A 57,671-nucleotide genomic window follows, 5' to 3' on the forward strand; every position below is an offset into this window, starting at 1 on the left:
CCCCAACTACCCCGGGGGGGGCCCGCGGGCGCCGGCCGGGCCCGGGTGGGCGGTGGGGCTGGTTTCCCGCCCCCCGGGGGGGCCGCCCCCCCGGGGGCGGCCGCCCGGCGGGGTGTCCGGGCCCGGACGGCAGGGGTGTCCGGCCCGGACGGCGATCGGGCGGGGCCGATCGGGTCGGCGGGGGGTGTCCGGCGCTCACGCGCGGGGCACCCCCCGCCGGCGGTCACACCGCCGACGTCGCGCTGACGAGGCTGATGCAGGAGCCCTCGGCCTTGTCCATGTCCTTGCCCAGGCCCTGCGCGTCCAGGACGGAGCTGTGGGCCTCGACCTCGGGGGCGTCCTCGTTCTGCTCCTCGACGGGTTCGATGTTCTCGGCCATGGTGATCTCCTCACGGGTCGGGGTCATCCGCCGGCTGCTGGGTCGCCGACCGGCACGAACAGCACGTTAGGGAACGGGAGTTCGACAACACACGATCACCGGTATGGAAACGGTGTCGGGCCAGCTCGCAGGGGACGTCACCACCGCACACCCGGCACCGGACTCACGGCACCGGACACCCGTCACCCCGCACCTCGCACCCCGCACCTCCCACCTCGCACCTCGCACCCGGCACCGCAGATGCCACACCCGGCACCGCAGACCCGGCGCTCCCTGCCCCGCCTCCCGCGTCCCGACGGGGGCCGCGACCGGCGGACATACCGGTCCGCAACCGCCCGTCCACCGGATGCCAACCCGCCCCGGGGAACCTGCTGGTCGAGACACGGCCGCACCTGGGCGGCACACCGACTGACCGGGGGCGGCTCATGGAACTGGCCGAACTCATCGGACTGCGGCCGGTTCCGGCGGCGGGACTGCTGGTCACCCTCACGCGGCGCTGCCCGTTGCGCTGCGCGCACTGCTCCACCTCCTCCACCCCGACCGGGGAGGAGCCGGACGCGGAGCACCTGGAGCGGTTCGTCGGCTCGTTCACGGCCGAGGACCGGCCCGAGGTGATGATGCTGACCGGTGGGGAGCCCCTGCTGCTCCCGGACGCGGCGGCCCGGCTCGCCGCCCTCGCCGGGCGCGCCGGCACCCGTACCGCGCTCCTCAGCGGCATGTTCTTCGCCAAGGGGGGACGGATACCGCCCCGGATCATGCGGGCGATCTCGGCCGTCGACCACTTCTCGGCCAGCCTGGACGTCCACCACGAGCGGGAGGTCCCGCGCGCCGACGTCCTGCGCGCCGTACGGCAGGTCCTCGACGCGGGGATCGCGGCCAGCTTCCACCTCACCGGCAGCGGCCCGGACGATCCCTATCTGGCGGAGGTGACCGCGCACATCAGGCGGGAGTTCGCCGACCGGGTGCCGATGCTGGTCAACGAGGTCCGCCCGGTGGGCCGGGCCGCCTCCTGGGCGGGGCGGGCGCACCGGCCCCTGGATGCGCGCCGCGCGCTGCCCTGCGCGATGGCGGCCTGGCCGGTCGTGGCGTTCGACGGCGCGGTGCTGGCCTGCTGCAACCAGCGGGTGGTCGACCGGCGTCCCGTCCCCGGGCACCTGTCACTGGGCCACATCGCCGAGGACGGCTGGGGCGCGGTGCGCCACCGCGCGCTGTCCTCGCCGGTGCTGCGGATGATCAGGACGGTCGGTCCCGCGCACCTGTACGCCCGCCACCGCGCCGACGGCCGGGAGCCGGACTACTGCGGAACCTGCCGCGGCCTGTCCGACCACCCCGAAGTGCTGGCCGGTGCCGCACGGGAGGCGTCCGGCCCGGTGGGCGCCCTGCTCGACCGGGAGGCCTCCCGGATGCAGGTCGCGGCCGGGCCGGTGGAGGTCGTGCGGCGGCACGGCTGCCCGCCCTACGCGGAGCTGGTGGCGCTGCGCCCCGCGGCGGGCGGCGGTGCGGCGGGATGAACGCACCGAGCCGGTCGGCGGCGCTGCGCGTCAAACTCGCCCTCGCCGCCCCCACGCTGAACGCCGCGGCCGCCGCGCTGTGGGAGCCCTCCGGCGGGCCCTCCCGCCACGTCTCCCGCTACGTCGCGTACCTGTACGCCATGCACGCCCTGATCCGCGCGTCGGTGCCGCTGATGGAGCGGGCCGCCCAGCGCTGCGGGGAACTGCCGCCGGGCGACCCCTCGGCGGTGCCGCTCGCCCGCTACCTCGAACAGCACATCGAGGAGGAGCGCGGCCACGACGACTGGCTGCTCGACGATCTGGCCGCGGCCGGCGCCGACCCGGCGCCCGCACGCCACGGGATCGGCCCGCCCGTCGTGGCCGGCCTGGCGGGTGCGCAGTACTACTGGGTCGAGCACCACCATCCGGTCGCCCTCCTCGGCTACATCCGGGTCCTGGAGGGCAACGCGCCCGCGCCCTGGCTGGCCAGCCGGCTCGCGGCGCGGACCGGGCTGCCCGCCGCCGCCTTCCGCACCGTGCGCGAGCACGCGGAACTCGACACCGGGCATCTGGCGGCGGTGGACGACCTGATCGACTCCCTGCCCCTGACCCGGGACCAGGAGGAGGCGGTGACCGTCAGCGCGCTGCACACGGCCGACGGGGTCGCCCGGCTCTTCCTCCAGCTGGCAGCCACTCCAGGAGGTTCTCCATGACCGACCGTCACGACCCGCTGACCCGTCTGCGGGCCGCGGGCTTCGCCGTGGACGCGTTCACCGAGGAACAGCGGGAGGTGCTCCGCGCCCTCACCCCCCACGAGCTCGGTGTGCTGGTCGACATCAAGGGCCGGCTGGACGACAGCGGGCCCGAGGTGCAGGCGCACATGGACATCGCGGGCGGGGCGCTGTTCTGAGCCGCGCGCACCGCGACCGCGCCGGACCCGGCGTCCGGTTCCACGACGTCCCTTCCACGACGTCCCTTCCACGACGTCCCCCACGTCCCCCACGTCCCCCACGCGAGGAAGGACAGCGGACATGCCCGAGTGCTCCGCGTGCCGGCGGGTGCTGCCGCCCGACGCGCGTTTCTGCCCGTCGTGCGGCGCGGCGTGCGCGCCGCCCGCCGGCTCCCCGGCCGGCCGCAAGGTGGTCACGGTCCTCTTCTGCGACCTGGTCGGTTCCACCGCGCTCTCCGGCGCTCTCGACCCGGAGGTCCTGCGCACCGTCACCCTGCGCTACTTCGACCTGATGAGACGCCGGATCGAAGCCCACGGGGGGACGGTGGAGAAGTTCATCGGGGACGCCGTCATGGCCGTGTTCGGCGTGCCCACCGTGCACGAGGACGACGCCCGCCGCGCGCTCGCCGCGGCGCTGGACATGGTCGACGCGCTGGACGGGCTGAACGCGGAACTCGGCGCCCTGCCGGGAGTACGCCTGGACGTCCGGATCGGGGTCAACACCGGTCAGGTGGTGGCGGGCGCCGACGCCTCGGCGCGGCAGGCGCTCGTCTCCGGCGAGACCGTCAACGTGGCCGCCCGGCTGGAGCAGAACGCCGCCGCGGGCCAGATCCTCATCGGCCCCGACACGCTGCTCTCCGCGGGTCCGACCGTACGGGCCGAACCGGTCGGGCCGCTGACCCTCAAGGGCAAGGCCGAGCCGGTGACCGCCTACCGGCTGCTGGAGGTCGGTGAGGACGACCCCGAACTCCTGCGCCGCTTCGACGCCCGCTTCGTGGGCCGCCGGGGCCAGCTGGACGCGCTGGACACCGCGCTCGCCGCGGTCGCCGCGGACGGCGGCGCCCGGCGGGTCCTGGTGCACGGGGAGGCCGGGCAGGGCAAGACCCGGCTCGTACGGGAGTGGCTGCGGCGCACGACACGGCCCCACCGGCACGGAGCCGGCCGCTGCCGGCCCTACGGGGAGCAGGGCAGCCTGCGCCCGCTCGCGGACGCGGTGGTCGAGCTGCTGGCCGCGACCGGGCGCCGCCCGGGGACGGACCCCGCGCCTCCGCACGCCGGCGCCGGGCGGCCGGGCTTCGAGGAGGCGCTGCGGCTGCTGGACGGGGGCCTGCTGCGGGACGGCACCCCGAACCCCTCGCTGGACGAGACCTGTGCGGCCCTGGTCCGGGTCCTGGGCACGCTGGCCGCCGACTCCCCCGTCGTCCTGGTGATCGACGACGGCCAGTGGGCGGCGCCGCTGCTGCTGGACGTCCTCGACCGGCTGCTGGGCGAGCTGGACGGATCGGGCGTGCTGCTCGTCTGCCTGACCCGCCCCGAACTGCTGGAGTCCCGTCCCGATCCACTCGGTGCTCCGGCCCTGTCGCTGCCGCTGACCGGGCTGTCGGACGAGGAGTCCGCGCTGCTGGCCGGGGAACTGACGGACGTCGCCGCCCACCGGGACGGCGTGCCGGCCGGACTGCTGGAGCGGGCGGGGGGCAACCCCCTGCATCTGGAGCAGTTGCTCGCCGCCGCGGCCGAGAGCGGGTTGCGGGACGGGCTGCCGCCCACCGTGCAGGCCGTTCTGGGCGCACGCATCGACGCCCTGGAACCGCGCGACCGCGGCGTCCTGGACCTCGCCGCCGTACTGGGCCGCGAGTTCACCCCGGCCCAGCTGGCGGGGCTGACGGGGGCGGAGGGGCTGACCAGGTCCGAGGGGCCGGAGGGGCTGGAGGGGCTGAACGGGCCTGAGAGGCTCAAGGGGCCAGAGGGGTTCAAGGAGCTGGAGGGGCCCAACGGGCCGAACCGGCCGGAGGGGGCCGTCGGGGCGTGGGGCGGCGGTGGTCCGCTCGTCGCTCCGGTCACCGCGGACGCCGTACGGGCCGCCCTGCGCGGACTCGTCAGGCGCCGGCTGGTGGAGCCGGGGCCCGCGGGCCGGCCCGGGGAGGCGTCCTTCCGGTTCGCGAGCGGGCTGGTCCAGGAGGTCACGTACCAGTGCCTGTCCAAGCGGGCCAGGGCGGAGGGGCACGCGAGGGCGGCGGAACTGCCGTCCGTGCGCGCCGCCGGACCCGCGTCGGTGGGCGGCCACCTGGAGCGGGCCCACCGTCACCGCAGCGAGCTGGGCCTGTCCGACGAGGTCACCGACGCGCTGCGGATCCGCGCGGCCGGGACGCTCGGCGAGGCCGGCGCGCAGGCCCTCGCCCGCGCCGACCTGCCCTGGGCCGAGGACCTCCTGGAGCGCGCCGTGGCCCTGCACCGCGCGGACGAGGCGAGCGGCACCGCCGCCGTCCGCAGACTGGGCGAGACCCGGCTGGCCCTGGGGCGCACCGGCGAGGGGCGCGAGCTGCTCCGGCGTGTGCTGGCGGCGCCGGGGGACCCGGTCGAGGCCGCCCATGCCCGGCTGGCCCTGGCCACGGTGAGCCCCGGCGGCGAGTCACCGGCCGGGGCGGCGCGGGCCACGCTCGCCGTCTTCGAGGCCGCGGGGGACGACCTCGGGCAGGCCCGCGCCTGCCTGCGGCTCGGGCAGCGCTGCCAGGCCCAGGGCCGGCACGGGGAGGCGGCCGACTACCTCGCCCGCGCCCTGACGCACGCGGTCGACGCCGACGGCGAGCCCGAGCGGGCGGCCGCGCTGGGCGCGACGGGCATCTCGCTGTGGCGGGGGCCGGAGCCGGTGGCGTCGGCCCTCGGCCGCTGCCGGGACCTCCTCGCCGAGCACGGCACGGAGCGCCGCACGGTCAGACTGACCCTGAGCTGCCCGCTCGCCCTCCTCCTCGCGCTCGACGACCACTGGGACGCGGCCCGCGAGAGCCTGGCGGAGGCCGAACGGCTGGCCGTGGAGCTCGGGTACGCCGAGGCCCGGGTCTTCCTGCCGGTGTTCGGCGCGACGGTGGAGACCCTGGCCGGCCACCGGGACCGGGCCCTGGCCCTGCTGGAGGGCGCGACCGAGCAGGGCCGGCGGTACGGCGCCGGCACGCTGCTGGACGGCATCGCGCTGGAGTCCGCCCGGCTGCTGGTCGACTCCGGCCGGTTCACGGAGGCCGCCGACGTCGTCGGACGGCTCGCACGGAAAACGGACAGGCCGCACGTCGAGACCGTAGAACTGGACGGCCTGCGCGGCCGGCTCGCCGCGGCGCGCGGGCTCACCGGCGACGCCCTGCGGTTCGCCGGCCGTGCCGTCGACGCGGCGACCGCCACGGACTCCCCGGCCGTGCGGGGCCTGGCCGCCCTGGACCACGCGCACACCTGTCTGCTGCTCGGCCTCGGCGGCCGGGCGGCGGCCTCCGCGGCGGAGGCCGGGACCTGGTTCGACGCCAAGGGCCACCGGCCGGGAGCGCGCCGGGCCGCCGAGGTGCTCCGCCTCGCCTCCGACAGCCCCGACACCACCCCTGTACGCCCGGACCGGATCGAGCATCGATGAGCGCGCCCACCACCGCCACCACCGCCCCCACCGCACACAGCCGTGAGCTCACCTGGAGCCTGCGGGGCAGGAGCCCCGAGGACATCCCGGTCGCGGCGGACACCTTCACCGACGTCACCGCGGCGGCCGAGGAGGGCACGGGCCGGGGCGTCCGGGTCTGTGTCGTCGACTCGGGCGTCGAACGCGACCACCCCGCGGTGGGCACGGTGCACGGATCGTGGGTCGTCGTGAAGGACGAGGGCGGCATCCGGGTGGAGAGCACGGACACCGGTGACACCTGCGGACACGGCACGGCCTGCGCGGGCATCGTCCGCCGCGTCGCACCGGAGTGCGAACTCCACAGCGTCCGCGTCCTCGGCGAGCGCTTCTCCGGCACCGGGGACATCCTGCTGGCCGGGCTGCGCTGGGCCGTGCAGCAGGGCTTCGACGTGGTGAACCTGAGCCTGTCGACGACCAGGACCCGCTTCGCCGGGGAACTGCACGCGCTGGCCGACGAGGCGTACTTCGGCCGCACGGTGATCGTCGCCTCGGCGCACAACACCCCGGTGGAGAGCTTCCCCTGGCGGTTCGCCTCGGTGATCTCGGTCGGCAGCCACCACGAGGACGACGCCGGCCTGCACCTGTACAACCCACGGCCGCCGGTGGAGTTCTTCGCCCCGGGCCAGAACGTGGAGGTCGCCTGGCTGGGCGGCGAGTCCATCCGCACCACCGGCAACAGCTTCGCCACCCCCTTCATCACCGGACTGGCCGCCCGGATCCTGTCCGCGCACCCCCGCATGACCCCCTTCCAGCTGAAGACCGCGCTCTATCTCTCCGCCGCCAACGTCCGTCTCCCTCACGTCGGCAGCGGTCCGGGCACCGCCGCCGGCGGCATCGACCAGTAGAGGTGTCAGCGTGTCCCATCACATCCCGCCCGCCGCGGAATCCTCCGCGACGCCGGGCGACCCATCGGCCGGGGAACTGCTCCAGTCGATCGTCGACGTGGCCCGCGCCATCTTCGGGGCCCAGGCCGGCTCGGTCTTCCTCCTGGACGAGGACGCCGGGGAACTGGTCTTCCAGGCCGTCTCCGGCCGGGGCGAGGAGTTCCTGGTCGGCAGGCGCTTCCCGGCCGACCGCGGCATCGCGGGCTGGGTGGCGGCCTCCGGGGAGCCCATGATCGTGGACGACCTGACGGCCAGCGCCTCGTTCGACCGCTCCCTGGCGCAGTCCACCCACTACGTCCCCGACGCGATCATGGCGGCACCGCTGATCCACGGCGATCGCGTCCTGGGAGTGCTGGAGGTCCTGGACCCGGCCGTCCAGTCCCGTTCCAGCCTGTCCGAACTCGACCTGCTGTTCCTCTTCGCCCGCCAGGCCGCCATCGCCCTGCACATCGTCAGACGGCACGCGGACGCGTCCACCGCGGGCCCGGACCTCGCCCCCGACCGGCGCACCGCGGCGGCCCGGCTGGTCCGCCAGCTGGAGGAACTCCTGGTGGAGACACCGCGGCCGTGACCCCGCCCGGACCGCCCGCGGCGCGGGACGCGCGGCCCTGAGCGGGTTGCCGCCGCCACCGGCCTCCCGGGCGGCCTGGCCGGGCCGCCCGGCCGGGCCGCCGGGCCTCGACGCCGGGGCCGCCACGCCAGCCGGCACGCCAGGCCACGACGCCGAGGCCGGGCCGCCAGGCCGCGACACCGGAGCCGGGACGCCAAGCCGCGACACCGGGCCGCGACACCGAGGCCGAGCCGCCAAGCCGAGCCAAGCCGCCCAGCCAAGCCGCCGGAGCCGCGACGCCAAGCCGAGCCGCTGAGTCGGCACCGTCACGCCGAGCCGAGCCGCCGCGGTCCGGCGCCCGGCCCGCACCGGACGTCGGCCGGTCTCAGGCCCCCCTGCGGGCGTCCTCGGAGGTCATCACGGCGATGAGCGCGGCGCGCGACCGCACTCCGGTCTTGCGGAAGACGCGGGTGAGGTGCGCCTCGACCGTCTTGGGCGACACGACCAGCGCGCGGGCTATGTCGCCGTTGGACAGCCCCAGCGCGACCAGGCGGGCGATCTCGCGTTCGCGGACCGACATCGGCGGGCCGGTCTCGTGCGGCTCCCGCGCCGTACGCGGCTGCCGGGCGCCCAGCCGGCGCTGGACGTCCACGGCCTGCCGTCGCAGGTGGCGCGCCCCGCACGACTCGGCGAGCCTCTTGGCGTGCCGGGCCGCGGCCAGTGCCTCCTCGTCCCGGCCCCGGGCCGCCAGCGTCCGCGACAGCAGAAGCCCCGCCCGGCATTCCATCACCACGAGCCCGGCCGTGCGGAAGTCGCCGATCGCGGAGCGCAGCGGCCCGATCGGGTCGGCCGAGGTGTGGGCCTCGGCGAGGGCGGCGTGGCCGCGCTGGCCCGGCAGGCCCAGCGCCTCGGCGTCCAGCCGGGCGCGCCGGGCCCAGACACGTCCGTCGCCGTGGTCCCGGGCGGCCGCGGCCTCGGCCGCCAGGGCGTACCACATCGGTCTGACGCACCGTGCGGTGCCGGGAGGTCCGCTGTGCTCGGCGGCGGAGCGGGCCAGGTCCAGGGCTTCGTCCGGACGCCCCTGGGCGACCCGGATGCCGGCCAGCACTCCCGCGGTGACGCCCCACGGCCGGCCGTCGGCGCCGGCCTCCTGCACCGCGCGCTCGGCGAGCGGCGCCGCGGCGTCCGGCCCGTCCAGCAGGGAGGTGGCCCAGGCGTTCAGGGCCAGGGCGAAGCCCAGGACGGACGGCCGGTCCAGCAGGCGTGCGGTCTCCTCGGCCTCCTCGGCCGAGCGGAGCGCGTCGGCGGGCCGGCCGGCGGCCAGGCCGGCGTAGGAGTGCGCCAGTTGCAGATGAGGGAGGATGAACAGCTGTCCCGTCTCACGGGCCAGCCGTACCCCGCGGGTCGTGTGCCGCAGCGCGTCGAGGTGCCGCTCCGCGAGGGCCTCGGCCCAGCCGAGCTGGCACACGGTGTCCAGGTGCGCGGCGAGGACGGCGTCGCCCGTCGCGTCCGCCAGGGCGCACGCCTCGGCCGCGGACCGCCTCAGGGCGGTCACGTCCCCCTGGCAGGCGCCGGCGTGCGCCAGCCGGACCAGGGCCGCCATCCGCTGCGGCTCCTGACCGTGCGGGGTCCGGCGCAGGACGCCGGCCACCAGCTCGGCCACCTGTTCGGGCGAGCGGGGACCGGCGCGGGACAGCAGCCTCACGGTGGCCAGTTCCAGCCGCATCGGGTGGGCCAGCTCGTCCGCGCCCTCCGGCACCCGTGCCAGTTCGGCCTCCAGCAGGGCCTCGGCGCCGCGGTAGTCGCCGAGGTGGCGTTCGACCATGGCGTGGAAGGCGACGCGCTGCGCGCTCTCACGGGTGGGGCGGTGCGGTGCCGGGGGCGTCCGCCGCAGGAGCTCCCGGCATGCGCGCAGCCGGCCGCTGAGGCCCAGGGACCGGGCCAGGGAGGCCGTGAGGGGCGCGCGCAGCCCCTCGCGGTCCTCGACGAGCAGGCTCAACGCCGTGCGCAGCCACGACGCGGAGAGCGCGGGGTCCGTGTCCATGAGTCCGTCGGCGGCCTCCCCCAGCAGGCGGATCGCGTCCAGGTCCCCGATCCGCCCCGACCGGGCGACGTGCGGGGCCCGTTCGAGGGGGCCGGCGCCGGTGTCCCGCAGCAGCCGGTCGGCGCGGGCGTGCGCGTCCCGGCGCCAGGCCGGGGGGATGCTGCGGTGGACGGCGGCCCGCAGGACCGGGTGCCGGGCCCGGCACAGCCTGCCGCGCGGATGGTCGTCCCGCAGCAGGTCCAGGGCCACCAGCCGGTCGAGGGCCGCGGCGGCGGCCGGCGGATCGCATCCGGCCACCACGGCCAGGTGCGCGGGGTCGAACTCGTCGCCCAGGACCGCGGCGGCCCGCAGGACGTCGGTCTCCACGGTGCCGAGCGGCGCCAGTTCCCGCGCGACGGCCGTCATCGCGGACACGGCGGCTTCCTCGGACAGCACGAGGCCGTGGGGGTGGTCGACGCCCCTCGGGGCGTTCGGCGACAGGGACAGGATCCGCAGGTACAAGGGGTTCCCGCCGCTCGCCCGGTGGAGGATCCGCCGCCGCTCGGGGGGCGTCGCGGGCCCCAGGAGCGTGTCCACCGCGTCGCGGGACAGGGGCCGCAGCGCGACCTGGTCGACCCGGCAGGCGGTGTGCGTGTCCGTGAGGGCGGCCATCAGCGGCGCGGACGCCTGACGCGGGCGCAGGGCACCGACCAGGACCAGTCGCGTCCCGGCCCGCGGACGGCGCAGGAGGTCGCTGAGCAGGTCCACGGAGCGGTCGTCCGCCCAGTGCAGGTCGTCCAGGCTCAGCAGCACCGGCCGGTGGCGTGCCGCCGCCCACACGAGGTCGCCGATGACGTGGAGCAGCCGGTCCGGCCCACCGGCCGCCGTTTCCGGCCGCGACCGGCCGGCGGCCGGGTCCGGTTCCAGCAGACATCGGTGCAGGAGCGTCCGGTCGGCCGGGGCGACGGCCGCCGTCGGTACGGGGTCCGCCAGCAGCCGGGCGACCGGCTCGGCGAAGAGCGCGAACGGGCGGTCCCGGTCCCGCGGGGACGCCCGTCCCGCGAGCAGGGTGAACCCGGCCCGCTCGGCCCGCTCCCCCCACTCCGCGAGCAGACGGGTCTTGCCGGTCCCCGGATCCCCGGTCAGCCGCACCAGCCGGGGCCCCGCGGGCGAGCGGTCGGCGAGGATCCGCCGCAGGCGGTCCGTCTCCTCGTCCCGGCCGACCGGTGGCCGGCGGGCGGCCGTGCGTCCACCGGGTAACCGGACCGTGCGCGGCACCTCCGTGCGCGGCATCTCCGTGGCGGTCTGTGCGTGGTCCACTCTTCGCCTCGCTCTCGAACGGACGGGTCTGCACCGCCTGCGCGTTCGTCGGCTGCAGAAAGCCGTGGAGAGCTTCACAGACTTCGGTGGTCCGGGGCATCAGAGGAACTACGTAATGCGGTCGTACGTAGAAGCCGTGGACACCGGCCGCGCGGCTGCGGTGTCCACGGCGGAGCCGTGCTCTACGGGGTCACAGGGTCTCGGAGTAGTGACTCGCGAAGATGCTCAGGCAGGGGTACTTCCCCTCCGCCCGGAGGCCCTCCGCGAGGCCCTCCGCGAGGCCCTCCGCGAGGCCCTCCGCGAGGCCCTCCGCGAGGTCGCCGGCGAGTGTCTGCAAGGCGAGGATCTGCGCCATGGTGAGGTCTCCTTGTCCTCCGGCGGCCGGCTAGTTGGCGATGTCGACCCAGGAGCTGGCCCAGATGCTGAAGCAGGGCACGGCCGCCGCCTCCTCCTGGGTCTCGAGCTCCTGGGTCTCGAGCTGCTGGAGGGCGAGGATCTCGGTCATGGTCGACCACCTTCACTTTCTCGTGGGTTCGGGGATTTCCAGGGTGAACCAGTCGTCACCCGGGCCGTGGAGGACTCGGTGCAGGGCCAGCAGGACGCCGGCGGCGCCGTCGGCCAGGTCGGCGCTGAACCGGAGCGAGTCCCCTCCGGGCCAGCGGACGCCGTCACCGTGGGGGGCGGCGTACTTGAGGAGCCCGGTGGCGAGCCGTACCGCGTCCCCGCGGTCGGCGGCGGCACCGGTGTGGTCGGCGTGGTCCGCGATGAAGTGGACGAGTCCGGCGAACCCTCCGTGCAGGCCCGCCCGGATCGCGCAGACCTTGCGGGCGTCGGCGACGATGCGGGGCAGGGCCGCGGCGCAGCGTTCGTCCCGGGTGGACGCGACGTAGCGCAGGAGTGCGGTTCCGACGCCCGCGGAGCCCGCGCCCAGGTAGGGCATGACGCGCTGGTTCACGCCGTTGTCGGAGAACGACAGGGAGCCGTCGGGAAGCGCCACCGCGCGGTCCAGTTCCTCGTGCAGCAGGCGCCGTCCCGCCGCCAGGTAGCGCTCGTCGCCGGTGTCGTGGGCGAGGTGGTGCAGGAAGAGCGCGACTCCGGAGCGGCCGTGGAACAGTCCGCGGGCGTCGTGGGGACCGAGTGCCGGCCTCAGGTCGGCGGTGTGCGAGAGGGCGTCGCCCGCGGCGGCGGCCCGCTCCAGGTGGTGGGCGTCGCCCGTGCACCGGTGCAGGGCGAGCCAGGCGAGGCCGACCCCGGCCCGGCCGCCGGCGAGCGTGGCCGACGACGCGGTCAGCGGATGGCCGTCGGCGGTGCGCAGCAGGTCGAGCGCCTCGTCGAGGTGGCCCAGCCGGGCCAGGACCCGGGCGACGCCCGCCAGCCCCGCCTCCAGTCCGGGCGGCAGTCCGTCCGCCGGGTCCGCCGGGGCGGCCGAGGACAGGGCGTCCCGGCGCAGCCGCTTGTCGATGTCGTCCGGGATCGGCGTGCCCGCCCGGTGCAGGGCGTGCACCACTCCGGCGGTCCCGTACGCCACGCACACGGTGTTGACGCGGAACGCCGGGGGCGACGGCGGGAAGACCCGGTCGGGGCGGGCGGCGTCGGCCATGGCGAGCAGTCCCGCCGCGGTCCGTTCGGCGAGCCGCGCCAGGCAGGCCGACGGATCGGCCTCCACCTCCTCGGGGGTGGGCAGCGCCGCGGAGGTGTCGGCGGCGGGCCGGTGGAAGGCGGTGGCCCGCCGCCACAGGTCGCCCGGCACCGGTGCCGCCGCCGACAGGTCGCGGTGCAGCAGGGCGAGGTTCGCCGACGTCAGCCGAGAGGTGTTGGGGAAGGGGGCCAGCAGGGTGAGCGCGACGGCGGCCGTGCCGTAGCGGTCCGTGAGGAACGGGTCGAAGGGGTGGGCGGCGACCACGTCGGGGGGCGGGACGAAGCCCGGGGTGCCCATCCGGGAGGGGGCCGCGTCGGCCGGCGTCACGGACTCGAAGTCGACGAGCCGGGCGTCCTTGTCCTCGGTGACGATGACGTTGCCGGGGCTGACGTCGCCGAACCGGTGCCCCAGGGCGTGCAGCCGGCCGAGGGCGGCGTCCAGGGAGGCGAGGACGCGCCGGCAGTCGGCGTGGTACCGGTCGAAGTCCTCGGCGGACCGGCCGGCCTGGAGGACGGGCGAGCCGCGGCCGATCCAGTCGCGCAGCGCGACCCCCTCGACGTGCTCCATGACGAGGAAGTCGTGTTCCCACTCCGTGAACAGGTCCAGCGGCTCCGGGCACACCCCCGGCGCGGCTTCGTGGACGGCCGTCAGGACGTCGTACTCGTGGCGCAGCCGCTGCCGGGCGTCGGCGCCGTCCCAGGTGTAGCCGTTGTGGGCGCGCGCCTCCTTGAGGAGGACGAGGCGCCCCGTGCGGGTGTCCCGGGCCCGGTAGGCCCCACCGGCGTTGCTCGGCTGGAGCACCTGGAGGACCTCGTAGTCGCGGATCCGGATCGCGCCCCGGTGCGGCACCGGCTCCTCGGCGACGAAGGGGTCGGTGATGCCGTCGGGGAGGGTGAAGGCCGGCCGCCGCAGGTCGACGACATCGCGTCCGCGGCCGTCCCGTACCAGCGGCTCCCTGGTGCCGTCGGGCAGCAGCCGGCCGCGGCGGGTGAAGGCGCCGTAGCGGTAGTGGACGGTCCTGGAGTCCCGGTAGCGCCGGTCGGACAGGACGTAGGGGCCGTCCTCGGCGTGCAGGGCGTCGGCGAGACGGCCGAGGAGGCGCCGCGCGGTGTCGTCGTCGGGCGGGTAGACGGCGCAGAACTTGCCCGACTGCGCCCGCGGGGCGTGCTTGTGGTGGAGGAAGAGGAAGAAGAACCGTGCCGACACGTGCTTGAACGGCACCCCTTCGGCGAAGCAGACGTCCGCCACCTCGTCGAGGACCTGCTGGGCGCGCTCCAGCCGCGCCGAGACGTGGATCTTCCAGCCCTGTTCGGCACGCCGGACCCGCGGGCCGCTCCACGCCGTCCAGATGTCCCGGTCGGTCCCGCGCCAGCCGGCCGGGACCCGGGCGGGGGCGAAGCGGGGACCGGGGTCGGCCATCGTGGCGAGCGGCGCGTAGTACTGCTCGTCCGCGATGGCCTCGCCGAGCGACTCGAGCAAGGGGTTCTCCTCCGGTCGTCGTCCATGCGTCGTCGTCCATGCGTCGTCATCCGTGCGCCGTCGTCCGTGCGTACGTCGTCCACGCGCCGTCATCCGTACGTCGTCGTCCGTGCGTACGTCGTCCACGCGCCGTCATCCGTACGTCGTCGTCCACGCACCGTCGTCCGTGCGTACGTCGTCCGTGCGCCGCGGGTCAGCCCGTGGCGAGCAGCGGCAGCAGTCCGCCCTTTCCCTCGAACACCGTGTGCAGGGCCAGCAGGACGCCCGCCGCTCCGGTGGCCAGGTCCGCGGACAGGCGCAGCAGCCCGGTGCCGGGGAAGAACAGGCCCTCGTCGCGGTGGACGGCGTGCCAGCCGAGCCGGCGGACCGCCGCGTCGACCTCGCCGCGCCGCTCGGGGCCGCCCAGGCCGCCCAGCACGGCGATCAGTCCGGCCCGGCCCCGCATCAGGCCCGGCTCGCGCACGAAGTGCGACGCACAGCCGCGGCACACCGCGTCCAGGAAGGCGGTGAGGCGCGGGTCGTCGGCGTGTTCGAGGTACTCCCGGGCCACCAGGGCGATGCCGCCGCTGCCCTCGTCCAGGTACAGCAGGTGCCGGTGCCCCTGTTTCACCTGCACGATCCCGTCCCGCATCGTGACGCAGCGGTCGAGGTCCCGTTGCAGGGCCGCGCGCGCCATGGCCAGGCGCCGCTGCTCCCCGGTCATCCGGTAGAGCTTCAGCTGGAGCAGGGCCGCGCCGCTGAAGCCGTGCATCAGTCCGGCGTACGGTGGCACCACCACGCCGGGCGGCGCCTCGCCGCGCACGAGGGCGTCCAGCCGGTCGGCGGTGCGCGTCGCGGCGCTCAGCAGGGCGTCGTCGCCGGTGACGGCCGCGAAGTGGCCGAGGCTCAGAGCCGTTCCGGCCTGGCCGCCGAAGAGGCCGGCCTGCCGGGGGTCACCGGCCGCGCGGGCGCGGTCGAACACCTCCAGCGCCTCGTCGCGCCGGCCGAGTTCGTCGAGGGCGACGGCCGTGCCGTGCAGACCGTCGTACAGGCCGGGTGCCGCTCCGGGGCGGGCGCGCCGGGCCGCCGCCACCAGCCAGTCGGTGTACTCCTCGCCCACCTCGGCGCCGGTCCGGCGCAGGGCGAGCAGCACCCCCGCCGCGCCGTGGGCGACCGTGTGGCCGCCGGACGCGAAGACCCGCCGGTCCGCCGGGAAGAGCCGGTCCTGGCGGTCGGGCGTGGCGCACGAGCGAAGGCCGGCGAGCAGCCGTTCACGGACGGCGGGCCAGTCCACGGCGGGACCGCCGGACGTGACGGAACCGGTGGACGTGACGGAACCGGTGGACGTGACGGAACCGGTGGACGTGCCGGGACCGCCGGACGTGCCGGGACCGCCGGACGTGACAGGACCGGTGGACGTGACAGGACCGGTGGACGTGACAGGACCGGCTGACGTGACAGGACCGGCGAAGAGGTCGTCGTGGCCCGCGCCGCGGGGCGTGGTGCCGGCCGTCGGCGCGCCGCCGATCACGGGTCGGCGCGGCCCGTCGGCGGGTGACAGCCCGAAGCGTTCCCGTGCCACCGCCTCCAGGCGGTCGGCCTTCCCCGGGTCGCGCTCCAGCGTCTCCACCATCGGCATCAGCAGACTCAGCCAGGTGGCCCACAGACCGTACCGGTCGGCCTCCGCACCGGTGGCCCCGGCGGGTGCGGCGAACCCCGCGGCGCCCACCCGGGGCAGGTCGGGGCGTGTGAGGTCGGTGGCGTACTCGAAGTCCACCAGCACCACGGAGTCGTCGGGACGGACCATGACGTTGCCCGGGTGGACGTCCCGGAAGCACAGTCCCCGCCCGTGGACGGCGTCCAGCGCCGCGGCCAGGCCGTCGGTGACGGTGGCCACCCAGCGGGCGTAGTCCCGGAGCGCCCGCGGCGACTGGTCGCGGCCCGGCACCGGGTAGCGCTCGATCATCGCGTCGAGCAGCCGTTCGCCCTCGATGTACTCCTCGACGAGGAACAGGTGCTCCCAGACGGTGGCGACGCCGTGGACCCGCGGCACGCAGTCCAGTCCCCGCAGCCGGCGCAGGGCGCGGTGCTCGCGGTGCAGCCGCTTCACGGCGTCGTCGTGCGCGGCGTCCAGGCCGCCGTACGGTCGTGCCTCCCGGAGGACGACCCGCTCCCCGGTGACGCGGTGCTCGGCGAGGTAGATGCCGCCCGCGTTCGAATGGTGCAGGGCGCTGCGGACGGTGTACGGGAAGTCGCCCCATCCGGCGTTCCGCCGTGCGGCCAGGTGGGGCTCCAGCACGGGGGGCAGGCGCACCCACTCGGGGGTCCGGAAGACCGGGCCCCGCTCGTCGGGGGCGAGGTCGCCGGAGGGGGTGCGCAGGGCCAGCACCCGCGTCCCGTCCTCGTCCGTGCACCACTGCTCCACGAAGGCGCCGTAGCGGACGTGGACCGGGCCCGGCCCGATCCGCAGGTCGCTGAGGACGTAGGGTCCGGGCAGCCCGTCGAGCGCCTCGGCGAGTTCCCCGACCAGGGCCGTGAACTGCGCGTCGTCCGCGGGGTACACGGCGACGAACTTCCCGCTGCTGCCCCGGCTCATGTACTTCTCGGACACCAGCCGCAGGGCCGCCTCGCTGCGCAGGAACTTGAAGGGGACGCCCCGGGCCAGGAGGATCCCGGTGGCCTTCTCCAGGGTCGCTCGCGCGTGCTCCGGGACCGCCGACAGGTGGATCTTCCAGCCCTGTGCCACGGGCGGGGCGTTCAGCGGGGTCATCGTGGTCCACAGCCCGTAGGCGCCGCGCCGCCAGCCCGGCGGTACCTCCGCGCGGGTCTGCGGGTAGCGGGTCTCCTCGTCGGCGAGCCGGTCCGGCGTCTCGAACCAGTCGGGGTCCGCGGCACAGTGGACCAGGGCTTCCTGCGGGTCTGCCATCCTGCTCCCTCCCATGGGCGCGTCGGGCTCTTCGGGACGTGGTCAGGGCCGGCCGGCGGCCGGGGGTGTCCGCGGGGTACGTCCGCGGATCAGCCCGGCCCGGAGGCGTGGCGCTCCTCGGCCCCGCGCGCCGGGGACGGTCCGAACGGAGCCTGCCGGTCGCCGGTGGTACCCCGCGGGGCACCGGCGGGAGCCTCCTGCCGGGACACGCCGGGCGCGGCATCGCCGGAGGACACCGCATCGTCGGAGGAGACCTCTTCGCCGGAGACCACGTACCCGGAGGAGACTGCTTCGCCGGAGGAGACTGCTTCACCGGAAGACACCGCGTCCCCGGAGGACACCGATTCCCCGGAAGACACCGCGTCCCCGGAGGACACCGCGTCGTCGGAGCGCGCCCACGACACCAGGACGGCGCAGAGCAGGAAGACCGCGCCCAGCACGGCGTACGTGGTTCCGGGCCCCGAGACGGAGAGCAGTGCCCCGCCCGCCAGCGGGCCGAGCGGCTGGACGAGCGAGGAGAGGAACCCCCCGGCGCTCTGCACCCGCCCGACCATCCCCTCCGGTGCGGCCAGCAGCATCGAACTGGTGAACCCGATGCCCGCGATCGTCGCCAGCGCCAGGCACAGCGCGGACAGGGTCCCGAGGTACCAGACGTCCTGGCTGAGCGTCATCAGCAGGGCGGCGGCGGCGCAGGCCCAGCAGGTGCCCGCGATCAGCGGTCCCGGGCGCAGGCCCGCGGGGAGGCGCGCCGCCGCCAGCGCGCCGGCCAGCGCGCCGGCGGCGGTGAGGGAGACGACCGTGCCGCCCCCGATACCGGACCGGCCCTCGTCCGAGGCCGTGGCGAGCGAGACGAACATCAGCGCGCTGAACGCCGCGTTCATGCCCAGTCCGAAGACGAGCAGCACGGTGCGCAGGTACGGACGCCGCCATATGAAGGCCATGCCCGCGGTGAACTCCCGCCTGCTGAACGCGGGACCGGCCGCCGCAGCGGGCGCCGAGCGGGTCCGGACGCACACCAGGCAGATCAACGACACCAGCAGGCCGCCGACCTCGGCTCCCAGGGGGAGCGCCGGATGGACGGCGAACAGCGCCCCGCCGACCAGCGGTCCGACGAGCCGCGCGGCCGAGGACCTGGCCTGCAACTGGGCCGAGGCCGCGGTGAGCCGCTCCTCCGGGACCACGGCCCGCAGCAGCCCCAGGGAGGCGGGTCCGACGAGGCCGGCGATCACGGCGTTGGCCACGGCCACCAGCATGACCAGGGCCAGCGGTGACCGCCCCAGCGCCACGGCCGCGGCGAGCGAGCCGACCAGGACGGCGCTGCCCGCCTGGCACCACAGCATGAGCCGGCGCCGCTCGACCGCGTCGACCAGCGCGCCCGCGGGCAGCATGCTGATCAGCAGGGCTCCGACCGCCACGCTGCCGACCGCGCCCGCCTGGACGGCCGAACCGGTCTGGCGCATCACCAGCAGGGGAAGCGCGATGGACGTCAGCTGCGCGCCCAGGGACGTCAGCAGGCCGCCGACCCACAGCAGCCGGAAGTCCCTGATCCCGCTGAGCTTGACGCCGCCAGGCGATGAGGCGTTCACGATGCCGTCCCCGTCCGTCCGCAGAGGCCCGGAACGGTCACCGCCCCGGCGGACGTGACGTTAGGCACGGCGGGTTCGGCAACGGTCGAGGGGCGGTATGCGAGCGCCTTGTCCCCGCCGTGGGGCCCGGGTCGGGATCCGCCCGGCTTGGTACGGTCGCGTCCCAACGCCCCGGGGAAGGGAAGACGATCGGTGACGGCCCCCATCGAACTGGACACGGTCGACAAGACCCTCATCCGGCTGCTCCAGCGGGACGGCCGCGCGTCGTACACCGACCTCGGCAAGGAGGTGGGACTGTCCGCGCCGGCGGTACGGGCCCGGGTGCAGCGGCTGACGGAGCGCGGGCTGCTCCAGTTCGCCGCGGTGACGGATCCGCTGAGACTGGGGCTGCCGGTCATGGCGCTGCTCGCCATCAAGGTCGACGGCCTGAAGGAGACCATCGACGCGCTGGAGCGCATCGACAGCGTCATCTACCTGGTGTCCACGGCCGGTTCCCACGACCTGTTCGCGGAGGTCGTGTGCCGGACCATGGACGACCTGTCGCTGATCATCAACGACAGGGTCCGCACGCTCCCGGGCGTGCGCTCGGTGGAGTCCTTCCCGTACTTCGGCATCCACGTGCACCGGTTCACCTGGGACATCCCGGACTGAAACAGCCACGGAACCCCGAGAACGTTTAATACGGTATTCAGGCGCATAGGTAGCTTAAGAAAAGTAAGTCGAGCGGCCTCGCCACTTCCGTACGGTTGTTCCGGCCGATCCTCGTGGCCGGAGCCGGACCAGGTGGGTGCCGGACCGCACACGGAGGGGGAACGGCACCCATGGTCGCAGTGCCCGTACCGGCCGCCGGGGAACTCCCGGTGGCACGGGAGGCCGAACTCGCCGCGCTCACGCGGATCGTGGAGGCCCTGGGGAACGGCCACGGCTCGGTCGTGGAGATCGCCGGAGAACCCGGCATCGGAAAGACCCGCCTCGCCACGGCCCTGGCGGAACTGGCCGCGCGGCGCGGACTCCCGGTCGCCCGGGCCCGTGCCGCCCGCGCGGACACCACCCCGTTACAGGTGTTCCGCGACGCCTGGACCGCACGGCGGTCCTTCCCGCAGGCGGCCGGGGCCGGGCCGGAGCCGTTCGACGAGGCCGGCCGGCCGTCACCCGCCCGGTGGGCCGCGGGCGGCGTCCTGGTGCTCGACGACGTCCACGGGTGCGACCCCGGCTCGACGGCCGCGCTCGCACGGCTGGCCCGCTCCCCGGAGCCCGGCCCGTTCGTGCTCGCCCTGACCCACCGGCCCCGGCAGACCCCGCCCGGACTGCTGGAGGCGCTGGAGGACGGGGTGCGGACCGGCACGGTGACCCGGATCGAGCCGGGCCCCCTCGACCCCCCGGCGGTGGCCGCCCTGCTCACCGCGTGGCGCACGCCCGCGGGCACCGGGCCGCACGACCCGGCCGGGCCCGACGGCTTCGCGGATCAGGTGTGCGCCGCGGCCGGCGGCAATCCGCAGTACCTGCGCCTGCTCGTCGCGGCGGACTGGCACCCCGGCCACTGGCCCGAGCGCTCGGGAACCGACGCCGACGGGCTGCTCCGCGAGGCGAAACCGCTGATCGCCGAGTTCGACGCGCTGACGCCGCGGGCCGCGGTCGCGCTGTCGGCGGCGGCCGTGCTCAGTTCCCCGTTCCGGCCGCAGGACGTCGCCCAGGTCGCGGAGCTGGGGCTGGACGACACCCTCGACGCCCTCGCCGAGTTGGAGCGCGCCGACCTGGTACGGCCGGCCGACTGGAGCGGCAGGCTGCGCTTCCGCCATCCCGTCGTCGGCCACGTCGCCTACGAGAGGGCCGGTCTGTCCTTCCGGCTGCGGGCCCACCACCGCGCCCTCGACCTGCTCACCGCCCGCGGCGGCCGGGCCCACGAACGGGCGCGCCACGCCGAGCACCTGCTCGGCACGGACGCCGCCCTCGCCGCCCGCGCCCTGTCCGAAGGAGCCGCGGACATCGCCGCGCGGGCACCGGCGACCGCGGCACGCTGGCTGCGCCTGGCCCTGGAGTCACCGCCCGGCCGGGACGGGACCCCCGGCTCTAGGACCGAGCTGGAACTCGCCTGCTGCCGCGCGCTGATCGCCTCCGGGCAGCCGGAGGAGGCCCGCGCCCGCGCCCATGAACTGCTGGCCGACCCCCGCGCGGACCTGAGCGAACGACAGTCGCTGCGGGCCCACGCCGTCTGCGCCGACGCCGAGCGGCAGCTCGGCCGGTACGAGGAGGCGACGGCCATGGTCTGCGCCGCCCTCGACGCGCTGCCCCGGCCCCTGCCCGATCCGTTACCGGCCGAAGCCGTCGGGCTGGTCATCGAGTACGGCCTGGTCCACGTGGTGCGCGGCCGGCACGACCAGGCGCGTGACCTGCTCCGGGAGGCCGCGCGGACGCCGGGCGAGGCGGACCGGGCGGACCGCACCGTGCTGCGCGTCCTCTCCGCGCTCTGCGCAACCCACTCGGGTGACCTCGCCGAAGCCGGACCCGAGGTCACCCGCTGCGCCGGGCTCCTGGACGCCCTGCCCGACCCCATGGCCGGCCGCATCCCGGAGACGCTCGCCCTGCTCGGCTGCGCCGAGCTCTACCTGGAGCGGTTCGCGGACGCCGCCCGCCACCTCGGCCGGGGGCTGGACGCCACCGGATCGGACGCCCACCGGCCCATCCTGATGCACCGGCTCCTCGCGCTCGCCATGGTCGAGCAGTGGACCGGCCGCCTGGCCGCCTCCGAACGGCGGGCCCGCGAGGTCGAGGCCCTGGCCCGCACCCTCGGCGCCCCGGACGCGGTGGCCCTGGCCCAGGCGATGCGCGCGACGGCGCTGGTGTGGTCCCACGGCCGGCACTACGCCGCCGAGACGATCGCGCTCGTCGAGGAGGCGACGACGGCCTCCCCGCCCGGCCACAGCTGGTGGAGCACCTCCGCGACCGGTCTGCTGGCCCAGGCACGGCTGCTCGCCGGCGACGCCGCCGGGTGCCGGCGGACCCTGCTGGACAACGGGGGCGGCGAGGGGCTGCCGCTGGTCCGCCCGTTCTCCCGGCCCTTCGCGCTCGCCCTGCTGGCCACGGCCGCACTGGAGTGCGGTGACCACGAGAGCGCGCACCGCCTGGTCCGGACGGCCGAGGCGGAAGCCGGACGCCTGGGGCTCGTGGTCCAGCAGGCGTACGTGCACGACGCCCGCGCCCGGCTGCACCTGGCCGAGGGCGAGCACGCGGCGGCCGCCGCGCTCTTCGAACCGGCCGCGGCGGCCTTCCGCTCCGCCGGCATGCCGGTGCAGTACGCCTGGACGCTGGCGAGCGGCGCGCCCGCGCTCGCCGCGACCCAGGGCCGGGCCACGGCCCTGGGCCGGCTGGACTCGGCGGACGTGGTCGCCCGCACCTCGGGGGCCCGTCTCGTACAGGAGCGGGTGGTCCGCACGCGCACCGAGCTGTCCGACAGCCACCGGACCGCGCACTCCCTCGCCCTGCTCAGCGAGCGCGAACGCGAGATAGCCGAACTCGCGGCGACGGGGCTGCGCTCCCGCCAGATCGCCGAGCGGCTCTTCCTCAGCACCCGCACGGTGGAGACGCATCTGTCGCGCGTCTACCGCAAGCTCGACGTCTCGTCCCGGCTCGCCCTGTCCGTCCTCCTGCGCCGCGCCGGGTGACCGCGGCCCCGCTCCCCCGCGGGCGAACCGGACTCAGCGGGCGGTGTGCGTGTGGACGTACTCCACGAGCCGGGTCAGCGCGTCCGGGTCGGTGGAGGGCATGACGCCGTGCCCGAGGTTGAAGACGTGGCCCTCCAGTCCGGCGGCCGCGTCCAGCACCTCGCGGGTCTTCGCCTCGACGGCCTCCGTGGTGGCGAACAGGACCGTCGGGTCGAGGTTGCCCTGGAGCGCCTTGCCGGGGCCGACCCGGCGGGCGGCCTCGTCGAGCGGGACGCGCCAGTCGACGCCGACGACGTCCGCGCCGGCCTCGCCCATGAGCTTCAGCAGCTCTCCGGTGCCGACGCCGAAGTGGATGCGCGGGACGCCGTACCCGGCGACGGCGTCGAACACCTTCGCCGAGGCGGGCAGCACGGAACGGCGGTAGTCGGCCGGGGCGAGGGCGCCCGCCCAGGAGTCGAACAGCTGGACCGCGCTCGCGCCCGCCTCGATCTGCACCTTCAGGAACGCCGCGGTGATCTCGGAGAGCCGGTCCAGCAGGTCGGCCCAGAGCTCGGGGTCGCCGTACATCATGGCCTTGGCGTTCTCGTACGTGCGGGAGGGGCCGCCCTCGACGAGGTAGCTCGCGAGGGTGAACGGCGCTCCGGCGAAGCCGATGAGCGGGGTCGGGCCGAGCTCGCGGGTGAGCAGTCCGATCGCCTCGGTGACGTAGGAGACGTCCTCGGGGGTGAGGTCGCGCAGCCGGGCGAGGTCGGCGCGGGTGCGGACCGGCTGTTCGACGACCGGGCCGACGCCGGGCTTGATGTCGAGGTCGAGGCCGATCGCCTTGAGCGGGACGACGATGTCGCTGAAGAAGATCGCCGCGTCCACGTTGTGCCGGCGCACCGGCTGGAGGGTGATCTCGGTGACCAGCTCGGGCCGCATGCAGGACTCGAGCATCGGGATGCCCTCGCGGACCTTGCGGTACTCCGGCAGGGAGCGCCCGGCCTGCCGCATGAACCACACGGGCGTGTGCGGCACGGGTTCACGCCTGCACGCCTTGAGGAAGGGGCTGTCGTACGTCGCTGTCGGCTGCCGGCCGGCGGGGCTCTCGTTCACGCTCACGACGGCAAGTCTCGCACGCCGCCGCGGCCGCTGGAGCCGCCCCCTGCCGGGTCCGCGGACCGTGCGCCTGTTCGCCCAGCGCGCACCCGCCGGGGTCCCGCGCGCGGGTGTCTTGCCCTGCGCGAAGCCGCCGTTCCCCTTAATCTTCCCCGCATGGCTGCGGCTCAGGGACGACTGTCGGACGGCACGGGCGGGATGGACGACGCGAACGGGGAGGACCGGGACGGGGGCGGGTCGGCGCCGCCGGCCTTCCGGGCCGCCGTCGACGCGCTGAGGGCCGCGCGGCTGCGGCCGCAGATCGAGGCGGAGCCGACACCGGCCCCCCAGCGGCTCGCCCCCTATGCGTACGCCCTGGAGGCGACGGTGGTGGACGGCGACCAGGACCTGGCCGACGGCCGGCTGGTGCTGCTGCACGACCCGGCCGGGCACGACGCCTGGCACGGCACCTTCCGCCTGGTGACCCTGGTGCGGGCCGAACTGGAGGCCGAGATGGCCGTCGACCCGCTGCTGCCGGAGGTGTGCTGGTCGTGGCTGACGGGCGCGCTCCAGGCGCGCGGGCTGACGTACGGCGAGCCGAGCGGGACGGTCACGCGGGCGAGTTCGCACTACTTCGGCGGGCTGGCGGAGCGCCCGGCGACCTCGCAGATCGAGATCCGGGCCTCCTGGACGCCCCGTGAGGGCCTGGGCGGGGTTCCGGACACGGGCGGGCACCTGGCGTCCTGGTGCGATCTGCTGGCCCAGGTCGCGGGGCTGCCGCCGGCCGGGCCGGGGGACGCGTCGGTGGTGACGCTGCCGCAGCGGCGCGGCCCGCAGTCGCGCTGACCGCGCCGATCACACCTGCGGGTACCTCGTTCGGCCGCCTCCATGACCGTCTCTTTGTCGATACGGCCACTTTCGATCTCATACGGCACCCACCCAAACCGACTCGATCTTCGGATGATCGATCGTGTGTCCGAATTGACAGATTGTTACTCACTAGATCGTGATCATTCTCTAAAGGACCCCGGGTTCGCTGCCGAAGACGACTGTGACCTTGAAAGCACGGTTCCCCCCGGCTTCATCCCCCGAGCCGGCCCCGTCCCGCACCCCAGGAGGCCTGGTGTCCGTTCTCCTCGAGCAGCCCGCAAGCCTGGTCGCCTACCGCCCGAACAAGCCCACCGCCATGGTGGTCGTGGCCGATCCCCGCGTCCGCTCCACCGTCACCCGCCACCTGTGGGCGCTCGGTGTGCGCGATGTCATCGAGGCCTCGTCCATCGCGGAGGCTCGTCCCCGCATCGGCAACCCCCGGGATATCTGCGTCGCCGACGTCCACCTGCCCGACGGCTCGGGTCTCACCCTGCTGTCGGAGACCCGCGCCGCGGGCTGGCCCAACGGGCTCGCCCTCTCCGCCGCCGACGACATCGGCGCCGTGCGCAACGCCCTCGCGGGCGGTGTGAAGGGCTACGTCGTCACCGGTACCCGCACCAACGTCGGGCTCCCCACCCGGCCCGGTGCCGCCCCCATCGGCGCGGCCGCCGCCCGCCTCCACCGCCGCCCCCCGGGTGCCCCGAGCCACCCGGGCGGCTACCGCGAGCTGTCCGGCCGCGAGGTGGAGGTGCTGCGGCTGGTCGCCGAGGGCCAGTCGAACAAGGCCATCGGCGTCTCGATGGGCCTGTCCGCGCTGACCGTCAAGAGCCACCTCGCCCGGATCGCCCGCAAGCTCGGCACGGGCGACCGCGCCGGCATGGTGGCGGTCGCCCTGCGGACCGGGATCATCCACTGACCCCGGTCCCCGTCACGCCTCCCGCCCCGCACCCCCGTCACGCCTCCCGCCCGGCTTCCGCCCCGACTCCCGTCACGCCTCCCGCCCCGCTTCCCGTCACGTTCCGTCCCGACCGCCACGATCCACGCCGCCGCCCCGACCCATGCCGTTCCCCCCGCCGGCCACCCCCGGCCGGGACCGCGCGCCCGCACCACCCCCGTGAGCCCACGCCGGGACCGCGCGTCCCGGCCGCCGGGCCTGACCGGTTTACGACCCTGCGGCGCCCGCCGACGGAACGTTCCGTCGGCGGGCGCCGTCCACACACGGATACCCTTGACAGGTGACCGACGCCCAAGAAACCGCAGCAGCCAGCTCACTGCGAACCACCGGAGGCGCCCCTCCGGACGACGGCGGAACTACTGCTTCACCTGTTTCCGGGGCGCCGACACCACTGCTCGAACCACGCGAGGGCGTCCCCGACGTCATCGCCGACGAGGCCTCCCTCGCCGCCGTGATCGCGGCCTTCGCCGCCGGATCCGGCCCCGTCGCCGTCGACGCCGAGCGCGCCTCCGGCTACCGCTACGGCCAGCGCGCCTACCTGGTGCAGCTGCGCCGCCAGGGCGCCGGCACCGCGCTGATCGACCCCGTCGCCTGCCCCGACCTGACCGCCCTGGGCGACGCCCTGTCCGGCGCCGAGTGGGTGCTGCACGCCGCCACCCAGGACCTGCCCTGCCTGCGCGAGATAGGCATGGTGCCGACGCGGTTGTTCGACACCGAGCTGGCCGGACGGCTCGCCGGGTTCCCGCGGGTCGGCCTCGGCGCCATGGTCGAGGGCGTCCTCGGCTTCGTCCTGGAGAAGGGGCACTCCGCCGTCGACTGGTCGACCCGGCCGCTGCCCGAGCCGTGGCTGCGCTACGCCGCCCTGGACGTCGAGCTCCTGGTCGATCTGCGCGACGCGCTGGAGAAGGAGCTGGACCGGCAGGGCAAGCTGGAGTGGGCCCGGCAGGAGTTCGACGCGATCGCCTCGGCCCCGCCGCCCGAGCCCCGCAAGGACCCCTGGCGCCGTACGTCCGGCATGCACAAGGTGCGCCGGCGGCGGCAGCTCGGCGTCGTGCGGGAGCTGTGGGAGACCCGGGACCGGATCGCGCAGCGGCGGGACGTGTCGCCGGGCAAGGTGCTGTCGGACGCGGCCATCGTGGAGGCCGCGCTCTCCCTGCCGTCGAGCGTGCACGCGCTCGCCGCGCTGAACGGTTTCGGGCACCGGATGGGGCGTCGGCAGCTGGAGCAGTGGCAGGCGGCCGTGGACCGGGCGAGGGCGTTGAGCGAGGCGCAGTTGCCGCAGCCGGGGCAGCCGGTCGCCGGGCCCCCGCCGCCGCGGGCGTGGGCCGACAAGGACCCGGCGGCCGCCGCCCGGCTGTCGGCCGCGCGGGCCGCGGTGTCGGCCCTGGCCGAGGAGCTGAACATGCCGCAGGAGAACCTCGTCGCGCCGGACTCCGTACGGCGCGTCTGCTGGGAACCGCCCGCCCCGCTCGACGGGGAGTCGGTCGCCGCCGCGCTGTCGGCGCTCGGGGCGCGGCCCTGGCAGGTCGAACAGGTGACGCCGGTGCTGGTCGCGGCCCTGTCCGCGTGAGCACGCCCGGCCGCCGTGGGACCCGTCCGTCCCACGGCGGCCGCGAGGTGTTCGGGGCCGCTTCCGCCCACGGCGGCCGCGAGGTGGCCGCGTCCGGTTCACCTGGACGCGCCCCGCATGAAGCCGTTGTAGATGTACTTCTGGAGGGCGAGGAAGACGATCAGGGTCGGCAGGATCACCAGGACCGCTCCCGCCGAGATCGTCTCCCAGTGGGCCGAGTAGGGCCCCTTGAAGCGGAACAGTGACGTCGAGATCACGCCAAGATCCTGCGACGGCATGTAGAGGAAGGGGATGTAGAAGTCGTTGTAGACGGCGATCCCCTTCACGATCACGACGGTCGCGATCGCCGGTTTCAGCAGCGGCAGGATGATCCTCCGGTAGACGGTGAAGGCGTTGGCGCCGTCGAGGCGGGCCGCCTCGTCCAGGGAGACGGGGATCGAGCGGACGAACTGGAGGAAGATGTAGATCGACACGATGTCGGTGCCCAGGTAGAGGGCGATCGGCGCCCAGCGGGTGTCGAACAGGCCGAAGCCGTGGACGATCTGGAAGGTGGCCACCTGCGTGGTCACCCCGGGCACCAGCGCGGCGACCAGGAAGAGGGCGACCACCAGTCTCCGGAAGCGGAAGGTGAAGCGGTCGATCGCGTACGCCGTCATCGAGCCGATGAGGACGGTCCCGCCGACGGACACCACCAGGATGAAGGCGGTGTTGCCGAAGGCCGTGAGCATGCCGCCGTCCCGGAACGCGGTCACGTAGTTGTCGAAGTTGAGCGGGTCGCGCGGGAGGGTGAGGGCCCCGCCGCCGTTCGCGGTCTCGTTCCCGGTCTTCAGCGAGGTCAGGAAGACGACCCCCAGCGGGAGCAGGACGACCACCGCCGCGAGGACCAGCGACAGGTACACCAGGGCGCGGGCAACGGCTCGGCGCGTCATACCAGGTCCACCCTCTCGTCGGGGACGAGACGCCGCTGCACCCAGGTCACCGCCAGGATGATCAGCAGCAGCACCACGGCGGCCGCCGACGCGAGGCCCGTCTTGTTGAACTGGAAGGCCAGCTTCACGGTCTGGATCACGAAGGTCTCGGTGCCGGTCGCCCCGCCGGTCATGATGTACGGGATCTCGAAGGCGGACAGCGAGCCGGAGACCGAGAGGATCACGGTCAGGGTCAGCACCGGCTTGATGCCGGGCAGGATGATGTGGCGGAACTGGTGCCGGCGGTTCGCGCCGTCCAGCTCCGACGCCTCGTACAGCTCGCCCGGGATGGACTGGATCGCACCGAGGAACAGCACGAAGTTCATGCCGAGGTGGCGCCAGACGGAGACGCCGGCGAGCGAGGTGTTCGCCGAGAACGGCGTGCCCAGCCAGGCGTGGTCGGTGTGGTACCCGAAGAGTCCGAGGACCGTGTCGAGGGTGCCGCCGTCCTGGAAGAAGTACAGGAAGACGAAGCCGATCGCGACGCCGTTGACCAGGGAGGGGAAGAAGAGCACGCCCTTGAAGAAGTTCCGGAGGCGGACGTCGAAGCTGAGGACCGTCGCGAAGTACAGCGCGGCGACGATCTGGAGCGCCGAGGCGGCCAGGTAGTAGCCGCTGACGAAGAACACCTGGAAGAGGTCCTCCCGGGTGAAGATCTCCGCGTAGTTCCCGGTGCCCGTGTAGTGCAGCTCGGGGCTCACGCCGTCCCAGTCGGTGAAGCTGTACGCCACCATGTTGGCGATCGGCGCGTAGGTGAAGGTGATCAGGAAGGCGAGCGGGGCGAGCAGGAACAGCCACGGGGTGACGGTCCGCCAGGCCCGGACCCGTCGTGGGGCCGGTGCGGGGGCGGCGCGCTCCGGGGCCGGCGCCGCGGCCTCGGAGGTCGCCCTCTCGGTGGTGTGGGCCATCAGCCGGTCACGTTCTTCTGCGTCGCGGTCCACTTCTCGCCGAGGCCGGCCAGGAAGTCGTCCAGGCTGCCCTTCTTCGCGCCGCGCGCGAGGTCGACGAGGTCCTGCCGGTACTCGGGCTTGTTGATGCCGACCTCGGACTCGTCGTCGATCAGCTTGACCTTCGCGCCCGCCGAGTCGTCCAGCTCGATCAGCTTCACGCCCGCGTCCTCGTACGGCGTCAGCACCTCGGGCATGGGCGCGTCCTTGAGCGGGGAGATGGCCAGGTTGTCCCGGTCGTAGCCGGACTTGTCGGTGAACCAGTCGATCCAGGCGCGGGCCGCCTCCTTGTGCTTCGAGTGGATGTTGACGGCCTGGTTGTAGTCGGGGCCGACGGTGGCGCAGAACGTGCCGTCGACCTGCGCGGGGAAGGGCATGAAGCCGATGTCGTCGGGGTTCACGCCGGCCTTCTTCGCGGCGTCCTGGAACTGCACGATCGCCCAGGTGCCGAGCCACTGGGTGGCGATCTCGCCCTTCGCCAACTGCGGCTTGGACAGCTCCCAGTTGGTGGTCGTCGGGTCCTTCTCGGCGAGGCCCTGCCGGACGATGTCGTACAGCAGCCGGTCGCCGGTGCGCAGGTCGGAGCCCGCCGCCCACGGATCGCCCTCGGCGAGCTTCGTGGTGGCCTGCGGGTCGCAGCTGACCGAGCCGTTGACGAAGGTCCACGAGGTCAGCGGCCACTGGGCGGCGAAGTTGGTGTAGTAGGGGGTCGCGTCGGTCTTCGTCTTGATCGCCTTCAGGGCGTCCAGGAACTCGGCCGAGGTGGTGGGCCACGCGGTGACCCCGGCCTCCCGCCACACCCGCTTGTTGTAGACGAAGCCGGGCATCACCCCGACCGGGGTCTGGCCGTAGACCTTGCCGTCGACGGCGGTGAAGTCGGTGAAGCGGTACTTCTTCGAGCGCTCGGCCACGGTGCCGAGGGAGGCGAAGTACTTCGGGTAGTCGTCCTTCTTGATCACGCCGGGGATCAGCAGGACGTCGCCGTAGTCCTCCGTGTTCATCCGGATCTTGATCTCGGCCTCGTAGTTGGTGAGGGCCTGGAACTCGACCTTCACCTTGGGGTACGTCTTGTTGAACTCGGCGGCGTACTTCTTCATCGTCCCGTCCTGCACGAGGTCCGTGCGCACGGTGAGGACCGTGATGGTGCCGCTCACCTTCGCGGGATCGGTGGGCGCCGCGGCCTCCGCGCCCTCGGAGGTGCCTGCTGTACCGGTGCAGCCGGGGAGCAGCAGGGCGGCTCCCGCGACGACGGCGAGGACTGTACGGCGGTTCATGTGCATCAGCTCCGTTCACGGGACGGACGAGCACGTGCGGGGTGGTGGAGCGCGTACGGGCCGGTGGAGCGCGTACGGGTTGGCTGGTTCGGCACTCTGGCAGCGCTTTCTCAACCGGTAAAGTCCCATTCCCGCCAAGGATGAAGGACGGCGCCCAAACACTCGGGTTTACCGGTTTAGGGAGTGCGCATGCTGGAGGCGACACCGCTCACCGACGGATGGATCCTGCGGCACGGGCGGGACGCGCTCCCGGCCGTGGTGCCGGGGTGCGTGCACACCGACCTGCTTGCGGCGGGGGTGATCCCGGACCCGTTCCTCGGCCGCAACGAGACCGCGCTCGGGTGGGTGGGGCGGCGGGAGTGGACGTACGAGACGCGGCTGCCGGAGGCGGGGGCCGGGCACGAGCAGACCGACCTGGTCTTCGACGGGCTGGACACGGCCGCCGAGATCCTGGTGGACGGTCAGCTCCTGGGCCGGGTGCGGAACATGCACCGCTCCCACCGCTTCGACGTGACCGGGGCGAGCGGGATGCTGGCGGTCCGGTTCCGGTCCGCCTACGCCGAGGCGGAGGCCGTCCGCGGACGGGTCGGCGAGCGGCCGGCCGCCTACGCCGAGCCGTACCAGTACGTCCGCAAGATGGCCTGCTCCTTCGGCTGGGACTGGGGGCCGACCCTGGTCACGGCCGGGATCTGGCGGCCGGTGCGGCTGGAGCGCTGGTCGACGGCGCGGATCGCCCGGGTGCGCCCGCTCGTCACCGTGGAGGGGGGCGTGGGGGTCGTGGAGTTGCGCGTCGACGTGGAGCGGACCCGGGTGGAGGCCGCGCTCACCCTGGAGGCCCGGGTGGCCGGCCGGCGGGTGCGGGCCGAGGTGACGGGCACGGCCGGTGCCGTACGGGTGGAGGTGCCGGGCGCGCAGCTGTGGTGGCCGCGCGGGTACGGCGGGCAGCCGCTGTACGAGGTGGAGCTGACGCTGCACCACGGGGCGGCCCCGCTGGACGTGTGGCGGCGGCGGGTCGGCTTCCGGACCGTGGCGCTGGACACCTCCGCCGACGCGCACGGCACCGGGTTCACGCTCGTCGTCAACGGTGAGCGGCTCTTCGCGCGGGGCGTGAACTGGATCCCGGACGACGTGTTCCCCTCCCGGGTGACGCGGGAGCGCTACCGGGAGCGGCTCGGGCAGGCCGCCGGCGCCGGCGTGGACCTGGTGCGGGTCTGGGGCGGCGGGATCTACGAGAGCGAGGACTTCTACGACGCCTGCGACGAGCTGGGCCTGCTGGTGTGGCAGGACTTCCCGTTCGCGTGCGCGGCCTACCCGGAGGAGCAGCCGCTGCGGGGCGAGGTGGAGGCGGAGGCCCGGGAGAACGTCGTACGGCTGATGCCGCACCCGTCGCTGGTGCTGTGGAACGGCAACAACGAGAACCTGTGGGGGTTCCGGGACTGGCAGTGGGAGGAGCGGCTCGGCGGCGCCTCGTGGGGGGAGGGGTACTACCTCGGGCTGCTGCCGCGGGTGGTGGCCGAGCTGGATCCGACGCGGCCGTACACGGCGGGCAGTCCCTGGTCGGGGTCGTGGCGGCACCACCCGAACGATCCCGCGCACGGCACGCACCACTCGTGGGAGGTGTGGAACCGCGAGGACTGGGCCGACTACCGGCTCACCGTGCCCCGGTTCGTGGCCGAGTTCGGCTGGCAGGCCCCGCCCGCGTACGCCACCCTGCGGCGGGCGCTGCCCGGGGAGGAGCTCGCGGCCGGCTCCCCCGGCATGCTGCACCACCAGAAGGCCGAGGACGGCAACGGCAAGCTGGAGCGCGGGCTCGCCCGGCACTTCGCCGTCCCGGCGGGGGACTTCGACCGCTGGCACTACCTCACCCAGGTCAACCAGGCGCGTGCGGTCGCCGCCGGGATCGAGCACTGGCGCGCGCACTGGCCGGTGTGCGCGGGCACCGTCGTCTGGCAGCTCAACGACTGCTGGCCGGTGACGTCCTGGGCGGCGATCGACGGCGACGGGCGGGAGAAGCCGCTCTACCACGAGCTGCGCCGGGTGTACGCCGACCGGCTGCTCACCGTGCGGCGGCGGGACGGCGGGCTGCTGCTGGCGGTCGTCAACCAGGCGGCCGGGCGGTGGACGGGGACGGTGTCGCTGCGGCGGATGTCCGTCGACGGGGAGGTGCTCGCCACGGCCGGCGCCGCGTTCGCGGCGGACCCGCGGACGGTGGCCGGGGTGGAGGTGCCGGCGGAGCTGGAGCCCGCCGGGGCGAAGGAGTTCCTGGTGGCCGACGTGCCGGGCGCCGACGGCGGGGAGGGGCTGCGAGCCGTGCACTTCCCGGTGCCCGACCGGGAGATCCCCTATCCGCGCCCGGAGTTCGAGGTGGCCGTCGTCCCCGGGGGCGTCGAGGTGAGCGCCCGCACCCTGGTGCGGGACCTGCTGCTCCAGGCGGACCGGCTGGCGCCGGGGGCGCGGGCCGGCCGGGGGCTCGTCACCCTGCTTCCCGGGGAACGGGTGACGATCGGCGTCACGGGCTGGGAGACTCCGGACGCCGGCGCCGCCCGTGCCGCGCTGTACTGCCAGGAGCCCGCTCGATGACAGCCTCCCCGTCCTCCCGCGTCACCATCAAGGACGTCGCCGCGCGCGCCGGCGTGTCCAAGGGCGCGGTCTCGCTCGCCTTCAACCGCAAGCCGGGGCTGTCGGAGGCGACCCGGGACCGCATCTTCGCGGCGGCGCGGGAGCTGGGCTGGGAGCCGAACCTGACCGCGCGGTCGCTGGCCGGCTCGCGCGTGGACGTGGTGGGGCTGGCGATCTGCCGGCCGGCCCGGATGCTGGGCCTGGAGCCGTTCTACATGGAGTTCGTCTCCGGGGTGGAGAGCGTGCTGACCGAGCACTCCTGCTCGCTGCTGCTGCGGCTGGTGCGGACCGTGGAGGAGGAGGTCGCGATCCAGGAGTCCTGGTGGCGGGGGCGGCAGGTCGGCGGGTCCATCCTGGTGGACTTCCGGGCCGACGATCCCCGGGTGGCGGCGGTCGAGCGGCTGGGGATGCCGGTGGTGGCCGTGGGGCAGCCCTCGCTGACCGGCTCCCTGACGTCCGTGTGGACGGACGACGCCACCGCCGTGACGGAGGCCGTGCGGTATCTCGCCGCGCTGGGGCACCGCCGGATCGCCCGGGTGGGGGGCGCCGCCGCGCTCGGGCACACGGTGATCCGGGCGGCCGCGTTCGACGGGGCGGCGCGGAGTCTGGGGCTGGCCGGGGCGTGGCAGGTCGCGACGGACTACTCCGGGGAGGCGGGGGCGCGGGCCACCCGGTCGATGCTGGCGGCCGCCCCGCCGGACCGGCCGACGGCGATCGTCTACGACAACGACATCATGGCCGTGGCGGGGCTGTCGGTGGCGGCCGAGATGGGGCTGTCGGTGCCGCGGGACGTGTCCCTGCTGGCCTGGGACGACTCGCAGCTGTGCCGGCTGACGCACCCCACGCTGTCCGCGATGAGCCATGACGTGTTCGGCTTCGGCGCGGAGGCGGCGCGGACGCTGTTCGGGGTGGTCACGGGGGCGGGGCCGGGATCGCACCCGGTGCCGACGCCGGTGCTGACGCCCCGGGGGTCGACGGCACCCCCGGGGGTGTGACCTTCACCGCTTGGCCCTCCGGGACTGGGCAGCTACGTTACCCACAAGTAGCATGGGTTCTGAGCGCGCGCTCAGCGCTTGCGCGTCGCAGCAGTGCCATCCCGCACCCTGGAGGAGAGCCATCGTGCCTCGTACCGTCAGGGACGTCGTCTTCGTCGACGGCGTCCGCACCCCGTTCGGCAAGGCGGGCCCGAAGGGCGTCTACCACGAGACCCGCGCCGACGACCTCGTCGTGAAGGCGATCCGGGAGCTGCTGCGCCGCAACCCCGGTCTCGACCCGAAGAAGGTCGACGAGGTCGCCATCGCCGCGACCACCCAGATCGGCGACCAGGGCCTGACCATCGGCCGCACCGCCGGCATCCTCGCGGGCCTGCCCACCTCGGTCCCCGGCTACTCCATCGACCGCATGTGCGCGGGCGCGCTGACCGCCGTCACCACGGTGGCCGGTTCCGTCGCCTTCGGCGCGTACGACGTCGCCGTCGCCGGCGGTGTCGAGCACATGGGCCGCCACCCGATGGGCGAGGGCGTGGACCCCAACCCGCGGTTCGTGAGCGAGAAGCTGGTCGACGAGTCGGCCCTGTTCATGGGCATGACCGCGGAGAACCTGCACGACCGCTACCCGCAGATCACCAAGCTGCGCGCCGACGAGTACGCGGTGCGCTCCCAGGAGAAGGCCGCCAAGGCGTACGCCAACGGCAAGATCCAGGCCGACCTGGTGCCGATCTCGGTGCGCCGCACCTCCCCCGAGGGCGGGGAGACCGGCTGGGGCCTGGTCACGGCCGACGAGCCGATGCGCCCGGGCACCACCCTGGAGAACCTGGCGGGCCTGAAGACGCCGTTCCGCGTCCACGGCCGGGTCACCGCGGGCAACGCGGCCGGTCTGAACGACGGCGCCACCGCCTCCCTCATCGCCTCCGAGGACTTCGCGCGCGAGAACGGCCTGCCGGTCAAGATGCGCCTGGTCTCCTACGCCTTCGCCGGCGTGGAGCCGGAGGTCATGGGCTACGGCCCGATCCCGGCCACCGAGAAGGCCCTCGCCCAGGCCGGGCTGTCGATCTCCGACATCGGCCTGTTCGAGATCAACGAGGCCTTCGCCGTCCAGGTCCTGGCCTTCCTCGACCACTACGGCATCGCCGACGACGACGAGCGCGTCAACCAGTACGGCGGCGCCATCGCCTTCGGTCATCCCCTGGCCTCCTCCGGAGTCCGGCTGATGACGCAGCTGGCCCGCCAGTTCGAGGAGCAGCCGCACGTCCGCTACGGCCTGACCACCATGTGCGTCGGCTTCGGCATGGGCGCGACGGTCGTCTGGGAGAACCCGCACTTCGAGGGGGACAAGTGAGCACCACCGCCGAGCTGTTGAAGGGTGCGGCCGAGCTGTTCCCGGACGAGGTCGTCACCAGCGCGCACGTACGCCACTTCGACCTGCCGCTGGGTGGGGGCCGGTTCGCCCTGATCACCCTGGACAACGGCCTGGACCACACCAAGCCGACCACCTTCGGCCCGCAGTCCCTCGCGAACCTGAACACCGCGATCGACCAGGTCGAGCGGGAGGCCGCGGACGGCCAGGTCGTCGGCGTCGGGGTCACCGGCAAGCCGTTCATCTTCGCCGTCGGCGCCGACCTCAAGGGCGTCGAGCTCCTCAAGGAGCACGAGCACGCGCTCGCCATCGGCAAGGGCGGCCACGAGGTCTTCAAGCGCCTGTCGTCCCTCGCGGTCCCGACGTTCGCGTACTACAACGGCGCGGCCATGGGCGGCGGGGTCGAGGTCGGCCTGCACTGTACCTACCGCACGGTGTCCGCGGCCGTTCCGGCGTTCTCCCTCCCCGAGGTGTTCCTGGGCCTGGTCCCGGGCTGGGGCGGCTGCGCGCTGCTGCCGAACCTGATCGGCGCCGACAAGGCCGTCTCGGTGATCATCGAGAACAGCCTCAACCAGAACAAGCAGCTCAAGGGCGCGCAGGTCTACGAACTGGGCATCGCCGACGCGCTGTTCGAGGGCGCCGACTTCCTGGAGCAGTCGCTCATCTGGACGGCCGCCGTCCTCAAGGGCGAGATCGTCGTCGACCGCCCGGTGATCGACCGCGGCGAGGCCTGGGACCAGGCCGTCGCACGCGGCCGGTTCATCGCCGACGGCAAGGTGCACGGCGCGGCCCCGGCCGCCTACCGCGCCCTCGACATCATCGCCGCCGCCAAGGACGGCGACCTCCAGCGGGGCTTCGACGCCGAGGACCGGGCGCTCGCCGACCTGATCATGGGCGGCGAACTGCGCTCCGGCATCTACGCCTTCAACCTGGTGCAGAAGCGCGGCAAGCGCCCGGCGGGCGCCCCGGACAAGTCGCTGGCGCGGCCGGTCACCAAGGTCGGCGTGGTGGGCGCGGGCCTGATGGCCTCGCAGCTCGCCCTGCTCTTCCTGCGCCGCCTGGAGGTGCCGGTCGTGCTGACCGACATCGACCAGGAGCGCATCGACAAGGGCGTCGGCTACGTCCACGCCGAGATCGACAAGCTGCTCGCCAAGGGCCGCGTCAACCAGGACAAGGCCAACCGTCTCAAGGCGCTGGTGACCGGTGTCCTGGACAAGGCCGAGGGCTTCGCGGACGCGGACTTCGTCATCGAGGCCGTGTTCGAGGAGATCGGCGTCAAGCAGCAGGTGTTCGCGGAGGTCGAGGCGGTCGCCCCGGCGCACGCGATCCTCGCCACCAACACCTCCTCCCTCTCGGTCACCGAGATGGCGTCGAAGCTGAAGCACCCCGAGCGGGTCGTCGGCTTCCACTTCTTCAACCCGGTCGCCGTGCTGCCGCTGCTGGAGATCGTGCGCGGCGAGCGGACCGACGACGCCTCGCTGGCCACGGCGTTTGCCGTCGCCAAGAAGCTGCGGAAGACGGCGGTCCTGGTGAAGGACGCCCCGGCGTTCGTCGTCAACCGCGTCCTCACCCGCTTCATGGGCGAGGTGCAGAACGTCATCGACGAGGGCACCCCGGTCGAGGTCGCGGAGAAGGCGGTCGAGCCGCTCGGCCTGCCGATGTCGCCGCTCGTCCTGCTGGAGCTGGTCGGTCCCGCGATCGGCCTGCACGTCTCGGAGACGCTCCACCGGGCGTTCCCGGACCGCTTCACGGTCTCCCCGAACCTCAAGGCGGTCGTCGAGGCGGGCAAGCGCGGCTTCTACGTCTACGACAGCGGGAAGCCCGAGCTGGACCCCGAGGTCGCCGCGCTGCTGAAGCAGGGCGACACGGTCCTCACCGAGGAGCAGGTGCGGGCGCGCGTCCTGGAGGCGGTGGCGCAGGAGATCGGGCTGATGCTGGACGAGGGCGTCGTCGCGGAGGCCCAGGACATCGACCTCTGCCTGATCACCGGTGCCGGCTGGCCCTTCCACCTGGGCGGCGTCACGCCGTACCTGGACCGCGAGGGTGTCTCGGAGCGGGTGAACGGCAAGCGGTTCCTGGCGCCGGGCGTGGCGTCGGTTCCCGCCTGACCGTCAGGGGGACGTGAAGAGGGCCTCCGCCGTCCGGCGGAGGCCCTCCGCGTCTGTGCCCGCGGCGTCCGGTCCCGGCCGCTCACACCTCCCGCCACGCCGTCAGCGCCAGCCCCGGCTCCTCCTTGCGGCGGCTGGTGAGGAGGCGGCCGGCCGACGGGGACAGGGTCGCCGCGACCACCCGGCCGCCGTGGTCCCGGGCGAGGGCCACCACGGCGTCGTCGGGCAGGTGGGGGCCGGACTCGGTCCACCAGGCGCCGGCCGTCTCGTCCTCGGTCGGGTAGGCGGCGAAGGCGACGCGGCCGCTCGCGGCGCGCTGGGCGAGCAACGTGCAGTCGTGGCCGTCGAGTTCGCAGCGGACGGCGGCCACCGGGCCGGGGCCGGCGGCGGCGAGCAGCGGGACCGGCTTGCCGCCGGGACGCCAGGCGCAGACCTCGCCGGAGTCGTCGTCGGTGAAGAAGAGGGTGGTGTGCTCGGCGGAGGTGGCCAGGGCGCGCAGCGTGCCGGGGCGGACCGCCGCCTCCAGGGGTTCCTCCCGCACCGGGACGGCGCCCGGCTCGGCCTGCCGCCAGTGCAGGATCGCGCCGGAGACGGCCGCGTACACCTCGATACGCCCGGACTCCCCCGTCACGGCGACCGGCGGGCCCTGCACGCCCTGCCCCTTCAGGTCGCGCCACGGGTCCCAGCCGCCCTTCTCCTTCTGGGCGACCATGCTGAGCCCGGTGCCGACGTTGCGCACGAAGACGTGCGCCCGCCCCTGGGCGTCCACGGCCACGGCGGGCGTGCCGGTGCGCCCGCCCGTCTTGTTGGGGTGGCCGACCGGAGCCCAGTCCAGGGCCGCGAGCAGGGGCCGGAAGTGGGTGGAGTGCACCAGGACCGCCTCCCCCGACGCGGTCGGCCGCCAGGCGGCCAGATGGGCGTAGCCGTCGGCGCCCTGCCCGACGGCCACGCCGTCCGGCCGCACCCGCTGTTCGCCGGCCACCGTGCGGGGCGGGTCCCAGGGGCCGCCCCCGGTCCGCTCCGCCCGGCACAGCACGGCGTCGTGTGACGTCAGGTAGACACTGAGCCGCCCGTCGCGGCCGCGTATGAGCCATTCGCCGTTCACCCGCTCACTGTATGACGGCCGTCGCACGGGGCCGCCGCCCGGGGCGCACGCCCCGCGGCGGTCCCGTGCCGCCGCCCGGGGCGCACGCCGAGCCGCCGTCCGTGCCACCCTGGGCCCATGCACGCTGAGCCCGGGGAGCACGCCTCCCCCCTGCTGGTGATCGTCGACGCCGCGAACGTCGTGGGGTCGGTGCCCGACGGCTGGTGGCGCGACCGGCGGGGCGCCGCGGAGCGGCTGCGCGACCGGCTGGCCGCCGGCGGGCTCCCCGGACGCCCCGGCCCGCGGGAGATCGTCCTGGTCGTCGAGGGCGCCGCGCGCGGGGTGGAGTCGGTGCCCGGGGTGCGCGTGGAGTCGGCCCCCGGCAGCGGCGACGACCACATCGTCGACCTGGCCGCCCGCTCCGCCGGCCGCCCCCGCCTGGTCGTCACGGCCGACCGGGAACTGCGCCGCCGGGTGACGGAGCACGGCGCGGAGGTCGCGGGACCGCGGGCCGTGCTCGGCTGAGGGCGGCCCCGTACGGGACGGGGGCGGGGCGGCGGGTCAGCGGTTGCCGTCCCCCCGGTGCGGGTGGGCCACCTCCTCGACCGTGGTCTCCTCGTGGCGGCCCAGCCGGCTGTGGGAGCGGCCGTAGAGGAAGTAGACGAGGAAGCCGATGACCATCCAGACGGCGAAGCGGACCCAGGTCTCGGCGGGCAGGTTGACCATCAGCCAGAGGGAGGCCGCCACCGACAGGAGGGGGAGGACCGGCACCCAGGGCGTGCGGAACGCCCGGTGCAGGTCGGGGCGGGTGCGGCGGAGGACGATCACGCCGATCGCGACGACCACGAACGCGAAGAGCGTGCCGATGTTCACCAGTTCGGCGAGTTCGCTCAGCGGGGTGAAGCCGGCGAGGACCGCGATGAGCACACCGAGCAGGATGGTCGGCCGGTGCGGGGTCTTGAACCGCGGGTGGACCTGGGAGAAGAAGCGCGGCAGCAGCCCGTCGCGGCTCATCGCGAAGAAGACCCGGGTCTGACCGAGCAGCAGGATCATGCAGACCGTGGTGAGACCGACGGCCGCGCCGAAGCTGATGAAGCCCGCGTACCAGGGGTGGCCGGTGGCCTTGAACGCGTCGGCGAGCGGCGCGGTGATGTTCAGCCTGCTGTAGTGCTGCATCCCGGTCACGACGATGGACACCAGGACGTAGAGGGTGGTGCAGATGAGGAGGGAGCCGATGATGCCGCGCGGCATGTCCCGCTGCGGGTTCCTGGTCTCCTCGGCGGCCGTGGCGACGACGTCGAAGCCGATGAAGGCGAAGAACACCACGGACGCGGCGGTGAAGATGCCCATCACGCCGAAGTTGGACGGCGCCCAGCCGAACATCAGCTGGATGAGCGGGGACTGGAGGCTGTCGCCCGCCGGCACCGCCTGCGCCTTCGGGATGAACGGGTCGTAGTTCTTGCTCTCGACGAGGAAGGCACCCGCGATGATCACGACGAGGACGACGGTCACCTTGACGGCGACGACGACCGAGGTGACGCGCGCGGACAGCTTGGTGCCGACCACGAGGATGGCGGTGAGCACGAGGACGAGCGCGGCGGCGAGGACGTCGAAGCCGAACCCCTGGGCGCCGTCCCGGGTGCCGAGCGCCGCCGGCAGGTGCCATCCCGCGTTGTCCAGCAGCGAGGCGATGTAGCCGGACCAGCCGACGGCGACCACCGCCGTGCCCAGCGCGAACTCCAGGACCAGGTCCCAGCCGATGATCCAGGCGGGGAGCTCTCCGAGCGAGGCGTACGAGAAGGTGTACGCGGAGCCCGCCACCGGCACGGTGGAGGCGAACTCGGCGTAGCAGAGGGCGGCGAGCGCGCAGACGACCCCGGCCACGACGAAGGCGAGGGCGACGGCCGGACCGGCGTTGTTCCTGGCGACCGTGCCGGTGAGGACGAAGATGCCGGTGCCGATGATGACACCGACGCCGAAGACGGTCAGGTCCAGCGCGGACAGCGACTTCTTGAGCGCGTGCTCCGGTTCCTCGGTGTCGAGGATGGACTGTTCGACCTTCTTCGTCCGGAAGAGGGTGCTGCTCACGGGCCTACCTCCCACGCTGGTCGTCCTCGACATGATCGAGAGCGCGTGGTGCGTATGCCCCGGCGTGGGCGTGTCACGCGGACGGGCCGGTCGCACCACTCCTCACGGTGGCACAACCGGCCCTTTCCGGCGCGTTCGGCCTGTCCGTCCGGGCGTCTCCGGCGCGGCAGGGCCCTAGGTCCTGTCGTCACATTCCCGTCTGCCCCGCGACGCCATGCACGCACTCTCGCCGCACCGGGCCCAGACCGAAGTACATCCAGTACGAGGGTCAGGGCCCGGCACACCGAGAGCACGCACCTGACGCCGCAGGACCGCCCTTCGGGCGACGACGCGAATGTGACGACAGGCCCTAGCAGTGCGTCAGTCGCGGGCGGACTCCACGGAGTCGACCTCGGCCTCCGTGCTGTCGTACCGTCCGTCGAGCCGGGAGACCAGGCCGGTGACCTGGCGGGCGATGTCGGGGGCGGTCAGACCGATCTCGGCCATGACCTCGGCGCGGGTGGCGTGGTCGAGGAAGCGCGGCGGGATGCCGAAGTCGCGCAGCGGGACGTCGACGCCGGCGTCCCGCAGGGCCTGGGCGATCGCGGAGCCGACACCGCCGACGCGGGAGTTGTCCTCGACGGTGACGACCACCCGGTGCCGGTCGGCGAGCGGGGCCATCGCCTCGTCGACCGGCTTGACCCAGCGCGGGTCGACGACGGTGGTGGAGATGCCCTGCCGGTCGAGGAGCCCGGCGATCTCCAGGCACATGGGCGCGAGGGCGCCGACCGAGACGAGCAGCACATCGGGCCGGTCGGTGCCGGGCTCGCGCAGCACGTCCATGCCGCCCACCCGTCCCACGGCGGGCACGGCGGGGCCGACGGCGCCCTTGGAGAAGCGGACGACGGTCGGTGCGTCGTCGACCTCGACGGCCTCGCGCAGCTGGGCGCGCACCTGGTCGGCGTCGCGCGGCGCGGCCAGCCTGAGTCCCGGCACGACCTGGAGGATCGACATGTCCCACATGCCGTTGTGGGAGGCGCCGTCGGTGCCGGTGACCCCGGCCCGGTCCAGGACGAACGTCACCCCGCACTTGTGGAGCGCGACGTCCATGAGGACCTGGTCGAAGGCGCGGTTGAGGAAGGTGGCGTAGACGGCGAAGACGGGGTGCACGCCGGCGTGGGCGAGGCCCGCCGCGGAGACGGCGCCGTGCTGTTCGGCGATGCCGACGTCGTAGACGCGCTCCGGGAAGGCCTTGGCGAACTTGTCCAGGCCCACCGGCTGGAGCATGGCGGCCGTGATGGCGACGATGTCCTTGCGCTCCTTGCCGAGCTCGACCATCTCGTCGCCGAAGACGGAGGTCCAGTCGGCGCCGGAGGTGGAGATCGGCAGACCGGTGTCGGGGTGGATCTTGCCGACGGCGTGGAAGCGGTCCGCCTCGTCCTGGAGGGCGGGCTGGTAGCCGCGGCCCTTCTCGGTGAGGCAGTGCACGATGACGGGCCCGCCGAACCGCTTGGCGCGGGCCAGCGCCGACTCCAGGGCCTCGATGTCGTGCCCGTCGATGGGGCCGACGTACTTCAGGCCGAGGTCCTCGAACATGCCCTGGGGGGCGATGAAGTCCTTCAGGCCCTTCTTGGCGCCGTGCAGGGTGTCGAAGAGCGGTTTGCCGACGACGGGGGTGCGGTCGAGGATCTCCTTCGTCCGGGCGAGGAAGCGCTCGTAGCCGTCGGTCGTGCGGAGCGTGGCGAGGTGGTTGGCGAGGCCGCCGATCGTGGGGGCGTAGGAGCGCTCGTTGTCGTTGACGACGATGACGAGCGGGCGGTCCTTGGCCTCGGCGATGTTGTTGAGCGCCTCCCAGGCCATGCCGCCGGTCAGCGCGCCGTCACCGATGACGGCGACGACGTGGCTGTCGCGTTCGAGGAGCTGGTTGGCCTTGGCGATGCCGTCGGCCCAGCCGAGCACCGTGGAGGCGTGGCTGTTCTCGATGACGTCGTGCTCGGACTCGGCCTGCGAGGGGTAGCCGGACAGGCCGCCCTTCATCTTCAGCCGGGAGAAGTCCTGCCGTCCCGTGAGCAGCTTGTGCACGTAGGACTGGTGGCCGGTGTCCCACAGCACCTTGTCCCTGGGCGACTCGAAGACCCGGTGGAGGGCGATGGTGAGCTCGACCACGCCGAGATTGGGCCCGAGGTGGCCGCCGGTCTTGGAGACGGCCTCGACGAGGAAGGCGCGGATCTCCCCCGCCAGCTGGTCCAGCTCCTCCGGGCTGAGCCGGTCCAGATCGCGCGGTCCCGTGATGCGGGTCAGCAGCGGCACCCGTGCCTCCTTGCAGTAGAGCTGATCGAGCTGTTGCCGGGTTCGTCGAGTCTAATGTTCCGTCTCGGCCCGTGGACCACGGCCCGTGCGTCATAGGTCACCCGTCGGCCGTACCCATGTCGGACGGTTCCTATGACAGCGCTGTGCCCGGCACCGAGAACGGTGCCGGGCACGGGCGTGCGGGACACGACGGCGCGGTCCCGGGGAGCGTCAGCCGCGCCCCGCGGCCTTCTGGCTCTTGCGGGAGACGGAGTCGATGACGACCGCGCCGAGCAGAACACCACCGGTGATCATGTACTGGATCGAGGTGTTCATGTTGAGCAGGTCCAGGCCGGTCTGGATGGACTGGATGACCAGCATGCCGAGCAGCGCCGACCACACCGAGCCGCGGCCGCCGAAGAGGCTGGTGCCGCCGATGACCGCCGCGGCGATCGCCAGCATCAGCGTGTTGCCGCCACCGGCGTTCAGCGTGGCGCTGGCCGTCTGGCCGGCGAAGAACATACCGCCGACCGCCGCGAAGCCACCGGCGATGGCGAACACGGTGATCCGGATCAGGGCCACGTTGATGCCGGCGCGGCGCGCGGCCTCGATGCCGCCGCCGACCGCGAAGACCTTGCGGCCGTAGGTGGTGCGGCGCAGCACGAAGTCGACGATGACCAGGCAGGCCAGGAAGATGACCAGGGCGTTGGAGACGCCGGCGGCGTTGTTCAGCACGGCCGCGGCCACGAAGGAGGCGATGCCGAGCGCGCCGACCCGGATGAGGATCTCGCTGGTCGGCCGGAACGGCACGCCCGCAGCCCTGCGGCGGCGCTGCTCACCGAAGTTGCCGACGAGCATCAGCACGACACCGAGGCCGGCCAGCAGGTAGGCGCCGATGATGGCCTGGTCCATGAAGAAGGAGCTCTGGCCGAGCAGGTGGACCGGGCCGGAGTCGGCCGGGATGTTGATGGTGCCGCTGGAGCCCAGCAGCCAGAGCATCAGACCGTTCCAGCCGAGGAAGCCGGCCAGGGTGACGACGAACGCGGGCACGCCGATCTTGGCGAAGAACCATCCGTGCAGGGCGCCGATGGCGACACCGGTGAGGACGGTGAGGAACAGCGCCAGCCACTGGTTCATGGTGTGGTCGACCACGAACACCGCGAACAGGGTGGACGCCAGACCGCTGACCGAACCGACGGACAGGTCGATCTCGCCGAGCAGCAGCACGAACACCAGGCCGATGGCGAGCATGCCGGTGGCCGAGAGGAAGTAGCTGACGTTCGAGAGGTTCTCGGCGCTCAGGAAGCGGTCGTTCTGGAGCTGGAAGATCGTCCAGATGATGATCAGGCCGATGAAGACCGGCAGCGAGCCCAGCTCGCCGCCCTTCACCTTGCGCTTGAACTCGGTGACGTAGCCCTTGAGGCCCTCTTCGCGCACCAGCAGGCGCGGGTCGACGACGGCGACGGGGGCCGCGGTGGGGTCGTCGGCGGGAGCGACGGTCGCCTGCTTCTCGACGACGCCGTCGGTCTTCTCGGCCTGGGTGGCCTTCGGGCCCTCGGCGCTGTCGCCCTTGGCGGCCTTCGCGGCCTCGGCGCTGTCGCTCTTCACGGTCTTGGACGTGTCGCTCACTTGGCCGCCTCCGCGGTGCGACGCCCCGCACGACGGGTGACGGCGTTGTCCGTGGCACCCGTGATGGCGGCGATGATCTCTTCGTGGCTGGTGTCCTTCACGGGGAAGGAGCCGTTGTTCTTGCCCAGGCGCAGTACGGCGACGGTGTCCGCGACCGCCTTGACGTCGGCCATGTTGTGGCTGATGAGGATGACGCCGAGGTCCCGCTCGCGCAGCCGCTCGACCAGGTCGAGGACCTGCGCGGTCTGCTCGACGCCGAGGGCGGCGGTGGGCTCGTCGAGGATGACGACCTTCGGGTCACCGATCAGCGCGCGGGCGATGGCGACGACCTGGCGCTGGCCTCCGGAGAGGCTCGCGATCGGGATGCGCACGCTCGGGATGCGGATGGAGAGCGTGGACAGCAGCTCGCGGGCGTTCTTCTCCATCGACACCTCGTCGATGACGCCGCGGCGGAGCAGCTCGCGCCCGAGGTAGAGGTTTCCGACGACATCGAGGTTGTCGCAGAGGGCGAGGTCCTGGTAGACCGTCGCGACGCCGAGGGCCTGGGCGTCGTTCGGCTTGGTGATGCTGACCGGCCTGCCCTCCCACTCGATGACGCCCTCGTCGATGGGGTGGACACCCGCGATCGTCTTGACCAGGGTCGACTTACCTGCGCCGTTGTCGCCCACCAGGGCGACCACTTCTCCGGCGTGGACCTCCAGCTCGACATCGGTGAGGGCCTGGACCGCACCGAATCGCTTGGAGACTCCGCGCAACGCCAGCACGGGCGTAGCGGACACGTGAACCATCTCCTTCGCCGCCTGACCGGCGGGGATGCCGCGCGCTGTGGGAAAAGGCGCGGAGGGGTGTGCGGGACGGGACGCGGAACGCGTCGCCGGCGCACGAGGTTTACAAGATGAACATGCGCGAGTCCGTCGCGCTGGGCAACGGTTCCGTCCGACGCCCGCCCCGGCAGCGGGGTGTGAGGTGGGGCAGGCGTCGGAGGAGTCTCGCGGGACCGCTCGGCGGTCCGGGCCCGGCTCCCCGTGGGGACCCGGGCCGGGTGCGCGTGGCGCGCGGTGTCGCTACTGCAGACCGGCGGTCTTGCAGGCGGCGGCGTACTCGGCGGTGCAGATCTCCTCGACCGTGTACAGCTTGTCCGCGACCACCGTGTCCTTGATGTTGGCCTTGGTGACCGAGACCGGGGTCAGCAGCTGGGAGGGGACCTTGTCGCCGGAGCCGCTGGTCAGCGTCTGGGTGGCGAGGGACTTGATGTCCTTGCCCTCGAGCAGGTTGACCGCGAGCTGGGCGGCGGCGTCGGCCTCGGGCTTGAACGCCTTGTAGACGGTGGAGGACTGGGTGCCGGCGACGATGCGCTGGATACCCGCGAGCTCCGCGTCCTGGCCGGTCAGCGGGATGCCGCTGATCTTCGCGCCCTTGAGGGTGTTGGCGATGCCACCGGCCATGCCGTCGTTGGCGGAGTAGACGGCCGCGATGTTCTTCGCGCCGAGCTGGGTGATCGCGGCGGACACCTTCTGCGCCGCGACGGTGTCCTTCCACAGGCCGGACTGCTCGTAGGCGATGGTGACCTTGCCGTCGAGGGCCTTGTGCGCGCCTTCCTTGAACTGGGCGGCGTTCGGGTCGGCGTCGTCACCGTTGATCATGACGACCTTGGACTTGGTGGTCGCCTTGGAGCCGAGGGCGTCGAGCAGGGCCTGGCCCTGGAGCTCGCCGACCTTGACGTTGTCGAAGGAGACGTAGGCCGAGACCGGGCCCTGCGCGAGGCGGTCGTACGCGATGACCTCGACACCCTTGTCCACCGCGGACTGGATGGAGGACTTGATCGCGGCGGAGTCCTGGGCGGAGATCACGATGACCTTCACGCCCTTGGTGACCATGCTGCTGACCTGCTGGGCCTGCTTGGCGGCGTCGGCGGCGGCGTTCGCGTACTCGACGTTGCAGTCGGAGCAGAGCTCCTTCACCTTGGCCTCGAAGTACGGCTTGTCGAACTTCTCGTAGCGCGCGGTGACGGTGTCGGGGAGCAGCAGGCCGATCGACTTGCTGTCGGAGCTGCTGCTGTCGGAGTCGTCGCCGCCCGCCTTGCCGCACGCGGCAATCGACAGGGCCATGGAAACGGCGGTGGCGCCGATCACGACTCTACGCATCGTTGCGTTCATGTGGGTTGTGCCTCCCTGACAGGGCCGCAACGCTGCGGCCGAGGTGGCTCGAAGTCAACTCGGCCGCAAGTTCGACGTCAAGAAGTAAATACTTAACGAGATGGCAACGGGGTCATTCGTTCTCTAAGTGAAGGCGGGTGCGGCGGAGGACAGCGTTCCGTCCAAAAGAGTCGAATCGCCCATCTCGCTGAGCGCGAGGGCGAGCGCCCCGAGCACCTCCGCCCGGCCCCCGAGTGCCCCCGGGAGAACGGAGAGTTGACGCGCCGCGCTGGGGATCGCGTAGCGGCCGACGGACTCCCGGATCGGCCCGAGCACCAGCTCCCCGGCCTCGGCGAGATCGCCGCCGAGCACCACCCGGCTCGGGTTCAGCAGGTTGCAGAGATTGGCGACTCCGCTGCCGATATGGCGTCCGACGTCGGCAATCACCCTACGGCAGCCGGGGTCCCCGTCCCTGGCCAGCCTCACCACGCCCTCCATCGTGAGGTCGGTGCCGTGGCTGGGCTGGAGGAGCGGCAGCACGTACCGGGCGGCCGTGAACGTCTCCAGGCAGCCGCGGTTCCCGCAGCGGCAGACCGGGCCGGATTCGTCGAGCGTGATGTGCCCGATCTCCCCCGCGGTGCCGCCGGGACCGCGGTAGATCTTCCCCTCGATCACCAGACCGGCGCCGACACCGCTCGCGACCTTGATGTAAGCAAGATCACGTACGCCGCGGCCGCTGCCCCAGACCATCTCGCCGAGGGCGCCGAGGTTGGCGTCGTTGTCCACGTGGACGGCCACCCCGAGACGGCCGCGCAGCTCCTCGGCGGGGCGCGTGCCGATCCAGCCGGGCAGGATGGCTGAGGAGCCGAGCGTGCCGGACTCCACGTCGATGGGTCCGGGCACGCCGAGCCCGACCCCGGCGACCTTGGACCGGTCGACCCCGGTGGCCTCGATCAGACGCTCGACGAGCTGCTCCGCCCGGTCGAAGCCCTGGGCCGAGGAGGCGTCCACGTCCAGCGGCTCGGACTCCTCGGCGAGCACCTGGTGGGCGAGGTTGCCGATGGCGACCCTGAGGTGGGTGTGGCCGAAGTCGACGCCGATGACGATGCCGGCGTCACCGCTGAGGCTGACGCTGCGGGCCCTGCGCCCGCCCGCCGAGGTGGGCGTGACCTCGACGGTTCCGCCGTCCTTCAGCTCGCGCACGATGTTCGACACGGTGGCCGCCGACAGACCGGTCGTCCGGGCGATCTCCGCCTGCGTCAGGGACCCGGCCAGACGCACGGCCCGTACGACCCGTTCGAGGTTGGCTCGGTGCAGCGACGACTGCGACCCCGGAGTCTCCACGACGACCTCCTGCGCGCGGGACCGCAGCGATGGGGCCCCGTCCATGTCCAACTAGTGAACTCTAAGCTGAGCTGTTCGGGTCGCCTCCCGTCAAGAGGTTGAACAGTATCCGCATGCTCGAACAAACGGACGGGCGCCGGCGCGGGGCCGAGGTTGCGGGGTGTGCGGAGGCGGGTGCGCGGTGTTGCGGGAATCGGGCGTGAGGGCGAGCGCACCGGGCACGAAAAGCGGACGGAAGCACACATAAGGCGGCGCGCGCCGCCTCCTGTGCTCCGGGAGCCCGCGTACGCCGCCTGAAGGCGCGAGGTCTACTTCAGCGCGCCCGCTGTCAACCCCTGCACCACCTGCCGCTGGAACACGATGTACGCCGCCAGGACCGGCAGCATCGCCATCACGAGTCCGGCGAAGAGCCCCGACCAGTCGCCCTTGTAGCCCTGGCTGACGGCCAGTTGGACGAGCCCCTGGGTGAGGACGCGCCGGTCGGGGTCGGTGTTGAGGACCGTGGGGAGCATGTACTGGTTCCACTGGCCCAGGAAGTTGAAGATGCCCACGCTGACCAGGCCGGGCCGGGCCATGGGCAGCATGATCCGGAAGAACGTGCGGCTGTGGGAGGCGCCGTCGACGAAGGCCGCCTCCGCGACCTCGGTGGGCAGGGTGCGGAAGAACGCCGTGAGGAAGAACACCGTGAACGGCAGCGAGTAGGCGATGTAGACCAGGATCAGGCCGTGGAGGGTGTTCAGCAGCCCCATGGTGTCGACCACGTAGAACAGCGGGACCAGCGCCAGCATGATCGGGAAGCTCATGCCGCCGACGAACAGGTAGTAGACGAAGCGGTTGCCGGGGAAGTCGAAGCGGGCCAGGACGTACGCCGCCATGGAGCCGAGGACCAGGGTGCCGACGAGCGAACCGCCCACCACCAGCACGGTGTTGAGGAAGTAGTCGCTCATGTCGGCCTCGGTCCACGCCCGGGCCCAGTTGTCGAGGTGCAGGGCGTCGGGCAGCGACCACGGCGAGCCGAAGATGGAGGCGTCGTCCTTGAAGGAGGTCATCACCGCCCACAGCAGCGGCAGCACGACCATGACCGCCCACAGGGCGAGGATGCCGTGCGAGAAGGCGTTGAGGATCTGCCCCTCCCCCTTCCGCCCGGACGGGCGGCCGGCCGGGGGCGGGTCCGCCTTCGTCACGGGCGCGGGCACGGGCGCGGCGGGTTCCGTGGTCTTCTCGATGCTCATGATCAGTACTCCAGCCGCTCGCGCCGCCCCAGCCGCATCACGAGCGCGGCGAAGGCCAGCGTCACGACGAGCAGGGCGACGCCGATGGTGGTGGCGTAGGCGGCCTGACCGTCACGGAACGCCTTCTGGTAGACGTACAGGACCAGGACGGTGGTCGAGTAGTCGGGGCCGCCCGGTCCGGTCGTCATGATCTGCACGACCGCGAACGACTCCGCGCCGAGGGCGAGGATGCCCAGGTAGACCCAGCCGGACTGCACGGTGTCCCACAGCAGCGGCAGGGTGATGCGGAAGAAGGTGGTGGCCCGCCTCGCGCCGTCGAGCAGGGCGGCCTCGTACAGGTCCGCCGGGATCGACGCCATGCCCGCGGAGAACAGCACCACGAAGAACCCGACCGTCGACCACACCAGCACCGCCATCACGCACCACAGCGCGAGGTCCGGGTCGCCCAGCCACAGCGGCTGGACGCCGTCCAGTCCGATCCCCCGCAGCAGGGAGTTGACCGCGCCGCTGTCCGGGTTGTACGCGAAGGCGAACAGCAGCGCGACGATCGCGATGGAGAGCACCTGCGGGAAGAAGTACACGATCTTGTAGAAGGAGGAGCCCCGGACGCCGGAGACCGCCGGGCCGCCCTTCCTCCTCCGCCCGCCGACATTGATCATGAAGGCGAGGAACAGCGCGAAGCCGATCGTGATAAGCGGCACCACGACCGCGAACGTCAGGCTGTGCCCCAGGGATTTCCAGAAGACGTCGTCGTCCAGCATCCTGCGGTAATTGTCGAGCCCGACCATCTGGAATTCGGGGCTCAGGCCGGTCCAGTCCGTGAACGAGTAGTAGATGGACTGGACGAACGGCCAGATCACGAAGAGCGCGTACAGTCCCAGGGGCAGCGCCAGGAACCCCACGATGAAGCGGTACTTGCCGTGCTGCATCACCACTCCGGTGCCGTGTGAATTCCCGTTACTGGTGCTTGTAGTGCTTGATCGACGTGTCCTTCGCGGTGTCGTCGGCGAATTTCTGGATCTTCTTGACGGCCTCGGCCGGGGTGAGGCGGCCGGCCATCATCTCGCCGAGTCCGGACACGCCGATCTGCTCCTTCTGCAACTTCACGTACCAGTCCTGGAGCCGGGGGTTCAGCACGTTCCCGCCCGCCTTCTCCAGCGCGGCGACGCCCGACGTGAGCCCGGGGGTGAGGGTGATGCCGTCGGTGCCGCCGTCGTAGGCGGTCAGCGACTTCACCTTGGCGGTGAAGTTCTTCGACGACGCCTCGCCGAGCATGATGCGCAGCTGCTCCATGCCGCCCGCCGCGTTCTTCGCCTTGGCCGGCACGACGAACGGCTCGCCGCCGGAGGCCCACAGGGCGCCGAACGGCAGCGCGTCGGAGGAGTCGATGCCGGTGGGCGCCGAGACGGCCAGGTCGAAGTCGTCCGGGATGACGTTCGCCGACTCGTTCTCCACCCAGGAGCCGTTGGGCAGGAACAGGGCCTTGCCCTGGGCCCACGCGGTCTGCGACTGGATGTGGTCCAGCCCCGGGGTGCCCTTGAGGACGTAGCCCTTCTGGTAGAGCTCGTAGTACGCCTCGAAGCACGTCTTGACCGCGGGGTGTTCCCAGGCCTTGGGCTCCAGGTTGTCGATGGCGTCGAGGACCTCGCGGCCGCCGACCTTGCCGATCATCGGGTACAGCGAGAAGGGCAGGTAGTACGGGTACTTGCCGGCGTACGTCCAGCCCGCGATGCCCTTCTTCTTCGCCTTCTCGCAGACGGCGAGCATCTCGTCCCAGGTCTCGGGGTACGTGGCGTCCAGCGAGTCCAGGAGCTTCCGCGAGTACCAGACGCCGTAGACGGTGTAGGCGTAGTACAGGATCCAGACGGGGTCGCCGTCGAGCCGGCCCATCTCCACGATGCCGGGCCGCAGCGTGTCGCGGACCTTCTTCGCCGGGTCGTCGTAGGAGGGGGCGTCGAGCAGCGGGGTGAGGTCGGTGAGCTGGTTCTTGCTCGCCAGGACGCCCATGTCCATCTGCTCGGCGCCGGAGTTGTCGATGAGGTCGGGCGGGGTGCCCTGGTTGAAGCGGGGCTGGAGGGTGGACTGGATCTTCTGGGTGGCCGAGAACTTCACCTCGACGTCGGGGAAGTTCTGCTCGTAGACCTTCACCGCGTCCTCGGCGTACTCCTTGCCGAAACCGCCGTCGAACAGGACGAATTCCATGGGGGCGGTCTCGTTGACCGCGAGCGGGTTCTGCTCGGTCTTCTTCCCGGCCTTCGCCTTGTCCTGGTCACCGCCGCCCCCGCTGCTGGCACAGGAGGCCAGAAAGCTCATCGTGGGGACCGAGATCAGGCCGAGTGCCGCGGACCGTTTGATCAGGTCGCGGCGGCCGAAACCCGCGGAGCCGTTGTTCCCGTACGCCGATGCGGAAGTGGATCCCATGCTCAAGTCCTCGCCTTCTCCAGGACTCAGGCGGTGAACCGGATCCGGGCCGGCACCGCGGTCAGGTCAAGCAGGGTCGTGCGGTCACGTGGATCGCCGACAGGTATAGTCCACTTCTCGCCGACGGGGCAAGATCGGATACAGGGTTGGCCGTGGGTCTTTTCCGAGTTGAGACCTCCCGGAAATACAAGCGGATCGGCAAGCCGGTGCCGGAAAACGTGCGACCGGCGGCGTTCACCCACTGACCCGCCCTGCACATCTGTTCCATAATGATCAGGCGCCCTGTTCACAACGGCGGCGCCGCGCGCGGAAGATGCGCGGCGACCGTCCCGTCACCGGAGGGTCCATGCCGCTTCCCGTGCCCGTGCCCGTCCTGCCCGAGGGAATCGATCCCGCCTGGCTGCCCCCGGAGACCTTCCGGCCGCTGGGCGCCCGGCGGACCCTGATCCGCGGCTCCGGGCCGCTCGTGGAGACGGTGCACGGGGAAGTGGCGGACGCCTGCCGCCGGTTCGGCGGCGAGGTCGTACGGGACGACGACGGCACGGCCGCCCCCTACGACCTCGTGCTGTGCCGGACCGCCGGCCCGGAGGACCCGGGCGACGAGGGGTTCGCCTGCGAGCGGGCCGACGGCACCACCACGGTCACCGCGTCCGGCCGACGGGGGCTGCTGTACGGCCTGTTCCACGTGGTGCGGCTCGGTGAGGACGCCTTCCGGGGCGAGCGGCCGCGCGAGGCGCACCGGCCGGCGGTGGCGCTGCGGATGCTGGACCACTGGGACAACGTGGCCGTGCACCCGGTCATGGGCCAGGTGGAGCGCGGCTACGCGGGCGGTTCGCTGTTCTGGCGGGACGGGCGGGCTCGCGGGGAGCTGGAGCGCGTCCGGGCGTACGGGCGGCTGCTCGCCGCCTGCGGGGTCAACGCCGTCTCCGTCAACAACGTCAACGTGCACGCGACGGAGGCGCGGCTGCTGACCGACCGGCTCGGTGAGGTCGCCGACATCGCGGCGGCGTTGCGCCCCTACGGCGTCCGTGCGCATCTGTCGGTCACCTTCGCCGCGCCGGTGGTGCTCGGGGGGCTGGCCACGGCGGATCCGCTGGACGCGTCCGTGCGCGCCTGGTGGGCCGACGCGGCCGCGCGGGTGTACGCGGCGATCCCGGACTTCGGCGGGTTCGTGGTGAAGGCCGACTCGGAGGGCCAGCCGGGACCGTTCGCCTACGGCCGTTCGCACGCGGACGGCGCCAACGCGCTGGCCGCCGCGCTCGCCCCGCACGGCGGCACGGTCCACTGGCGCGCGTTCGTCTACGACCACCGGCAGGACTGGCGGGACCGCACGACGGACCGGGCGCGCGCCGCGTACGACCATTTCGCGCCGCTGGACGGGGAGTTCGCGGACAACGCGGTGCTCCAGGTGAAGCACGGCCCGATGGACTTCCAGGTGCGCGAGCCGGTCTCCCCGGTGCTCGGGGCGATGCCGCGCACCCGGCTCGCGGTGGAGGTGCAGGCCACGCAGGAGTACACCGGGCAGCAGCGGCACGTGTGCTGGCTGGGCCCGATGTGGAGCGAGGCGCTGCGGTTCCGGCCGGACGGTGACGCCGGGGGATGCGTCGGGGAGGTGGCGCGGGGCGGACTCGTCGCGGTGTCCAACGTGGGCGACGACCCGTTCTGGACCGGCCATCCGCTGGCCCAGGCGAACCTGTACACCTTCGGGCGCCTCGCCTGGCGGCCGGACGACGACCCCCGCCGGATCCTCGGCGAGTGGATCGGGCTCACCTTCCCGTCCGCCCCCGAGCGCCTGGTCACCGGCCTGCGCGCGGTGCTGCACGGCTCGTGGCGGACGTACGAGAAGTACACCGCGCCGCTCGGCGTCGGGTTCATGGTGCAGCCCGGGCACCACTACGGGCCGAGCGTGGACGGCTACGAGTACAGCCCCTGGGGCACCTACCACTTCGCCGACCGCGACGGCGTCGGCGTCGACCGCAGCGCCGCCACCGGCACCGGGTACGCCGCCCAGTACGGCAAGGCGTGGGCCGAGGTCTACGAGTCCCCCGGCTCGTGCCCGGACGAGCTGCTGCTGTTCTTCCACCACGTCCCCTACGGGCACGTCCTGCACAGCGGGAAGACGGTGATCCAGCACATCTACGACAGCCACTTCGAGGGCGTCGAGGAGACGGCGGAGGCCCTCCGGGTGTGGGAGGGCCTCGCGGACCTGGTGGCGCCGGCCCGCCACGCGCGCGTGGCGGAGCGGTACGCGGAGCAGCTGCGGAGCGCCCGGGAGTGGCGGGACCAGGTGAACAGCTACTTCCTGCGCAAGTCGGGGGTGCCGGACGAGCGGGGGCGGACCGTCTACTGAAGCCGGAGGACGGCCACGCCGAGCGGGTCGAGGGTGAGGGGGGCGCCCCGCTCGATCCGCTTGCCCGTGAGCAGGTCGGTGGCGTCGGTGTGCGCCGTGAGGGGGGCCGGCTCCGGGGCGTGGTTGAGGAGGAAGAGCAGGCGCGTGCCGTCGGGGGTGACGCGGTGGGCGGTCTCGACGGCGGGCCGGTCGGCGTAGGGGCCGATCAGGCCGTGGCGGGCCAGCACGCGGCGGACGACGTCGTCGACGCCGGGCTGGTCCAGGGCGGTGGCCACGTACCAGGCCTCTCCCTCGCCGAAGCGGTGGCGGGTGACGGCCGGGGTGCCGGCGTAGAAGTCGGCGCCGTACGTGGCGACCGGTTCCGCGCCGCGCGGCTGGACGATCTCGAAGACGAGCCGGGCCTCGTGGCGCGAGGTGCCGATGGTGACGGGCTGGACGACGTCCTCGGGGCGGGCGTCCCACTCGTCGACGCGGATGCCCAGCAGGCCGGCCAGCGGTCCCGGCACGTCGGTGGGGAACGCCCGGTCGTGCTCGTCGCAGCGGGCGGTGAGGAACGTCGCGAGGACGGTGCCGCCGCGGCGGGCCACCTCCTCCAGGCGGTCGGCGAGGTCGCCCTCGACCAGGTGGAGGACGGGGGCGAGGACCACGTCGTAGCCGCTCAGGTCGGCGGTTACGGGGACGACGTCCACGTCGGCGCCCGCCTCGCGGGCGGCCCGGTAGTAGGCGTGGACGACGTCCGGGTAGCGGACCAGCCGGGAGGGGCCGTCGGAGATCTCCAGCGCCCACCAGCTGTCCCAGTCGAAGAGCAGGGCGGTCCGGGCGGGGGTGCGGGCGCCCAGGGTGGCGTCGCCGAGGGCGGTCAGCTCCTCGCCCAGGGCGGCGACCTCCCGGAAGACGCGGGTGTCGTCGCGGCCCGCGTGCCCGATCACCGCGCCGAAGTACTTCTCGCAGGCGCCGCGCGAGGCCCGCATCTGGAAGTAGAGGGTGGCGTCGGCTCCGTGGGCGATCGCCTGCCAGGTGGCCAGGCGCAGCTCGCCGGGGCGGCGCAGCGGGTTCACGTCGTGGCAGGCGGTGGTGGACGGGGTCTGCTCCATCAGCCAGAAGGGGGCGCCGTCCTTCAGTCCGCGCATCAGGTCGTGGCCGAGGGCCGGCCGGGAGGGCGGGGCGCCCAGGGGCGGGTAGCTGTCCCACGAGGCGAAGTCGAGGTGGGGGGCCCAGCGGTGGTAGTCGAGCGGCCGGTAGGCGCCCATGAAGTTGGTGGTGACGGGGGTGGCGGGGTCGTGGGCGCGGATCGCCTCCTTCTCGGCGGTGAAGCAGCCGAGCAGGGCGTCGGTCATGAAGCGCTGGTGGTCGAGGGTGATGCCCTGGAAGGCGGTGTGGTCGGGGCCGCGCCAGTGCTCGGTGAGGGCGCTCGGCGGCTCGATCTGGTCCCAGTCCGTGTAGCGGTGCGACCAGAAGGCGGTCCACCAGGCGTCGTTGAGGGCGTCGAGCGTGCCGTACCGCGCGCGCAGCCAGCCGCGGAAGTCCTCGGCGCACAGGTCGCAGTAGCAGGCGCCGCCGTACTCGTTGTTGATGTGCCAGGCGAGCAGCGCGGGGTGGCCGGCGTACCGTTCGGCGAGCCGGCCGGCGAGCGCCGTCGACAGGCGGCGGTACGCCGGTGAGCCGGGGCAGAAGTTGTGGCGCTGGCCGTAGCGGTGCCGGCGGCCCTCGAAGTCGGTGCGGTTGACCTCCGGGTAGGCCTTGGCGAGCCAGGGCGGGACGGCGGCGGTGCCGGTGGCGAGGACGGCGCGGCGGCCCTCGGCCGCGGCACGGTCGAGGATCCGGTCCAGGACGGCGAAGTCGTACGCGCCCTCGGCGGGCTCGGTGAGCGACCAGGAGAAGACGCCGACGGTGAGCGTGTCGACGCCGGCCCGCGTGAACAGGCGGTGGTCGTCGTCCCACACGTCGTCCGGCCACTGTTCGGGATTGTAGTCACCGCCGTAGGCGATCTTGGCGGTGCGGGGGAGGTTGCCGGTGGGCGGGCGGTCGCCGGGGTTTCCGGTGGCGGGGGCGGTCATACGGTGAAGTCCTCCTGGGTCTCGGCGATCACCGGGCGGCTCGAGCGGAGCAGGGAGAGCAGCAGCGGGGCGGCGAGGAGAGCGGGCAGGGCCTCGGTCAGCAGGGCGGTCAGCGCGCCGGCCAGGACGAGCAGGGAGGCGGCGGCGAGGGTGGCCCGGCCGTGCCGGAGCAGGAAGTAGGCGGCGAGGCGGGCGGTGTCGCGGGCGCGGAAGGCGAAGAGGGAGGTGAGCAGGAGGGCGTGGGCGCCCCACAGCAGGGAGCCGGCGCCGACCGCCCCGAGGAGGGCGGCCCACCAGGTGGGCAGGCCGGTGGCGGCGAAGTGGGTGAGGGTGAAGGCGATCACCGTCAGCCAGACCAGCAGCGGCGTCCACAGCTTCAGCGCGGGGAGGGCGTTGAGGCGCAGGCCGCGCCGGTAGACGCGGGCCGGGTGCAGGTCGGTGAGGTCGCGCCCGCGGTGGTGCAGGGCGTACACGGCGGCCGAGACGGCCGGGCCGAGCGGCAGCAGGCAGACGGCGGCGAGCGGCAGGTTGGCGGGGTCGGGGCCGAGCAGGAACAGGACGGCGAGACCGGGGGCGGCGGTGGCCAGGAGCAGGGCCTCGACGGTGAGGAGGGTGTGTAGGAGGGCGGCGGCGCGGGAGAGGGGTCCGGTGCCGGGGTCCGCGGTGCGGGAGCGGGACCCGGAGCCGGGGTCCGCGGTGCGTACGGTGCTGGTGCTCATGGCGCCTCCCGGCCGAGCAGCCGGCGCTCGTCCCACCAGGGTGGGGTCTCGTCGGTGAGCGGGGTGAGCTCGACGAGGGTGATCTCGTGGCGGGCCAGGGTCAGGCGCAGGTCGGCGCGGCCGTCGTGCAGGGGGAGGCGGCGGTGGCCGCGGGCGGGCTCGGCGGCCTCGTGCAGGACGTCCAGCTGCCCGGGGCCCGGCGAGCGCGGGCTGCCCATGTGCCGCCAGGCGGTGTGGGCGTTGCCGTGCTCCTCGTCCACGGTGGACCGGCGGACGAAGGCCTCGCCGCGGGCCGCGAGGGGGACGGACAGGTGCAGGTCGTGGCGGTCCGGGCCGGGGGTGGCGCCGGTCGGGTCGACGGGCGCCCAGGCCAGGACGGCGACCCGGCCGTCGGGGCGGCGGGTGACGAGGTGGTCGTCGCCGCGGGCGAGCAGTTCGGGGCCGGTCCGGGCCATGAACGCGTACAGGTGGTACGTCGGTTTGCGCACCTGGCGGTGGGTGAGCAGGCCGAAGCCGCCGTGGAAGAGGGCGGTGGGGACGCCGGTCTCCTCGAACATGTCGCTGAAGGTCCAGTAGGAGAACGAGTCGGCCAGGTCGCCGCCCGCGGCGACCACCGGGGCCAGGTAGGCGGCGTGGAACGCGGTGTCGTGGACGGGGTTGTCGGGGCGGTAGGAGGAGTTGAACTCGGTGATGTGGACGGGCAGTGCGGCGTACCGGGTGTCCCGGAGCTGACGCCGCGGGGTGGCGAACTGCTCCAGCAGGCCGCTCGCCGGGCCGAGCGTCTGGTGGACGCCGAAGGGCACGTGCTGGGCGGGCCCGGAGGTGTAGGCGTGCCGGGAGACGAAGTCGAGGGGGACCGCGCGGTCCTCGGCGAACCCGGCGAACCGGACCAGCCAGTCGTCGGCGCCCGGGGAGATCGCGGGCCCGCCGACCTGGAGGCCCGCGTCCACCTCCTTCACGGTGTGCGCGGTCACCTCGTACAGCCGGTGGTAGGCCTTCTCGTCCGCGTCCTGCCAGAAGTCGGGCAGGTTGGGCTCGTTCCACACCTCGATCGGCCAGGTGCGGACCTCGGCGAGGCCGTAGCGGTCGACGAGGTGGGTGAGGGTGGCGCGGACCAGGTCGGCCCACTCCCGGTGGGAGCGGGGCGGGGTGACGTTGCCGCCCCACCAGAACACCGTCCGCTCCCCCGAGGCCAGCTCCGTCGGCATGAAGCCGAGTTCGAGGAAGGGGCGGATCCCGAGGGCGAGGTAGGTGTCGACGACCTGGTCGACGTAGGTGAAGGCGTGGTGGACCCGGCGGGTG

The 57,671-nt window shown here is 73.5% G+C and carries 40 protein-coding genes (1 of these 40 running past the window's edge); 17 read left to right on the plus strand and 23 right to left on the minus strand.

All coding sequences use genetic code 11. The features are described from left to right. Window positions 1–223 precede the first annotated feature (223 nt). Window positions 224–406: a hypothetical protein gene (locus ACZ3KJ_RS21455; RefSeq protein WP_467529095.1), complete on the minus strand. Its 183-nt coding sequence runs from the start codon at window positions 404–406 to the stop codon at window positions 224–226. Between the two features lie 398 nt (window positions 407–804). Here ACZ3KJ_RS21455 and ACZ3KJ_RS21460 point away from each other — a divergent pair, with 398 nt between their 5' ends. The 6 genes from ACZ3KJ_RS21460 (at window position 805) to ACZ3KJ_RS21485 (ending at window position 7,706) form a co-directional block, all read left to right on the plus strand. After that, window positions 805–1,890 carry a radical SAM protein gene (locus tag ACZ3KJ_RS21460; protein ID WP_467529097.1) on the plus strand — a complete coding sequence of 362 codons (1,086 nt, stop codon included), beginning with the start codon at window positions 805–807 and terminating at the stop codon, window positions 1,888–1,890. Continuing rightward, window positions 1,887–2,582 carry an iron-containing redox enzyme family protein gene (locus tag ACZ3KJ_RS21465; RefSeq protein WP_467529099.1) on the plus strand — a complete coding sequence of 232 codons (696 nt, stop codon included), beginning with the start codon at window positions 1,887–1,889 and terminating at the stop codon, window positions 2,580–2,582. Before ACZ3KJ_RS21460 ends, ACZ3KJ_RS21465 begins: the two co-directional genes overlap by 4 nt. Beyond that, on the plus strand, window positions 2,579–2,779 hold the full coding sequence (locus tag ACZ3KJ_RS21470; RefSeq protein ID WP_389515385.1) for an aroma-sacti cluster domain-containing protein: 201 nt from the start codon (window positions 2,579–2,581) through the stop codon (window positions 2,777–2,779). Before ACZ3KJ_RS21465 ends, ACZ3KJ_RS21470 begins: the two co-directional genes overlap by 4 nt. A 121-nt stretch (window positions 2,780–2,900) precedes the next feature. Then, window positions 2,901–6,212: an adenylate/guanylate cyclase domain-containing protein gene (locus tag ACZ3KJ_RS21475; RefSeq protein WP_467529102.1), complete on the plus strand. Its 3,312-nt coding sequence runs from the start codon at window positions 2,901–2,903 to the stop codon at window positions 6,210–6,212. Further along, window positions 6,209–7,096 carry a S8 family peptidase gene (locus ACZ3KJ_RS21480; protein WP_467529104.1) on the plus strand — a complete coding sequence of 296 codons (888 nt, stop codon included), beginning with the start codon at window positions 6,209–6,211 and terminating at the stop codon, window positions 7,094–7,096. The genes ACZ3KJ_RS21475 and ACZ3KJ_RS21480 overlap by 4 nt, the downstream gene beginning before the upstream one ends. A 10-nt stretch (window positions 7,097–7,106) precedes the next feature. After that, window positions 7,107–7,706, plus strand: coding sequence for a GAF domain-containing protein (locus ACZ3KJ_RS21485; RefSeq protein WP_467529105.1), 600 nt, complete (start codon window positions 7,107–7,109; stop codon window positions 7,704–7,706). 364 nt (window positions 7,707–8,070) lie between these two features. On the opposite strand, the gene ACZ3KJ_RS21490 is transcribed toward ACZ3KJ_RS21485, so the two are convergent. The 5 genes from ACZ3KJ_RS21490 to ACZ3KJ_RS21510 form a co-directional block, all read right to left on the minus strand. After that, the gene (locus ACZ3KJ_RS21490; protein ID WP_467529107.1) at window positions 8,071–11,028 is read right to left on the minus strand and encodes a helix-turn-helix transcriptional regulator; all 2,958 of its coding nucleotides are present in this window, start codon (window positions 11,026–11,028) and stop codon (window positions 8,071–8,073) included. Between the two features lie 190 nt (window positions 11,029–11,218). Further along, entirely contained in the window at window positions 11,219–11,383 is a 165-nt protein-coding gene (locus ACZ3KJ_RS21495) for a hypothetical protein (RefSeq protein ID WP_467529108.1), read from the minus strand. A 162-nt stretch (window positions 11,384–11,545) separates the two neighbouring features. Next, window positions 11,546–14,146, minus strand: coding sequence for a class III lanthionine synthetase LanKC (lanKC, locus tag ACZ3KJ_RS21500; RefSeq protein ID WP_467529110.1), 2,601 nt, complete (start codon window positions 14,144–14,146; stop codon window positions 11,546–11,548). 193 nt (window positions 14,147–14,339) lie between these two features. Further along, a complete protein-coding gene (gene lanKC, locus ACZ3KJ_RS21505; RefSeq protein ID WP_467529112.1) occupies window positions 14,340–17,051 on the minus strand; it encodes a class III lanthionine synthetase LanKC in 2,712 nt (903 codons plus the stop codon). An 89-nt stretch (window positions 17,052–17,140) separates the two neighbouring features. Then, entirely contained in the window at window positions 17,141–18,637 is a 1,497-nt protein-coding gene (locus tag ACZ3KJ_RS21510; RefSeq protein ID WP_467529114.1) for an MFS transporter, read from the minus strand. 192 nt (window positions 18,638–18,829) lie between these two features. Between ACZ3KJ_RS21510 and ACZ3KJ_RS21515 the strand changes: the two genes are divergently transcribed. Further along, window positions 18,830–19,288 (plus strand): Lrp/AsnC family transcriptional regulator, encoded by a 459-nt coding sequence (locus ACZ3KJ_RS21515; RefSeq protein ID WP_467529115.1) that lies wholly within the window; start codon window positions 18,830–18,832, stop codon window positions 19,286–19,288. Window positions 19,289–19,458: 170 nt separating this feature from the next. Next, the gene (locus ACZ3KJ_RS21520) at window positions 19,459–22,299 is read left to right on the plus strand and encodes a helix-turn-helix transcriptional regulator (RefSeq protein WP_467529117.1); all 2,841 of its coding nucleotides are present in this window, start codon (window positions 19,459–19,461) and stop codon (window positions 22,297–22,299) included. Between the two features lie 33 nt (window positions 22,300–22,332). On the opposite strand, the gene hemE is transcribed toward ACZ3KJ_RS21520, so the two are convergent. Continuing rightward, a complete protein-coding gene (hemE, locus tag ACZ3KJ_RS21525) occupies window positions 22,333–23,400 on the minus strand; it encodes a uroporphyrinogen decarboxylase (protein WP_467529119.1) in 1,068 nt (355 codons plus the stop codon). Between the two features lie 153 nt (window positions 23,401–23,553). Between hemE and ACZ3KJ_RS21530 the strand changes: the two genes are divergently transcribed. The 3 genes from ACZ3KJ_RS21530 (at window position 23,554) to ACZ3KJ_RS21540 (ending at window position 26,771) form a co-directional block, all read left to right on the plus strand. Then, window positions 23,554–24,222, plus strand: coding sequence for a DUF3000 domain-containing protein (locus tag ACZ3KJ_RS21530; protein ID WP_467529121.1), 669 nt, complete (start codon window positions 23,554–23,556; stop codon window positions 24,220–24,222). A 277-nt stretch (window positions 24,223–24,499) separates the two neighbouring features. Next, on the plus strand, window positions 24,500–25,162 hold the full coding sequence (locus tag ACZ3KJ_RS21535; protein ID WP_003993737.1) for a response regulator transcription factor: 663 nt from the start codon (window positions 24,500–24,502) through the stop codon (window positions 25,160–25,162). Window positions 25,163–25,481: 319 nt separating this feature from the next. Then, window positions 25,482–26,771, plus strand: coding sequence for an HRDC domain-containing protein (locus tag ACZ3KJ_RS21540; RefSeq protein WP_467529123.1), 1,290 nt, complete (start codon window positions 25,482–25,484; stop codon window positions 26,769–26,771). Between the two features lie 98 nt (window positions 26,772–26,869). Here ACZ3KJ_RS21540 and ACZ3KJ_RS21545 read toward each other — a convergent pair whose 3' ends face one another. Genes ACZ3KJ_RS21545 through ACZ3KJ_RS21555 form a run of 3 tightly spaced genes read right to left on the minus strand, consistent with a single transcriptional unit; the run spans window position 26,870 to window position 29,960 of the window. Further along, window positions 26,870–27,700, minus strand: a complete 831-nt coding sequence (locus ACZ3KJ_RS21545; RefSeq protein WP_467529124.1) for a carbohydrate ABC transporter permease — start codon at window positions 27,698–27,700, stop codon at window positions 26,870–26,872. After that, complete coding sequence (locus ACZ3KJ_RS21550) at window positions 27,697–28,647, minus strand: carbohydrate ABC transporter permease (protein ID WP_467529126.1); 951 nt, start codon at window positions 28,645–28,647, stop codon at window positions 27,697–27,699. Before ACZ3KJ_RS21550 ends, ACZ3KJ_RS21545 begins: the two co-directional genes overlap by 4 nt. After that, window positions 28,647–29,960 (minus strand): ABC transporter substrate-binding protein, encoded by a 1,314-nt coding sequence (locus ACZ3KJ_RS21555; RefSeq protein WP_467529128.1) that lies wholly within the window; start codon window positions 29,958–29,960, stop codon window positions 28,647–28,649. The genes ACZ3KJ_RS21550 and ACZ3KJ_RS21555 overlap by 1 nt, the downstream gene beginning before the upstream one ends. A gap of 189 nt (window positions 29,961–30,149) precedes the next feature. Here ACZ3KJ_RS21555 and ACZ3KJ_RS21560 point away from each other — a divergent pair, with 189 nt between their 5' ends. From ACZ3KJ_RS21560 to ACZ3KJ_RS21575, 4 genes are all read left to right on the plus strand, one after another. Then, window positions 30,150–32,540 carry a glycoside hydrolase family 2 protein gene (locus ACZ3KJ_RS21560; protein WP_467529130.1) on the plus strand — a complete coding sequence of 797 codons (2,391 nt, stop codon included), beginning with the start codon at window positions 30,150–30,152 and terminating at the stop codon, window positions 32,538–32,540. Further along, entirely contained in the window at window positions 32,537–33,574 is a 1,038-nt protein-coding gene (locus ACZ3KJ_RS21565) for a LacI family DNA-binding transcriptional regulator (RefSeq protein ID WP_389515419.1), read from the plus strand. The genes ACZ3KJ_RS21560 and ACZ3KJ_RS21565 overlap by 4 nt, the downstream gene beginning before the upstream one ends. A gap of 124 nt (window positions 33,575–33,698) precedes the next feature. After that, a complete protein-coding gene (locus tag ACZ3KJ_RS21570; RefSeq protein WP_467529132.1) occupies window positions 33,699–34,916 on the plus strand; it encodes a thiolase family protein in 1,218 nt (405 codons plus the stop codon). Then, entirely contained in the window at window positions 34,913–37,042 is a 2,130-nt protein-coding gene (locus ACZ3KJ_RS21575) for a 3-hydroxyacyl-CoA dehydrogenase NAD-binding domain-containing protein (protein WP_467529134.1), read from the plus strand. Before ACZ3KJ_RS21570 ends, ACZ3KJ_RS21575 begins: the two co-directional genes overlap by 4 nt. 82 nt (window positions 37,043–37,124) lie before the next feature. Here ACZ3KJ_RS21575 and ACZ3KJ_RS21580 read toward each other — a convergent pair whose 3' ends face one another. Beyond that, window positions 37,125–38,147, minus strand: a complete 1,023-nt coding sequence (locus ACZ3KJ_RS21580; protein WP_467529136.1) for a DUF8189 domain-containing protein — start codon at window positions 38,145–38,147, stop codon at window positions 37,125–37,127. A 117-nt stretch (window positions 38,148–38,264) separates the two neighbouring features. Here ACZ3KJ_RS21580 and ACZ3KJ_RS21585 point away from each other — a divergent pair, with 117 nt between their 5' ends. Next, window positions 38,265–38,651 carry a PIN domain-containing protein gene (locus ACZ3KJ_RS21585; protein ID WP_467529138.1) on the plus strand — a complete coding sequence of 129 codons (387 nt, stop codon included), beginning with the start codon at window positions 38,265–38,267 and terminating at the stop codon, window positions 38,649–38,651. Window positions 38,652–38,687: 36 nt separating this feature from the next. Here the strand turns inward: ACZ3KJ_RS21585 and ACZ3KJ_RS21590 are convergent, their stop codons facing one another. The 9 genes from ACZ3KJ_RS21590 to ngcE form a co-directional block, all read right to left on the minus strand. Further along, the gene (locus ACZ3KJ_RS21590) at window positions 38,688–40,214 is read right to left on the minus strand and encodes an amino acid permease (protein ID WP_467529140.1); all 1,527 of its coding nucleotides are present in this window, start codon (window positions 40,212–40,214) and stop codon (window positions 38,688–38,690) included. Between the two features lie 360 nt (window positions 40,215–40,574). Next, window positions 40,575–42,503 (minus strand): 1-deoxy-D-xylulose-5-phosphate synthase, encoded by a 1,929-nt coding sequence (gene dxs, locus ACZ3KJ_RS21595; protein ID WP_467529142.1) that lies wholly within the window; start codon window positions 42,501–42,503, stop codon window positions 40,575–40,577. A 210-nt stretch (window positions 42,504–42,713) separates the two neighbouring features. Continuing rightward, window positions 42,714–44,111 (minus strand): sugar ABC transporter permease, encoded by a 1,398-nt coding sequence (locus ACZ3KJ_RS21600; RefSeq protein ID WP_467529144.1) that lies wholly within the window; start codon window positions 44,109–44,111, stop codon window positions 42,714–42,716. Then, window positions 44,108–44,899: an ATP-binding cassette domain-containing protein gene (locus ACZ3KJ_RS21605; protein WP_389515433.1), complete on the minus strand. Its 792-nt coding sequence runs from the start codon at window positions 44,897–44,899 to the stop codon at window positions 44,108–44,110. Before ACZ3KJ_RS21605 ends, ACZ3KJ_RS21600 begins: the two co-directional genes overlap by 4 nt. Window positions 44,900–45,175: 276 nt before the next feature. Then, entirely contained in the window at window positions 45,176–46,267 is a 1,092-nt protein-coding gene (locus ACZ3KJ_RS21610) for a sugar ABC transporter substrate-binding protein (RefSeq protein WP_467529146.1), read from the minus strand. Window positions 46,268–46,390: 123 nt separating this feature from the next. Next, the gene (locus ACZ3KJ_RS21615; protein WP_467529455.1) at window positions 46,391–47,590 is read right to left on the minus strand and encodes an ROK family transcriptional regulator; all 1,200 of its coding nucleotides are present in this window, start codon (window positions 47,588–47,590) and stop codon (window positions 46,391–46,393) included. 308 nt (window positions 47,591–47,898) lie between these two features. Continuing rightward, on the minus strand, window positions 47,899–48,822 hold the full coding sequence (locus ACZ3KJ_RS21620) for a carbohydrate ABC transporter permease (protein ID WP_467529148.1): 924 nt from the start codon (window positions 48,820–48,822) through the stop codon (window positions 47,899–47,901). A 2-nt stretch (window positions 48,823–48,824) separates the two neighbouring features. Beyond that, window positions 48,825–49,751 (minus strand): carbohydrate ABC transporter permease, encoded by a 927-nt coding sequence (locus ACZ3KJ_RS21625; RefSeq protein ID WP_467529150.1) that lies wholly within the window; start codon window positions 49,749–49,751, stop codon window positions 48,825–48,827. A 28-nt stretch (window positions 49,752–49,779) separates the two neighbouring features. Continuing rightward, a complete protein-coding gene (gene ngcE / locus ACZ3KJ_RS21630; protein ID WP_467529151.1) occupies window positions 49,780–51,243 on the minus strand; it encodes an N-acetylglucosamine/diacetylchitobiose ABC transporter substrate-binding protein in 1,464 nt (487 codons plus the stop codon). A gap of 346 nt (window positions 51,244–51,589) precedes the next feature. On the opposite strand from ngcE, the gene ACZ3KJ_RS21635 reads away from it, so the two are divergent. Further along, window positions 51,590–53,593, plus strand: coding sequence for an alpha-glucuronidase (locus ACZ3KJ_RS21635; RefSeq protein ID WP_467529153.1), 2,004 nt, complete (start codon window positions 51,590–51,592; stop codon window positions 53,591–53,593). Here ACZ3KJ_RS21635 and ACZ3KJ_RS21640 read toward each other — a convergent pair. The 3 genes in view from ACZ3KJ_RS21640 to ACZ3KJ_RS21650 are tightly spaced (each overlapping or abutting the next) and all read right to left on the minus strand, a layout consistent with a single transcriptional unit that may run on beyond the window. Then, a complete protein-coding gene (locus tag ACZ3KJ_RS21640; RefSeq protein ID WP_467529154.1) occupies window positions 53,587–55,650 on the minus strand; it encodes a beta-galactosidase in 2,064 nt (687 codons plus the stop codon). The two genes, ACZ3KJ_RS21635 and ACZ3KJ_RS21640, sit on opposite strands and share 7 nt — an antisense overlap. Continuing rightward, window positions 55,647–56,369, minus strand: a complete 723-nt coding sequence (locus ACZ3KJ_RS21645; protein WP_467529156.1) for a hypothetical protein — start codon at window positions 56,367–56,369, stop codon at window positions 55,647–55,649. The genes ACZ3KJ_RS21640 and ACZ3KJ_RS21645 overlap by 4 nt, the downstream gene beginning before the upstream one ends. Further along, on the minus strand, window positions 56,366–57,671 hold the 3' portion of the coding sequence (locus tag ACZ3KJ_RS21650; RefSeq protein ID WP_467529158.1) for a GH39 family glycosyl hydrolase. 206 nt of this gene lie beyond the right edge of the window; 1,306 of the gene's 1,512 nt are visible here — the last part of the coding sequence; its start codon lies beyond the right edge, outside the window; the stop codon is at window positions 56,366–56,368. The genes ACZ3KJ_RS21645 and ACZ3KJ_RS21650 overlap by 4 nt, the downstream gene beginning before the upstream one ends.

It is taken from the genome of Streptomyces sp. NPDC003248 (assembly GCF_055563235.1).

Excerpts from the sequence above, each read along its gene's own strand:
- ACZ3KJ_RS21495 (WP_467529108.1), bottom strand. The coding sequence starts at position 11,383 with ATGGCGCAGATCCTCGCCTTGCAGACACTCGCCGGCGACCTCGCGGAG.
- ACZ3KJ_RS21475 (WP_467529102.1), top strand. The coding sequence starts at position 2,901 with ATGCCCGAGTGCTCCGCGTGCCGGCGGGTGCTGCCGCCCGACGCGCGT.
- ACZ3KJ_RS21465 (WP_467529099.1), top strand. The coding sequence starts at position 1,887 with ATGAACGCACCGAGCCGGTCGGCGGCGCTGCGCGTCAAACTCGCCCTC.
- ngcE (WP_467529151.1), bottom strand. The coding sequence starts at position 51,243 with ATGGGATCCACTTCCGCATCGGCGTACGGGAACAACGGCTCCGCGGGT.
- ACZ3KJ_RS21560 (WP_467529130.1), top strand. The coding sequence starts at position 30,150 with ATGCTGGAGGCGACACCGCTCACCGACGGATGGATCCTGCGGCACGGG.
- ACZ3KJ_RS21565 (WP_389515419.1), top strand. The coding sequence starts at position 32,537 with ATGACAGCCTCCCCGTCCTCCCGCGTCACCATCAAGGACGTCGCCGCG.
- ACZ3KJ_RS21545 (WP_467529124.1), bottom strand. The coding sequence starts at position 27,700 with ATGACGCGCCGAGCCGTTGCCCGCGCCCTGGTGTACCTGTCGCTGGTC.
- ACZ3KJ_RS21625 (WP_467529150.1), bottom strand. The coding sequence starts at position 49,751 with ATGCAGCACGGCAAGTACCGCTTCATCGTGGGGTTCCTGGCGCTGCCC.
- ACZ3KJ_RS21530 (WP_467529121.1), top strand. The coding sequence starts at position 23,554 with ATGGCTGCGGCTCAGGGACGACTGTCGGACGGCACGGGCGGGATGGAC.
- lanKC (WP_467529112.1), bottom strand. The coding sequence starts at position 17,051 with ATGGCAGACCCGCAGGAAGCCCTGGTCCACTGTGCCGCGGACCCCGAC.
- ACZ3KJ_RS21605 (WP_389515433.1), bottom strand. The coding sequence starts at position 44,899 with ATGGTTCACGTGTCCGCTACGCCCGTGCTGGCGTTGCGCGGAGTCTCC.
- ACZ3KJ_RS21555 (WP_467529128.1), bottom strand. The coding sequence starts at position 29,960 with ATGAACCGCCGTACAGTCCTCGCCGTCGTCGCGGGAGCCGCCCTGCTG.
- ACZ3KJ_RS21585 (WP_467529138.1), top strand. The coding sequence starts at position 38,265 with ATGCACGCTGAGCCCGGGGAGCACGCCTCCCCCCTGCTGGTGATCGTC.
- ACZ3KJ_RS21520 (WP_467529117.1), top strand. The coding sequence starts at position 19,459 with ATGGTCGCAGTGCCCGTACCGGCCGCCGGGGAACTCCCGGTGGCACGG.
- ACZ3KJ_RS21470 (WP_389515385.1), top strand. The coding sequence starts at position 2,579 with ATGACCGACCGTCACGACCCGCTGACCCGTCTGCGGGCCGCGGGCTTC.
- ACZ3KJ_RS21610 (WP_467529146.1), bottom strand. The coding sequence starts at position 46,267 with ATGAACGCAACGATGCGTAGAGTCGTGATCGGCGCCACCGCCGTTTCC.
- ACZ3KJ_RS21460 (WP_467529097.1), top strand. The coding sequence starts at position 805 with ATGGAACTGGCCGAACTCATCGGACTGCGGCCGGTTCCGGCGGCGGGA.
- ACZ3KJ_RS21640 (WP_467529154.1), bottom strand. The coding sequence starts at position 55,650 with ATGACCGCCCCCGCCACCGGAAACCCCGGCGACCGCCCGCCCACCGGC.
- ACZ3KJ_RS21635 (WP_467529153.1), top strand. The coding sequence starts at position 51,590 with ATGCCGCTTCCCGTGCCCGTGCCCGTCCTGCCCGAGGGAATCGATCCC.
- ACZ3KJ_RS21550 (WP_467529126.1), bottom strand. The coding sequence starts at position 28,647 with ATGGCCCACACCACCGAGAGGGCGACCTCCGAGGCCGCGGCGCCGGCC.
- ACZ3KJ_RS21645 (WP_467529156.1), bottom strand. The coding sequence starts at position 56,369 with ATGAGCACCAGCACCGTACGCACCGCGGACCCCGGCTCCGGGTCCCGC.
- ACZ3KJ_RS21620 (WP_467529148.1), bottom strand. The coding sequence starts at position 48,822 with ATGAGCATCGAGAAGACCACGGAACCCGCCGCGCCCGTGCCCGCGCCC.
- ACZ3KJ_RS21480 (WP_467529104.1), top strand. The coding sequence starts at position 6,209 with ATGAGCGCGCCCACCACCGCCACCACCGCCCCCACCGCACACAGCCGT.
- ACZ3KJ_RS21455 (WP_467529095.1), bottom strand. The coding sequence starts at position 406 with ATGACCCCGACCCGTGAGGAGATCACCATGGCCGAGAACATCGAACCC.